The sequence below is a fragment of the Burkholderia sp. AU31652 genome (assembly GCF_002223155.1).
GTDB lineage: Bacteria > Pseudomonadota > Gammaproteobacteria > Burkholderiales > Burkholderiaceae > Burkholderia.
The window spans coordinates 283,045-340,715 of sequence record NZ_NKFG01000008.1 but is presented as its reverse complement, the minus strand read 5'-3'; the positions used below and the strand labels follow the sequence as shown (position 1 = coordinate 340,715).

The 57,671-nt window shown below is 63.3% G+C and carries 41 protein-coding genes and 1 pseudogene (1 of these 42 running past the window's edge); 19 read left to right on the top strand and 23 right to left on the bottom strand.

Features of this window, described 5'->3' with window-relative positions:
• Positions 1-227: the 5' end (the start) of an enoyl-CoA hydratase/isomerase family protein gene (locus CFB40_RS37250; protein ID WP_089434239.1), read on the bottom strand. 619 nt of this gene lie to the left of the window's left edge; only the first 227 of its 846 coding nucleotides appear in the window; it begins with the start codon at positions 225-227; the stop codon falls past the left edge of the window.
• Positions 228-239: 12 nt separating this feature from the next.
• Positions 240-380, bottom strand: a complete 141-nt coding sequence (locus CFB40_RS39380; RefSeq protein WP_143329958.1) for an SDR family oxidoreductase — start codon at positions 378-380, stop codon at positions 240-242.
• A 316-nt stretch (positions 381-696) separates the two neighbouring features.
• Here CFB40_RS39380 and CFB40_RS37245 point away from each other — a divergent pair, with 316 nt between their 5' ends.
• Positions 697-1,446: an electron transfer flavoprotein subunit beta/FixA family protein gene (locus CFB40_RS37245; RefSeq protein ID WP_089434238.1), complete on the top strand. Its 750-nt coding sequence runs from the start codon at positions 697-699 to the stop codon at positions 1,444-1,446.
• A 16-nt stretch (positions 1,447-1,462) separates the two neighbouring features.
• The gene (locus CFB40_RS37240; protein WP_089434237.1) at positions 1,463-2,395 is read left to right on the top strand and encodes an electron transfer flavoprotein subunit alpha/FixB family protein; all 933 of its coding nucleotides are present in this window, start codon (positions 1,463-1,465) and stop codon (positions 2,393-2,395) included.
• Positions 2,396-2,449: 54 nt separating this feature from the next.
• Here CFB40_RS37240 and CFB40_RS37235 read toward each other — a convergent pair whose 3' ends face one another.
• The 7 genes from CFB40_RS37235 to CFB40_RS37205 form a co-directional block, all read right to left on the bottom strand.
• On the bottom strand, positions 2,450-3,238 hold the full coding sequence (locus CFB40_RS37235) for an IclR family transcriptional regulator (protein WP_039343247.1): 789 nt from the start codon (positions 3,236-3,238) through the stop codon (positions 2,450-2,452).
• A 7-nt stretch (positions 3,239-3,245) separates the two neighbouring features.
• Entirely contained in the window at positions 3,246-4,115 is an 870-nt protein-coding gene (locus CFB40_RS37230) for an IclR family transcriptional regulator (RefSeq protein ID WP_089434236.1), read from the bottom strand.
• A gap of 299 nt (positions 4,116-4,414) precedes the next feature.
• On the bottom strand, positions 4,415-5,566 hold the full coding sequence (locus tag CFB40_RS37225; RefSeq protein ID WP_089434235.1) for an NADH-dependent flavin oxidoreductase: 1,152 nt from the start codon (positions 5,564-5,566) through the stop codon (positions 4,415-4,417).
• A 193-nt stretch (positions 5,567-5,759) separates the two neighbouring features.
• Positions 5,760-6,692, bottom strand: coding sequence for a LysR family transcriptional regulator (locus CFB40_RS37220; protein ID WP_089434234.1), 933 nt, complete (start codon positions 6,690-6,692; stop codon positions 5,760-5,762).
• 91 nt (positions 6,693-6,783) lie between these two features.
• Positions 6,784-10,302 (bottom strand): pyruvate carboxylase, encoded by a 3,519-nt coding sequence (locus CFB40_RS37215; protein ID WP_089434233.1) that lies wholly within the window; start codon positions 10,300-10,302, stop codon positions 6,784-6,786.
• Positions 10,303-10,531: 229 nt separating this feature from the next.
• Positions 10,532-10,735, bottom strand: a complete 204-nt coding sequence (locus tag CFB40_RS37210) for a hypothetical protein (RefSeq protein ID WP_089434232.1) — start codon at positions 10,733-10,735, stop codon at positions 10,532-10,534.
• The gene (locus CFB40_RS37205; protein ID WP_089434289.1) at positions 10,732-11,883 is read right to left on the bottom strand and encodes an acyl-CoA dehydrogenase family protein; all 1,152 of its coding nucleotides are present in this window, start codon (positions 11,881-11,883) and stop codon (positions 10,732-10,734) included. Before CFB40_RS37205 ends, CFB40_RS37210 begins: the two co-directional genes overlap by 4 nt.
• Before the next feature lie 242 nt (positions 11,884-12,125).
• Here CFB40_RS37205 and CFB40_RS37200 point away from each other — a divergent pair, with 242 nt between their 5' ends.
• From CFB40_RS37200 to CFB40_RS37170, 7 genes are all read left to right on the top strand, one after another.
• Positions 12,126-13,001 carry a MaoC family dehydratase gene (locus tag CFB40_RS37200; RefSeq protein ID WP_089434231.1) on the top strand — a complete coding sequence of 292 codons (876 nt, stop codon included), beginning with the start codon at positions 12,126-12,128 and terminating at the stop codon, positions 12,999-13,001.
• A gap of 24 nt (positions 13,002-13,025) precedes the next feature.
• Positions 13,026-13,775 (top strand): SDR family NAD(P)-dependent oxidoreductase, encoded by a 750-nt coding sequence (locus CFB40_RS37195; protein ID WP_043185634.1) that lies wholly within the window; start codon positions 13,026-13,028, stop codon positions 13,773-13,775.
• A 92-nt stretch (positions 13,776-13,867) separates the two neighbouring features.
• Positions 13,868-15,073, top strand: a complete 1,206-nt coding sequence (locus tag CFB40_RS37190) for an acetyl-CoA C-acetyltransferase (RefSeq protein WP_089434230.1) — start codon at positions 13,868-13,870, stop codon at positions 15,071-15,073.
• Positions 15,074-15,088: 15 nt separating this feature from the next.
• On the top strand, positions 15,089-17,041 hold the full coding sequence (locus tag CFB40_RS37185) for an AMP-binding protein (RefSeq protein WP_373452712.1): 1,953 nt from the start codon (positions 15,089-15,091) through the stop codon (positions 17,039-17,041).
• A gap of 18 nt (positions 17,042-17,059) precedes the next feature.
• A complete protein-coding gene (locus CFB40_RS37180) occupies positions 17,060-18,241 on the top strand; it encodes a CaiB/BaiF CoA transferase family protein (protein WP_089434228.1) in 1,182 nt (393 codons plus the stop codon).
• Between the two features lie 490 nt (positions 18,242-18,731).
• Positions 18,732-19,913: a porin gene (locus CFB40_RS37175; protein ID WP_089434227.1), complete on the top strand. Its 1,182-nt coding sequence runs from the start codon at positions 18,732-18,734 to the stop codon at positions 19,911-19,913.
• A 324-nt stretch (positions 19,914-20,237) separates the two neighbouring features.
• Positions 20,238-21,407, top strand: a complete 1,170-nt coding sequence (locus CFB40_RS37170) for an alpha/beta fold hydrolase (RefSeq protein ID WP_143329957.1) — start codon at positions 20,238-20,240, stop codon at positions 21,405-21,407.
• Between the two features lie 228 nt (positions 21,408-21,635).
• On the opposite strand, the gene CFB40_RS37165 is transcribed toward CFB40_RS37170, so the two are convergent.
• The gene (locus tag CFB40_RS37165; RefSeq protein WP_254600129.1) at positions 21,636-22,193 is read right to left on the bottom strand and encodes a TetR/AcrR family transcriptional regulator; all 558 of its coding nucleotides are present in this window, start codon (positions 22,191-22,193) and stop codon (positions 21,636-21,638) included.
• A 163-nt stretch (positions 22,194-22,356) separates the two neighbouring features.
• Between CFB40_RS37165 and CFB40_RS37160 the strand changes: the two genes are divergently transcribed.
• From CFB40_RS37160 to CFB40_RS37150, 3 genes are all read left to right on the top strand, one after another.
• Positions 22,357-25,548 (top strand): bifunctional cytochrome P450/NADPH--P450 reductase, encoded by a 3,192-nt coding sequence (locus CFB40_RS37160; RefSeq protein ID WP_089434224.1) that lies wholly within the window; start codon positions 22,357-22,359, stop codon positions 25,546-25,548.
• Between the two features lie 542 nt (positions 25,549-26,090).
• Entirely contained in the window at positions 26,091-27,914 is a 1,824-nt protein-coding gene (locus CFB40_RS37155; protein ID WP_089434223.1) for an acyl-CoA dehydrogenase, read from the top strand.
• Positions 27,915-27,968: 54 nt separating this feature from the next.
• Complete coding sequence (locus CFB40_RS37150; protein ID WP_089434222.1) at positions 27,969-29,153, top strand: acetyl-CoA C-acyltransferase; 1,185 nt, start codon at positions 27,969-27,971, stop codon at positions 29,151-29,153.
• Positions 29,154-29,382: 229 nt separating this feature from the next.
• Here the strand turns inward: CFB40_RS37150 and CFB40_RS37145 are convergent, their stop codons facing one another.
• The 5 genes and pseudogenes from CFB40_RS37145 to CFB40_RS37125 form a co-directional block, all read right to left on the bottom strand.
• Positions 29,383-31,005, bottom strand: a complete 1,623-nt coding sequence (locus CFB40_RS37145; protein ID WP_089434221.1) for a long-chain-fatty-acid--CoA ligase — start codon at positions 31,003-31,005, stop codon at positions 29,383-29,385.
• A gap of 367 nt (positions 31,006-31,372) precedes the next feature.
• A pseudogene (locus CFB40_RS39375) lies at positions 31,373-31,600 on the bottom strand (porin); the annotation flags it as partial.
• A 165-nt stretch (positions 31,601-31,765) separates the two neighbouring features.
• Positions 31,766-34,906, bottom strand: coding sequence for an efflux RND transporter permease subunit (locus tag CFB40_RS37135; RefSeq protein ID WP_089434219.1), 3,141 nt, complete (start codon positions 34,904-34,906; stop codon positions 31,766-31,768).
• Positions 34,903-36,021: an efflux RND transporter periplasmic adaptor subunit gene (locus CFB40_RS37130; RefSeq protein WP_089434218.1), complete on the bottom strand. Its 1,119-nt coding sequence runs from the start codon at positions 36,019-36,021 to the stop codon at positions 34,903-34,905. Before CFB40_RS37130 ends, CFB40_RS37135 begins: the two co-directional genes overlap by 4 nt.
• Before the next feature lie 29 nt (positions 36,022-36,050).
• Positions 36,051-36,638: a TetR/AcrR family transcriptional regulator gene (locus CFB40_RS37125; RefSeq protein WP_179255345.1), complete on the bottom strand. Its 588-nt coding sequence runs from the start codon at positions 36,636-36,638 to the stop codon at positions 36,051-36,053.
• A gap of 81 nt (positions 36,639-36,719) precedes the next feature.
• On the opposite strand from CFB40_RS37125, the gene CFB40_RS37120 reads away from it, so the two are divergent.
• Positions 36,720-38,120 carry a TolC family protein gene (locus CFB40_RS37120; RefSeq protein ID WP_089434216.1) on the top strand — a complete coding sequence of 467 codons (1,401 nt, stop codon included), beginning with the start codon at positions 36,720-36,722 and terminating at the stop codon, positions 38,118-38,120.
• A 100-nt stretch (positions 38,121-38,220) separates the two neighbouring features.
• Here the strand turns inward: CFB40_RS37120 and CFB40_RS37115 are convergent, their stop codons facing one another.
• Positions 38,221-40,650, bottom strand: coding sequence for an AsmA family protein (locus CFB40_RS37115; protein ID WP_089434215.1), 2,430 nt, complete (start codon positions 40,648-40,650; stop codon positions 38,221-38,223).
• A gap of 256 nt (positions 40,651-40,906) precedes the next feature.
• Here CFB40_RS37115 and CFB40_RS37110 point away from each other — a divergent pair, with 256 nt between their 5' ends.
• Positions 40,907-42,712 carry an alkaline phosphatase D family protein gene (locus CFB40_RS37110; protein ID WP_089434214.1) on the top strand — a complete coding sequence of 602 codons (1,806 nt, stop codon included), beginning with the start codon at positions 40,907-40,909 and terminating at the stop codon, positions 42,710-42,712.
• A gap of 16 nt (positions 42,713-42,728) precedes the next feature.
• Here the strand turns inward: CFB40_RS37110 and CFB40_RS37105 are convergent, their stop codons facing one another.
• Positions 42,729-42,875, bottom strand: coding sequence for a DUF3096 domain-containing protein (locus tag CFB40_RS37105; protein WP_076841491.1), 147 nt, complete (start codon positions 42,873-42,875; stop codon positions 42,729-42,731).
• A gap of 926 nt (positions 42,876-43,801) precedes the next feature.
• Here CFB40_RS37105 and CFB40_RS37100 point away from each other — a divergent pair.
• Positions 43,802-44,677, top strand: coding sequence for a phytanoyl-CoA dioxygenase family protein (locus tag CFB40_RS37100; RefSeq protein WP_089434213.1), 876 nt, complete (start codon positions 43,802-43,804; stop codon positions 44,675-44,677).
• A gap of 1,016 nt (positions 44,678-45,693) precedes the next feature.
• Complete coding sequence (locus tag CFB40_RS37090) at positions 45,694-46,962, top strand: aminotransferase class III-fold pyridoxal phosphate-dependent enzyme (RefSeq protein WP_089434211.1); 1,269 nt, start codon at positions 45,694-45,696, stop codon at positions 46,960-46,962.
• A gap of 305 nt (positions 46,963-47,267) precedes the next feature.
• Here the strand turns inward: CFB40_RS37090 and CFB40_RS37080 are convergent, their stop codons facing one another.
• From CFB40_RS37080 to CFB40_RS37060, 5 genes are all read right to left on the bottom strand, one after another.
• Positions 47,268-47,564, bottom strand: a complete 297-nt coding sequence (locus tag CFB40_RS37080) for an EthD family reductase (RefSeq protein WP_089434210.1) — start codon at positions 47,562-47,564, stop codon at positions 47,268-47,270.
• A gap of 51 nt (positions 47,565-47,615) precedes the next feature.
• Positions 47,616-48,305, bottom strand: a complete 690-nt coding sequence (locus CFB40_RS37075) for a hypothetical protein (protein WP_089434209.1) — start codon at positions 48,303-48,305, stop codon at positions 47,616-47,618.
• Positions 48,306-48,509: 204 nt separating this feature from the next.
• Positions 48,510-49,658: an MFS transporter gene (locus CFB40_RS37070; protein ID WP_254600131.1), complete on the bottom strand. Its 1,149-nt coding sequence runs from the start codon at positions 49,656-49,658 to the stop codon at positions 48,510-48,512.
• A 244-nt stretch (positions 49,659-49,902) separates the two neighbouring features.
• Positions 49,903-50,781, bottom strand: coding sequence for a phytanoyl-CoA dioxygenase family protein (locus CFB40_RS37065; protein ID WP_089429440.1), 879 nt, complete (start codon positions 50,779-50,781; stop codon positions 49,903-49,905).
• A gap of 21 nt (positions 50,782-50,802) precedes the next feature.
• Complete coding sequence (locus CFB40_RS37060; RefSeq protein ID WP_256976997.1) at positions 50,803-51,660, bottom strand: NAD(P)-dependent oxidoreductase; 858 nt, start codon at positions 51,658-51,660, stop codon at positions 50,803-50,805.
• Positions 51,661-52,438: 778 nt separating this feature from the next.
• Between CFB40_RS37060 and CFB40_RS37055 the strand changes: the two genes are divergently transcribed.
• A complete protein-coding gene (locus CFB40_RS37055) occupies positions 52,439-53,068 on the top strand; it encodes a TetR/AcrR family transcriptional regulator (protein ID WP_089429438.1) in 630 nt (209 codons plus the stop codon).
• Positions 53,069-53,648: 580 nt separating this feature from the next.
• On the top strand, positions 53,649-54,248 hold the full coding sequence (locus tag CFB40_RS37050; protein ID WP_089434207.1) for a TetR/AcrR family transcriptional regulator: 600 nt from the start codon (positions 53,649-53,651) through the stop codon (positions 54,246-54,248).
• Positions 54,249-54,389: 141 nt separating this feature from the next.
• On the opposite strand, the gene CFB40_RS37045 is transcribed toward CFB40_RS37050, so the two are convergent.
• On the bottom strand, positions 54,390-55,850 hold the full coding sequence (locus CFB40_RS37045; RefSeq protein WP_089434287.1) for an aldehyde dehydrogenase family protein: 1,461 nt from the start codon (positions 55,848-55,850) through the stop codon (positions 54,390-54,392).
• A gap of 594 nt (positions 55,851-56,444) precedes the next feature.
• Here CFB40_RS37045 and CFB40_RS37040 point away from each other — a divergent pair.
• A complete protein-coding gene (locus CFB40_RS37040) occupies positions 56,445-57,398 on the top strand; it encodes an aminotransferase class IV (RefSeq protein ID WP_256976996.1) in 954 nt (317 codons plus the stop codon).
• Positions 57,399-57,671: the final 273 nt, after the last annotated feature.

Here is a 57,671-nt window from a genome sequence, read left to right as displayed (position 1 = left end):
CCTGCAGAGAATGCCTTGCCTGCGCCGCACAGGATCACGGCAGCGACACTCGGATCCTCGTCGACGTCTCGCCACACTCGCGCCAACTCCTCATGACCTCGCGCGTCGAGCGCGTTGAGTCGCTCCGGACGGTTGAGCGTAATGCGCAAGACCCCCTTCGCGGGTCGATCGAACGCAAGACTCGAATACGACGCGTATATGGATGTCTCCTGATCGCTCTCTGACATGATTCTTCCTTTCTATGTTTGACTCACGGAGCCGCGCGACGTGATCCCGTCGTCCACCGTGACAATCGTTCCGGACGTATAGCCGGACTTGCCGGATGCAAGGAATACGAACAGCTCCGCGAACTCGTCGACAGTCGCAGCGCGACCACCCATCCGAACGAAGCCGACGCGATTTCGGCATGCGCTGGGCTTTGATCTCAATCGTGTGCGCGGCGTCTGGAAGCGTCAACGCACGACCAGGTGTTGTTCCGTACGTCGGAATAACCACAATGCAGCTTTTCGTCTGTGCCGCGCCATCCGGCACGTATTGTCAATTCCACGCGCTCCTCGCGGTTTCCGAAGTACGGAATCATTGAACCGCCGGTGTTGACCTGACCATGGCAGAACCGACACTGTTGACGCTACGCCAGTGCGGCAGCTTATTCCGTGCAGTGGGTGCAGGATTGTTGATTGGAAAAGGAGACGCAAAGTGAAGGTATTGGTCCCGGTCAAGCGCGTCGTCGACGCGAACGTGAAGGTCGGCGTGAAATCCGACCAATCGGGTGTCGACATCGCGAACGTGAAGATGTCGATGAACCCGTTCGACGAAATCGCTGTTGAAGAAGCCGTGCGCCTGAAGGAAGCGGGCGTGGCGACCGAAGTGATCGCCGTATCGGTAGGCGTCGCGCAAGCGCAGGAAACGCTGCGTACGGCGCTGGCGATCGGCGCGGATCGCGCGATCCTCGTCGAGTCGAACGACGGCGTCGAGCCGCTGGGCGTCGCGAAGATCCTGAAGGCGCTGGTCGACAAGGAGCAGCCGCAACTGGTGATCCTCGGCAAGCAGGCGATCGACGACGATTCGAACCAGACTGGCCAGATGCTGGCGGCGCTGGCAGGCCTGCCGCAAGCGACGTTCGCATCGAAGGTGACGGTGGCCGACGGCCGTGCAACCGTCGCACGCGAAGTCGACGGTGGCGCGGAAACGCTGTCGCTTCAACTGCCCGCCGTCATCACCACGGATCTGCGCCTGAACGAGCCGCGTTACGTGACGCTGCCGAACATCATGAAGGCGAAGAAGAAGCCGCTGGAAACGGTGAAGCCGGAAGACCTGGGTGTCGACGTCGCGCCGCGTCTGAAGACGCTGAAAGTGGTCGAGCCGCCGAAGCGCGCAGCCGGCGTGAAGGTGCCGGACGTGAAGACGCTGGTCGAGAAGCTGAAGACCGAAGCCAAGGTGCTGTAAGAGGGAGCGGAAAGAAATGACGATTCTGGTGATTGCAGAACACGACAACGCGTCGATCAAGGCCGCGACGCTGAACACGGTGGCGGCGGCGGCGAAGATCGGCGGCGACATTCACGTGCTGGTCGCGGGCCACAACGCGCAAGGCGCAGCCGACGCGGCAGCGAAGATCGCAGGTGTGTCGAAGGTCCTCCTGGCCGACGCGCCGCAACTCGAAGCGGGCCTCGCGGAAAACGTCGAAGCGACCGCGTTGAACATCGCGAAGGACTACTCGCACATCCTCGCGCCGGCGACGGCCTACGGCAAGAACATCGCGCCGCGCATCGCCGCGAAGCTGGACGTCGCGCAGATCTCGGACATCACGGCAGTCGATTCGGCCGACACGTTCGAGCGCCCGATCTACGCGGGCAACGCGATCGCGACGGTGCAGTCGAGCGATCCGATCAAGGTCATCACGGTGCGTGCAACGGGTTTCGATCCGGTGGCAGCGGAAGGCGGCAGCGCAGCAGTCGAGAAGATCGAAGCGGCAGCCGACGTAGGCAAGTCGCAGTTCGTGAGCCGTGAAGTGACGAAGCTGGACCGTCCGGAACTGACGAGCGCGACGATCATCGTGTCGGGCGGCCGCGGTCTGGGCAGCGGCGAGAATTACACGAAGGTGCTGGAGCCGTTGGCGGACAAGCTGTCAGCAGCACTCGGCGCTTCGCGCGCGGCAGTCGACGCAGGCTACGTGCCGAACGACTATCAGGTCGGCCAGACCGGCAAGATCGTCGCACCGCAGCTGTACATCGCGGTCGGCATCTCGGGTGCGATCCAGCACCTGGCCGGCATGAAGGATTCGAAGGTGATCGTCGCGATCAACAAGGATCCGGAAGCGCCGATCTTCAGCGTGGCCGACTATGGCCTCGTCGGCGATCTGTTCTCGCTCGTGCCGGAGCTCGTGAGCGAATTGTAAAACCATCGCCCCTGCGATGCCCTGACGTCCATCGGATCATGGAACTGCCGGACGTCAGGGCTCGCAGTCGACATCACTCAAAATAAACGACAGCGTTTCCGCAGCTGCCTTCAATTCGGACACTACGCGCCGACGGATTGCAGTCATATCCGGCTCCAGCTCGACCGCCCCACAGTTCAGCGCCATCAGCGTGTGGGTACGACCGACCACAATAGGCACTGCTATGCCGTATGCATTCCGCTGATATTCGCCAACCGACATGCACACGCCCGACTGCTCCAGGTCGGCAAACGCCGCATCAAGGTTCTTTTGGACGACATCCGCGTCGTCTCCTGCCGCTTCGAGCAACTCCGCGATCAATGCATCGCGCGCATCCTCAGGTAGTCCGTAGAGGTAAGCACGGCCGACAGCAGTCGACTCCATCGGCAGCAAGGAGCCGACGCCAAGCCGCAAGGTCGCGATCTTGGGGCTTGCTCGCCACGCGATATACACCATGTCGAGCCGATGCGGGACCGCAAGCGCTACCGACAGATCCAGCTTGTCGGCAAGTTTCTGCATCACGGGCGTAACCAGACGCGTGACCGGATTTGCCTCCAGGTACGCGTGGCCGATGCTCAATGCGCCGGCACTGAGTTCGAACTGCCGGCCGCCGCCCACGCGGCGCAGATAACCCGTCGAAATCAGCGTCGACGTCAGGCGGGACACCGTCGCCTTCGGGAGACCGGTACGCCGTACCAGTTCCGCATTCGACAAGGGCGCACGTACCGCCCGAAACGCATGCAGCACCTCGAGCCCGCGCTCGACGGTCAACGTCACACCTGTTTGGCTGTCGGTCTTTTCCATATACGTGTCAGCCGGCGACGATCGCCTGCTCCTGCAAATGCCGGGCTGCTGCAACGAGACGCGGCCCGAGTTCACGCTCGACCCGGGCACGTCCCAGCCGAGCGCTGCGGCCAATGCAGGCGAGCACGAGCGGGGTATGGTCCTGGACCACCAGTGGCACCGCGAGAATCGTAAGATCCGGCTCCCACTCGCCCAGCGACACGCAATAGCCGACGTTGTGCACCTGTGAAATGCCCTCGCTGATACGACGACGCAGGTTGGGCCAATCACGCCCTGTCTTGCGTTCGATGTTGCCCAGCAAATAAAAGCGTTCGAGTTCCGGCAGTGCCGCAAGCATGGCCCAGCCCATCGGCGATGATGCGATACGCAGGCGAGTGCCCGCATAGAGCTTCAGATCGACTGACGCCGGCTTGCTCGCGCACGTTTCCAGCACGATCACATCGAGACGATCCCGTGTGCCGAGTACCACATAGGTTTCGCTCGCATTCGCGAATGCCTGCATTTCAAGTCGCGCGAGCAGTTGAACGTTGGAATGAGCGATTGCCGCATAGCCGAGCGACAGCACGGGCGCGGCAAGCCGGTATTTTCGACGCTGCGGCGAATAGTGAAGGTAACCGAGCGCGACCAGAGAACGCGCCATCCGTGAAACCGTCGGTGCAGGAATACCCGTCTCGGCCACGAGTTCCTGGTTGCCGAGCCACGGCTCGTGCGGGGAAAACGCAGCCAGTATCGCGAGACTCCGTGCCAATGGAACGACCATCGCTTGGGATGCGGATCCGCTGTCCAGATTCCGGCCGTCGTCGAGCGATGGATCGCCCCAGGTTGCCTTCTCCTGTCCGGACACGAGTGTCTCTGCCTGGCGTGCGTGAGGCGACATCGATTGCTCCGTTTGTCTCGATCTGGCTCTGAAAACGGCCATGAACTATCTGTTCTGCAACTACGGACCGCGCGCGGCATCAACGGCGCGCGCAACGTGACTGCATCCGATGGCATTCATTACAGGACCCGGGAAGCGTCAAGTCAATTGGATCGCCGACTCATTCCGTACTTTGAAAGACGGAACAGAACGCACACTGCACCCGGATACGGTGAATCGGCGGTTTTCCGTAGCTGACGCGTCGGAACGCCTGCCATGCCACCAATCATAGTACGGAACAAATCCGCAATCGCCCCGGATCAGTCGACAACCGCCGCTGGCCGATGCACGGGAATCCAGCCAGGCGCCATTTCAATCGCCGCCCACAAGCCCTCCGGAATCGACAATTGCGACTGCTCGCCCATCTCGATTGCGTGGCGAATTTGTGCGTCGCAACCTGTTTCGGCGATCGCCACCCAATCCGGATTCATCACGAGCCCTTTTCCAACCGCTACCAGCGACAGCCCGAGATCGAGGGCGTCCGCGGCTTCGCGCGGGGCGCGAAGCATCCCGGCAGACATCACCGGCACGCGGCCGCCGACATGGTCGACGATCGCTTTCACCGTGAGGCCGGTATCCGCGCCCAACGGCCGTGCACCTCGAACGTCATTGAGCGACGCGTGCACGTAGTCGACCCCGCCCTCGATGAGCTTGTCTACCAGTGCGCAAACATCCGGCACACGATATCCGCCCTCCTCGCGCTCCTCCGGAGATATCCGGTACCCCAACAGGAACGGGCGCTTCGCGTACGCGGCAATCACACGTCGCGCCTCGCTGACGACCGCCAGCGGAAAGCGCATGCGGTTTTCCAGCGACCCACCCCATTCGTCACAGCGCCGGTTGTAGCGCGGAGAAAAGAAATTTTGCAGCAGGAAGCCATGCGCGCCGTGCAGTTCCACGCCATCGAATCCCGCTTCGATCGCCCGGCGAACGGTGTCGCCAAAAGCCCGCACCATGTCTTCGATCTCGTTGGACGCCAGCGGTCGCGGCGTGACGTCACCGCGGTTGAACGGTCCCGCCAGCGCGGCGACGGCGGATGCGCTCACGAGTTCGCCATTCGGGACGGCCTCGACAACGGCTTTGTTGCCAGCATGGAAAATTTGCAGGACGGCAAGCGCGCCACCGCTCTTGGCCGCTTCGGCCAGTCTTCTCAGGCTGGGAATGAAACGGTCGTCGTAAGCGGCGAACTCGTCGGTAAAGCCGATGCCGTTCTCCGTCACATGCGTACAACCGGTCACGACCATGCCAACGCCCTGAACACGGCGCCGGTAGTAGTCGAGTTCGGCGTCTGAAATGGCGCCATCGGGGTCGGCGGACCAGGTGGTCATCGGCGCCATCACCACGCGATTGCGCAGTGTCAGGCCATTACGAAAAACAAGAGGTCGGAAAAGGGAAGCATGCTCATTCGTCATTTGAATGCGAGGCCATCGCTCGTCGCGCAGCCCGTGAATACAGGAGCAACGATGATGCGGGCGGGATGCATCGCCATCAAGCCACACGAGACGACATCAGTGTTAATTCGAGATTGACAACGAGGGCCGCCGAGACCGAGTCTTTTCGACGCATTGCCGGCGATCGAGCGATTTCCCGAGCACGCTCGAAATGTCAGGTCACGTTGAGCGCGGCCATATCCGCTTCGAGGGCCGTCGGAATCGATGCTTGCAGCGACTCGACGAAGGTCCGGATCTTCGCATCGAGATACTGGCGTGATGGATAGAGTGCGTAAGCCGTCAGCGACTGCAGCGTGTAATCGGGCAGCACCCGTACCAATCCGCCACCTCGCAGGGTCGGCACTGCAGTCGACATGGGTAATGCGCCGATTCCGGCGCCAGCGCGCAAGGCAACGGCCAGCGCCTCTACCGTATTGACCCGGAGCTGGGCCGGTGGCAGTTCGAAACGCTCGGCACCATGCGGCCCGGTCAACTGCCAGTGGTTGTTCGGGAACACGGACGAGACGATTTGCAGGCAAGCGTGTTCAGCAAGCATTTGCGTATCGAGCGGTACGCCATGCGTGTCGAGATAGGCCTGTGATGCACACAGCACACTGCTGAGCCTACCGAGACGCTTCGACACGAGCCCCGAATCCGGCAGGTCAGCCGCACTCAGCTGCAGCGAGACGTCATAGCCGTCATCGATCAAGTCCGGCACATGCTGAGACAGCGTCAGCTCGACCAACACGTTCGGATAGGATTGCCGATATGCCAACACGGCCGGCAATACGTAGCTTTGGCCAAAGCCCGGTGTCGCGTGTACGCGCAAGCGTCCTGCCGGCCTCGCATGCGCGTCGGCCGCCTCCGCCTCGGCCAGGTCGATGCCGGCGAGAATCTGCTCGCACCGACCGAGATAGCGTTCGCCCGCCTCCGTCAGGGCGATCCGCCGCGTCGTTCGGTTGATCAACCGCGTCCTCAGATGCGTCTCGAGCGCACCAACCGCACGCGACACGAGCGCGGTCGTGACGCCCATACGCTCTGCCGCGCCGGTAAAGCTGCCCTCTTCGGCAACGCGCACGAAGAATTTCATTGCCTGAAGCTTGTCCAACCGATCACTTCCTAATCAAATCGATCCGATCAAAGGGACGCGACAGACGGCAACGCGCATCTGGAATCGTGGTCCGACAAGCGAGCCAGCATTACACGGCTCCCTTCATCTCGATCAGCAGATCCTTCGCCGCCACCCGCTCGCCCGGCTTCACGTGCACGGCCGCGATCTCGCAGTCGCGCTCCGCCGCGATGTGTGTTTCCATCTTCATCGCCTCGAGCGCGATCAGCGTCGTACCGGCCGTCACGCGCTGCCCCGGCTGCACGGCCACCGTCACCACCGAGCCCGGCATCGGTGCGGCGATGTGCAGCGGATTGCCCGGATCGGCGCGCTGCAACCCATGGCGCTCCTTGCCCGCATGCACGACCGTCTTCTGCTCGACCAGCGCGGAGCGCGACTGGCCGTTCAGCTCGAACAACACCTTCACGATGCCGTCCTGCGCATCGGCGTGCTGGCCCTGCAGCGACACGAGCAGCGTCTTGCCCGGCTCGATGTCGATCGCCACCTCCTCCTGCGGCTGCAGGCCGTACAGGAACGCCGACGTCGGCACGACCGACGTGTCGCTGTACGCGCGAACGTGCGAGTAGTAGTCGACCGTCTGCTTCGGATACATCAGGTACGACGCCAGTTGCCGATCGTCGAGCGGCTGCTCGCACGCGGCCTCGGCCTGCTTGCGTGCCGCGTCGAGATCGACCGGCGGAATCTGGTCGCCCGGGCGATACGGCGCCGGCGGCTCGCTCTTCAGCACCTTGCGCGACAGCTCCGCCGGGAAGCCGTCGGGCGGGAAACCCAGCTCGCCCTTGAACAGCGACACGACCGATTCCGGAAACGCGATGTCCTTGTCCGGGCGGCGCACGTCGTCCACGCTCAGGTCGTTCGCGACCATCATCAGCGCCATGTCGCCGACCACCTTCGACGTTGGCGTGACCTTCACGATGTCGCCGAACAGCCGATTGACGTCCGCATACGCACGCGACACCTCGGTCCAGCGATGATCGATGCCGAGCGAGCGCGCCTGCTCGCGCAGGTTCGTGTACTGGCCGCCCGGCATCTCGTGACGGTAGACGTCGGCCGTGCCCGCGCGGATCTCCGATTCGAACGGCGCGTAATAACGGCGCACGCCTTCCCAGTACATCGATGCTTCGTGCAGGCGATCCTGGTCAAGCCCCGGATCACGCTCGCTGCCGGCCAGCGCGGCCGCGATGCTCGACAGGTTCGGTTGCGACGTGAGCCCGCTCATTGCATCGAGCGCGCCGTCCACCGCGTCGCAGCCCGCACCGATCGCCGCGAGCACCGACGCCGCAGCGATACCGCTCGTGTCGTGCGTGTGGAAATGCACGGGCAGCCCGGTTTCCTCCTTGAGCGCCTTCACGAGCGTCGCGACCGCTTGCGGACGGCAGATGCCGGCCATGTCCTTGATGCCGAGCACGTGCACGCCGGCCTGCTGGAGCTCGCGCGCGATGCCGACGTAATACTTGAGGTCGTACTTCGAACGCGACGTGTCGAACAGGTCGCCGGTGTAGCAGATCGCGCCTTCGCAGAGCATCCCGCTCTCGCCCACCGCGTCGATCGCCACGCGCATGTTGCGCACCCAGTTCAGCGAGTCGAACACGCGGAACAAGTCGACGCCAGCGCTCGCGGCCTGTTGCACGAAGAAGCGCACGACGTTGTCTGCGTAGTTCGTATAGCCGACCGCGTTCGAACCGCGCAGCAGCATCTGGAACAGGATGTTCGGCACGCGTTCGCGCAGCAGCGCGAGCCGTTCCCACGGGTCTTCCTTCAGGAAGCGCAGCGCGACGTCGAAGGTCGCGCCGCCCCAGCATTCGAGCGAGAACAGCTGCGACAGCTCGCGCGCGTAGAACGGCGCGATCGGCAGCATGTCGGCCGTGCGCATGCGCGTCGCGAACAGCGACTGATGCGCGTCGCGCATCGTCGTGTCGGTCAACAGCACCTGTTTCTGATCGAGCATCCAGTTCGCGAACTTCTCGGGGCCAAGCTCGCGCAAGCGATCGCGCGTGCCGGCCGGAATCGCCACGGCCGTATCGATCTTCGGCAGCACCGGTTTCTGCAGTGGCAGCGCCGGCAGCGTGCGACCGTTCATCTCGGCGTTGCCGTTCACGTTCAGCTCGCCGAGATAGCGCAGCAGCTTCGTCGCGCGGTCGCCGCGCTTCGCGAATTCGAGCAGTTCCGGCGTCTTGTCGATGAAGCGCGTCGTCACGTCACCCGCGATGAAGGCCGGATGGTTGATCACGTTCTCGAGGAACTGCAAGTTCGACGTGACGCCACGAATCCGGAACTCGCGCAGCGCGCGATCCATCCGGTGAATCGATTCGGCCGCCGTCGGCGCCCAGGTCGTCACCTTCACGAGCAGCGAGTCGTAGTACGGCGTGATCACCGCGCCGCCATAGGCGGTGCCGGCATCGAGCCGCACGCCGAAGCCCGCCGCGCTGCGATAAGCCGTGAGCCGCCCGTAGTCGGGCAGGAAGTCGTTCTCCGGATCCTCGGTTGTGATCCGGCATTGCAGCGCGTTGCCGTTCAGCGGAATCGCGTGCTGCTCCGGCACGCCGGCTGCGCGCGCGATGAGCGAGCCGTCGCCGTCCGTCGCATCCTCCGTCAGCCCGATCTGCCCACCTTCCGTGATGCGGATCTGTGCCTTCACGATGTCGATCCCGGTGATCATCTCGGTCACCGTGTGCTCGACCTGGATGCGCGGGTTCACCTCGATGAAGTAGAACTGGCCGGTGTCGGCGTCCATCAGGAATTCGACGGTGCCCGCGTGCGTGTAGCCCACGGCACGCATCAGGCGCAGCGCCGATTCGCACAGTGCTTGCCGGCCGTCGTGATCGAGGTACGGTGCCGGCGCGCGCTCGACGACCTTCTGGTTGCGTCGCTGCACCGTGCAGTCACGCTCGTACAGATGCACGACCGTGCCGTGCAGGTCGCCGAGCACCTGCACCTCGACGTGCCGCGCATTGCGTACGAGTTTCTCGACGTACACCTCGTCGTTACCGAACGCGGCCAGCGCCTCGCGGCGCGCGACGGGCAGCAGCGTCTCGAGGTCGCGTTCGTTCTCGAGCACGCGCATCCCGCGCCCGCCGCCGCCCCAGCTCGCCTTCAGCATCAGCGGATAGCCAACTTCCGCGGCCAGTGCCTTGCACGCATCGAGATCGTCCGGCAACGGCGCGGTCGCGGGCATCACCGGCACGCCGGCGGCAATCGCCGCGTTGCGCGCGGCCACCTTGTTGCCGAGCGTGCGCATCACGTCCGGCGACGGGCCGACCCAGCGGATGCCGGCATCGATCACGGCCTGCGCGAAATCCGGGTTCTCGGACAGGAAGCCGTAGCCGGGATGGATCGCGTCGACCTTCGCCTGCCGCGCGACGCGCAGGATGTCGTCGATGTCCAGATATGCGGCGAGCGGCTTCTTGCCCTCGCCGATCAGGTAGCTCTCGTCCGCCTTGAAGCGATGCAGCGCAAGCCGGTCTTCCTTCGAATAGACCGCCACCGTGCGAATGTTCAGCTCAGCGGCGGCACGCATCACGCGGATCGAGATTTCCGAGCGGTTCGCGATCAGGATGGACTGGATGGGGGTAGAAGTCACGGCAGCCATGAATCGTTAAGGGTTAAAGAGATCCTGTCGACGCGATCCATCCGCCGGCGGACCGATTTCCCGGCGATGCGCGGGATCCGCGGCGTCGTTCGCGATGCATCGGACTGCTTCCGGGCATCTGCATTCTCACGAGTTCTGCCGGGAGTCGCTATCGGCATCGCGACGACGAACAGCACTCAGCCGACCTGCTGGCGGCATCGGTGCGGCATGCAGAAGCCCGCAACCAGCGTTAGTCGTGGTGCACGAACAACGATGTGTGATCCATCCAGTCATAGTGAGCGCTGCCACCCACCCACGCCCAGTTCGCGGCATCGCGCCGCGCCCCGTCCGGGCTCAGGCGTACGAACGATCGTTCGGCCTCCGTCGCCCTGTCGCGCCGTGCTTCGGCATGCTCGTCGACAGCCGTCATTGCACCCTTCGCGTCGCGCTTCATTGAGCGTCACGGACCATGTTGCGGGCGATCACCACCTGCTGGATCTGGGTCGTGCCCTCATAGATGCGGAACAGGCGCACATCGCGATAGAAGCGCTCGATCGCGTATTCGGCCATGTAGCCGGCGCCACCGAAAATCTGTACCGCACGATCGGCCACACGGCCACACATCTCGGACGCGAACAGTTTCGCGCACGAGGCCTCGGTGCTGACCGGAAGCTTGTCGTCGCGCCGGCGCGCGGCGTCGACCACCATGCAGCGAGCCGCATAGATCTCGGCCTTGCTGTCAGCCAGCATCGCTTGCACGAGCTGGAAATCGGCGATCGGCTTGCCGAACTGCTTGCGCTCCATCGCATAGGACAACGCCATCGACAGCATTCGCTCGGCCACAGCCACGCATACCGCGGCGATATGGATGCGGCCCTTGTCCAGCACCTTCATCGCCGTCTTGAAACCTTGCCCTTCCTTCCCGCCGATCAGGTTCGCTGCCGGCACGCGCACGCTATCGAAGATCACGTCGCACGTATGGGCACCTTTCTGCCCCATTTTCTTGTCGCGCTTGCCGAAACTGATGCCAGGCGTTTTCGCATCGACGATGAACGCCGAAATGCCGCCCGAGCCCTTGTCGTCCGGATTGGTGCGGGCCATCAGCGTGAAGATACCTGCATGAGGCGCGTTCGTGATGAAGCGCTTGGTGCCGTTGACCACGTAGTCGTCGCCATCCCGGATCGCCGTGGTGCGAAGCGACGCCGCGTCGGAGCCGGCTTCCGGTTCGGTCAGTGCAAAGGACGCGATCAGCTCGCCAGTCGCGAGGCGCGGCAGATACTTCTCCTGCTGCTCGGGCGTGCCGTCGAACAGGATGCCCTGCGAACCGATGCCCACGGTGGTGCCCAGGAGCGACCGGAATACCGGCGACGCGCGGCACAGTTCGAACACCGCCAGAACCTCCTCTTCCATGGTCAGCTCCAGACCGCCGAAGCGTTCCGGAATGGTGAGGCCGAACAGGCCCATCGCCTTCATGTCGGCGACGATGTCGTCGGGAATCTCGTCGGTTTCCGCAACGAGTTCCTCATTAGGTATGAGTCGCTCGCGTACGAAGCGGGCGATGGACTCGAGCAGGCCGTTGAGCGTTTCTTGATCGCGAATCATGTCGGTGTGCCAGATGAAGGGATGAACATGCTCCGATGCTGCGCCGGCCGACAATGCGATACAACCGAACCGTCGAAAACGTTCCGCAGAATGAAAGTGCCACGACAAGGCTGGCATTGGCAATCGGCCACGTCAGGTACGGCAGCTCCTGCCAAGGTACGGAACAACGTTCGGCGATCCGTTGACCGCAGATTGAGCCGGTTCCACCGTAAGAGCTCGAATCAACTGCCGTTACGTCCACCATGCCGCTCCAGCCGAATCACTTGCTGTCCCGCCCGTTCCCGTCCATCGAGCATGCGTACTCGCTGCGCGACACCCAGCTCTACGCGCTCGGCCTGGGCCTCGGCGTCGACCCGCTCGATGCGGGGCAATTGCGTTACGTCTACGAGGGCAAGGATGGCGCGTCGCTACGTGCGCTGCCGACCATGGCGAACGTGCTCGCGTACCCGGGCTTCTGGGCACGCGAACCGGACACGGGCATCACCTGGCAAAAGATCCTGCACGCGGAGCAGGAAATCAGGATTCACGCGCCCCTACCGGCCAGCGGCCGCGTCACGGGCACGACGCGCATCACCGGCCTGTGGGACAAGGGGGAAAACAAAGGCGCGTTTCTCCAGCAGACGCGCGACATCGCGGATGCCGAGACGGGAAACCTGCTCGCCACCGTCGTCCAGCTGAGCCTGTTGCGCGGCGATGGCGGGTTCGGCGAAGGCGGTAGCACCGACGCCCTGCCGACACCGCACGCGATGCCTGACGGAGCCCCGGACTGTGTATGCGAGTTGACCACCCCGGCGCAACTGGCACTGATCTACCGATTGAGCGGCGACCTGAATCCGTTGCACGCGGATCCGGCCGTGGCCTCTGCGGCAGGGTTTCCCCGCCCCATTTTGCACGGCATGGCCTTGATGGGCCTCGCAGCGCACGCGGTGCTGCGTACGGTGCTGGCCTACGACGACACACGCTTTGCAGGCATGCGCGTGCGCTTCACCGCGCCGGCGTGGCCCGGCGATACGCTGCGCACCGAGATGTGGATACGCGGCAATACGGTTTCACTGCGCGTCACGGCCGTGGAGCGCAACGTGGTGGTTTTGACCAACGCGCGGGTTGATCTGCGCTGAAACGCAATTCTTCAGGAGACACACATGGATCTGGGTTTGACCGGCAAAGTTGCCATCGTCACGGGCTCGGCTCGCGGCCTGGGCGCCGCCACCGCGCGCCGGCTCGCACAGGAAGGGGCGAGCGTCGTCATCACCGACATCAACGCCGAACTGGCGCAAGCCACGGCCAAGGCGCTGCAGGACGACGGTCTGGCCGCACACTGCATCGTAGGTGACATCACGCGGGAAGCAGACGTCCAGCGCCTCGTCGACCAGACGATCGAGCACTTCGGTGGCGTGCATATCCTGGTGAACAACGCCGGTGCACCGCGCGACAAGTACCTGGTCAAGATGAGCGAAGACGACTGGGATTTCGTCATGAACGTCATGCTCAAGGGCGCCTTCCTGGCCGCGCGGGCCGTGATGCCGCATTTCATCGAGCAGGGCTGGGGCCGGCTGATCAACATCAGCTCGCGCGCCTATCTGGGCAATCCCACGCAGGCCAACTACTCGGCTGCGAAGGCCGGCCTGATCGGCATGGCCAAGGCGCTGTCGATGGAAGAAGGCCGCTACGGGATCACGGCAAACTGCGTGGCGCCGGGTTTCATGGAAACGGAAATGGTGCAAGCGCTGCCGACCTACGAAACGATCAAGGAACGCGCCGTGGCCGCGCAGCCGATCAAGCGCGTCGGGCGTCCGGACGACATCGCCGACGCGGTGGCTTTCCTCGCCAGTGAGCGCGCCGGCTTCATCAGCGGCGAAGTGCTGCACGTCACGGGCGGACGCTACGGCTGATCCGGCGACGGCATTGCAACGAACATGGCTGCCGGCGCGTGACACGCGAACGAGGGTGGCTGAATATTGATGACATTCAAGAGGCATTCGAAATGAAACGAGCAGCCATCGTCTCCCCGCTGCGCACCCCCGTGGGCGCGTTTGGCGGAGCGTTGAAGGGCGTTCCCGTGGAGGAACTCGGCGCGACCGTCGCTCGCGCCGTCGTTGAGCGTACCGGGCTCGATCCCGCACGCATCGACGACGTCGTGTTCGCGCAAAGCTATGCGAGCGGCGAAACGCCGTGCACCGGGCGCTGGGTCGCGCTGCAGGCGGGGTTTCCGATCGAAGTGGCCGGCATGCAGTTGGACCGGCGCTGCGGCGGCGGCGTCCAGGCGCTCGCCACGGCAGCCATGATGGTGCAGACCGGCGCGGCCGACGTGGTGATGGCCGGCGGCGTCGAAAGCATGAGCAACGTCGAGTTCTATACCACCGACATGCGCTGGGGCAAGCGTGCGGGCTCGGTCACGATGCACGATCGGCTCGACCGTGGCCGTGAACGCTCGCAACCGGAAAGCCGCTTCGGCCGTATCAGCGGCATGATCGAAACCGCCGAGACGCTGGCGCGCGAATACGACATCACGCGCGACGCGTCCGACCGCTTCGCCGCACGCAGCCATCAGCGCGCCGCCGCCGCGCAGCAGGCCGGATATTTCGACGCGGAGATCGTCCCCGTCGCCGTGCCGCAGCGCAAGGGCGATGCGCTGATCGTCAAACAGGACGAAGGCGTGCGCGGCGAAACCACACTGGAAAGCCTCGCGAAACTGCGTACGATCATGAAGGACGGCGTCGTCACGGCCGGCAATGCATGTCAGCAGAACGACGCGGCCGCCGCCTGCCTGATCGTGGCCGAGGACAAGCTCGACGAGCTCGGACTAACGCCGATCGGCTGGCTGGTCGGCTGGGCCGCCGCCGGCTGCGATCCGGCCCGCATGGGCATCGGCCCGGTGCCTGCCGTGCAGAAGGTGCTGGCACGCACCGGCCTCACGTTCGACCAGATGGACCTGATCGAGCTGAACGAAGCGTTCGCGTGCCAGGCGCTGGCCTGCGTGAAGGGCTGGGGCAGCTCGATGGCGACGCTGGAAGACAAGCTCAACGTGAACGGCTCCGGCATCTCGCTGGGCCACCCCGTGGGCGCGACGGGTGTCCGCATCATGAGCACGCTGCTGCACGAAATGCAGCGCCGCAAGGTCCGCTACGGCCTTGAAACGATGTGCATCGGCGGCGGCCAGGGCATCGCGATGATTGTCGAGCGCGCATAAGGCAGGAGACCGATCATGAGCAACCATGAATCCGGCCAGGTGTGGCAACCCGGCCAGCGCGAGATGCAGCACGCCGGCATCGTGAAACTGATGCACGCATTGGGCGTGCCGTCGTACGAAGAACTGATGCGTGTGTCGATCGCTGAGCCGGAGCGCTACTGGACGACGGTGATGGATGAATGCGCAATCGCATGGGACGCACTGCCGACAGGCTACGCCGACCTGTCGCGCGGCCCGCAGTTTCCGAGCTGGTTCCCCGGCGGCAAACTCAACTGGGTCAACACCATTTATGGCTGGGCGCGCAACCCCGCCACTGCGCAACAAAAGGCCGTGGTCGCCGAGCGGGAAGACGGCAGCGTCAGCGAGCTGACCTACGCGGAGCTGGAGCAGCGCGTCAGCGATTTCGCCGCGGGACTCGTACGGCACGGTGTCAGACAGGGCGACCGCGTCGGCCTGCTGATGGAAAACGGCGTCGAGGCGACCGTCTCGCTGCTGGCCATCGTGCATCTCGGCGCGCTGGTCGTGCCGTTGTTCAGCGGCTTCGGGGTCGATGCGATCGTGGCTCGCCTGTCGGCTGCCGAGGCGCGCATCGTGATCGCATCCACCGGCTTCTCGCGCCGGACCAAGCGGGTGGATGTGCAGGGCGCGCTGCGCGACGCATGGCGCCAGCTGCCGTTGCTCGAACACGTGATCTGGAAGCGCGGCGAAGGCAACACCGCTCAAGATACACGCGACCTCGACTGGCAGGAAACGGCAAGCGCCGGACAGGGCCAGGGCGTCCCGCCGGTGTCCGTCACGCCCGATACGCCGTTCATGGTGATCTATACGTCGGGCACCACGGGCAAGCCGAAAGGCGTGGTGCATACGCACGGCAGCTTCCCGATCAAGATCGCGCACGATTCGCTGGTTCACTTCGACGTGCATCCCGGCGACGTCTACTGCTGGCCCGCCGACATGGGCTGGATCGCGGGCACGCTGGTGCTTGGCTGCGCGCTGCTGCGGGGCGCGACGCTGGTGTGCTACGACGGCGCGCCCGACTACCCCGACTGGTCGCGCATGTCGCGCGTGGTGGAACGTCACCGTGTCACGCACTTCGGATCGGCGCCCACGCTGATCCGCGGGATGGCCAGCCACGAGGCGCTCGCGCTCGCGGGCGATCGCTCCACCGTCCGGTTGCTGATCACGGCAGGCGAAGGCATCGCACCCGAGCATTTCAACTGGTTCCTGCAGCGCTTCGGCGACGGCACGGCGCCCGTCATCAACTACACGGGCGGCACCGAGGCATCGGGCGCGCTGCTCGCGAGCGTCCCGATTCGGCCGATTCCGCCGAGCGGCTTCAACACCGTCTCGCCCGGCGTGGCCGCAGACGTGGTGAATGCCGACGGCCAGAGCGTGACCGGCGAAGTCGGCGAACTGGCAATCCGTGCGCCGTTCGTCGGCATGACGCAGTCGTTCTGGCGCGACGACGAACGCTACCTGGAAACCTACTGGCAGACCATCCCGGGCATCTGGGTCCATGGCGACCTGGCGCTGCGCACGTCCGATGGCAACTACTTCATGATGGGCCGTTCCGACGACACGCTCAAAGTCGCCGGCAAGCGCCTGGGGCCGGCCGAGGTCGAGGAAGTCGTGCTGGAACTGCCGGACGTGGCCGAGGCGGCCGCGATCGGCGTCGCCGATGCGGACAAGGGCCAGAAACTCGTCGTGTTCGTCGTGCCGAAGCCCGGCGCCGGTGGCGCGGGTGCGGATCTGGAGGCCATCGTGTCCGGCCACGTCGACAAGCGTCTCGGTCGCCCGTTCCGGCCGGGCCGAGTGCATGTGGTCGCGCAACTGCCGAAGACGCGCAGCTCCAAGATCATGCGGCGCGTGATCCGCAGCGTGTACTGCGGGCAGCCCCCGGGCGACCTGTCGTCACTCGACAACCCCGGCGCGCTCGACGAAGTGCGCGCTGCCGCGACCTCCGCCTGACTCAACCGCACACGAAACATGAAAGTACTCGAAGGCATCAAGGTCCTCGATTTCGGACGCTTCATCGCCGGGCCGTTCTGCTCGGCACTGCTGGCCGACTATGGTGCGGATGTCATCCGCATCGATCGTGTCGGCGGCGGCGAGGATCGATTTATCGTACCCGTGACCGAGCACGGCGAAGGCGCACTTTTCTTGCAGGTCAACCGCAACAAGCGCTCGATGACGCTCGATCTGGACAGCCCCGAGGGGCGCGATATCGTGCGCAAGCTGGTTGTCGATGCCGACGTGGTGATCGCGAACATGCCGCCCCGCACGCTCAAGAGCCTCGGGCTCGACTACGACAGCCTGTGCGCGATCAAGCCCGACATCATCCTCGTTGCGTCCAATGCATTCGGCAACAGCGAAGCCGTGCGCGACCGCGTGGGCTTCGATGGCGTCGGCCAGGCACTGAGCGGCGCGGTGTACATCGCAGGTACGCCCGATCGGCCGCAAAAGGCCATGGTACCGGTGGTGGACTTCGCCACGGCGTTCTCGTGTGCGCTCGGCGTCATGCTGGCGCTCTACGAACGCCAGCGCAGCGGCATGGGACAGGAAGTCAGCGCGTCGTTGCTGTGCACGGGCCTGAACATGGCCAGCGGCGCGCTGATCGAGGAAGCGTTGCTCGGGCTGGATCGCCAGGCCACGCTGAACCGTGCGTCCGGCTACGCGCCGTCCGACATCTTCAAGGCGACGGACGGCTGGTTCATCACCCAGGTCATCGGCCGTCCGATGTTCAAACGATGGACGCAACTCATGGGCCGACCGGAACTGCTCGACGATCCGCGCTTTGCCGATGACAGGCTGCGCGGCGAGAACGGCGCGTTCCTGAGCGAGCTGATGAGCGCATGGTGCGCGGACAAGACGCTCGCCGACGCGCTGGCCGAATTGGAGCAGGCACGCATCCCTGCGAGCCCCGTCAATTCGCCACGCCAGGCACTGGAAGACGAAACCATCAAGGCTGCCGACGTGATCCACTGGATGGATTATCCCGGTGCGCCGAAAAAGGTGCCCATCTTCGCCACGCCCGTGTCGTTGTCGCGCACGCCGCCGGAGATCCATACGCGACCACCGTTGACCGGCGAGCATACCGATGAAATTCTCGCCGGCCTCGGACTGGACGCATGCGAGGTCGCCGATTTGCGATCGCGCAAGATCGTCTGATCTGCCCTTCCACATCGCCACGCGCACCGGCCATCGATTCGACGGCTGGTGCACAACCGTTCCGGATCAAACAACGTACAACAAGGAACGTGTCGAGACACATGCCGCACTGGAATTCAATCACGTCGACCGAATGCCGGCGCGCTCGGATAACGTGTCTTGCCGGCACTTGAACGGGCCGCGCATGATCTCGGGTTCCAACTTGACGCGGTTTACCCGTAGGGGTCTCTACCCCATCCGCACGGCCTCGGATCATGCGCATTCCAATGCACGGAATCAGACGGGCCAACCGATTGACGATGGGGGTGGTGGCGAATCTAATCATCGAACGTAGCGATTTCTGGACCAGGTAGATTCTGTTGTACCGATCTGAAGTCTCTTCCCAAGGAATCTCATCGGTTCAATTTAATCAGGTTTCCGAATCAACTTTTTGATCCATGAATCGCCACGTCACGATGAATAAATTCAGAAGAGAATTTGGAGACGTTCAATGAGAAAGGCAATTGCGCTTTGCGCAGCGGCAGGCTTCGTCAGCGGTACGGCAAGTGCGCAAAGCACCGTACTGCTCTACGGGATTCTGGATGAGGGTGCCAACTACGTCAGCAATGCGGCTGGCCATCATCTTTACAATCTCTCGAGCGGCGTCCTGAATGGCAGCCGCTGGGGGCTGCGTGTACGGGAGGATCTCGGCAGTGGCTATGGTGTGATCGCCGTGATGGAGAACGGGTTTGACGTCAATACCGGCAAGCTCGGCCAAGGCGGCCTCGAATTCGGTCGGCAGGCGTACGTTGGCCTGTCCAGCCCGTATGGCACGGTCACGCTCGGGCGACAATACGATTCCGTCGTCGATACGCTCGGCCTGTTCGAGGTGGGTGATCAATGGGGCGGCTCCATGGCCGCTCACCCCTCCGACAATGACAACTTCAACAATACGAACCGCGTCAACAACGCGATCAAGTACACCAGCCCGCTCTTTCATGGCGTGACGGCAACCGCGCTCTACTCGCTCGGCGGTGTCGCGGGGCATACGGGCCGCAATCAGATCTGGTCAGCCGGTGTCAGTTACGCGAATGGTCCCCTTTCTTTGGGCGCCGGCTATCTCAACGTCCGAAACCCGAACACGTCGTTCTACGGCTCCGGCGGAACCGTCGCCGCCACGGTCAATGAAGTGCCGGGCTCGAACTTCGGCGCATCACCGGTGATCTCGGGCTATGCGTCGGCGCATTCGCTGCAAGTTATCGGTGCCGGTGCCGCGTATACGATCGGCGCGCTGACGTTGGGAACGACCTACTCCAATACGCAGTTCCGTCATCTTGGCGACACATCGAGCGGGCCGGTGCCCGCTGGCGGCATCGCAGGAACCGCAAAGTTCGACAACGTCGAAGCGAGCGTGAAATACCAGTTCACGCCGTCATTCCTCATCGGTGCCGCGTATGTCTACACGCGGAATAGTGGCGCCGATTCCAAAGGAGGAGCTCATTACAATCAGGCTTCCGTCGGAGCCGATTACTTCCTCTCGAAGCGCACCGACGTCTACCTCGTCGGCACCTATCAGCGTGCCAGCGGGACCGACTCGACCGGTCGAGTCGCCGTCGCGTCCATCAATCAGTTGACGCCGTCGACCTCCAATCACCAAACCGCGATTCGCGTCGCCATTCGACATCGGTTCTGATCCGCGGCGATCCCGTCGACTCATGTGTCGACGCGCCGCGCTGAAGCGATCCCGTTGGCGTATCGGGTTCGCGGGAGGACGCGCGGCGCAAATGATTTTCGGCATGCTTCCACCGGGATCGCCATCCTTCCCTTCAACGGTTGACCGGCCACGCACATCATGAATGAACACAAGGAAACCTGTCGGACTTCGTCGACGGAGGTAAAGCGAGCAAGTTCATCTCGCTCGATCAACGTTCGTGGAAAGCATCCCAAGACAGCATCCGTTGCGCGACGTTCATGCGAATCACGAGGGCGCAGAGCGCTTGCTGCATGGATGATGGCGATGACATTGACGCTCGGAGCCTGCGGCGGGGGCGACGACGTCAACTCCGGGTATGCCAGACTGATGTCTGCAGTACCTCAGGCCGTCACGTCGGTACCGGACGCGCATGCAACGCTTCTCACCTATACGATGCCGGCAACGGCGGGCGGCACGACGCCCGCGACTTCGTTGCTGTTTGTTCCGAAGGGCAATGCACCTGCGGGCGGATGGCCGATCGTCGCGTGGGCGCACGGTACCACGACCGCGGGGCAAGCCACATGCGCACCGAGCCTGACGCTGGACACGCTCGACGGAGGATTGACCGCGCAAGGTTTCCCGAGCCATTACAGCGACTTCATCGAATCGTTGGTTCATGCAGGCTATGCGGTGGTCGCGCCCGATTTCGAAGGCCTGGGACCGGCCGAAAATACCCCGTACCGATACTACAATTCAGCAAGCGAGGCGCGATCGATCATTGCGGCGGTAGTCGCGGCGCGCGAGAGCGACATGCCGCTTTCCACCCATTGGGCGGCCGTCGGACATTCGGAAGGTGGGCGCGGTGTCCTCGAACTCCAGCGTTTTGTCGGTGACGCCTCCCCCCTCGATTTCCGTGGCACGGTCGCCATAGCCCCCTTTACGTCCGTCGCTGCGTCAATCAACGGGCTCAGCGACATGGCCGCCAGCGATCCCACGAATGCCGCGCTCTACACCGCAATCCAGAATTTGTTCGTCGGCATGTTGACTGTCGCGGTGCAAGTCGAATCGCCCAACGTGGACGTTTCAAAGCTGATGGGGGTCGATCTGGCGTCTCAGTTGACGGAGCTGAGGACAAAGTGCGTGTTCGCGGCCTTCGGTCAGATCGGTCAGTTGATCTCGACGAAGACACCTGCCGGATACGCCGGCTTCAATCCGCAGTGGCGTAGCGTGCCGGAAATGCAAGCCTATCTTGCCGCGAATGATCCGGCTGTTGAGCCCGACTTCCGATTGACGGCGCCCACGCTGATCCTTCAGGGTACGGCAGACGTGTTCGTACAACCGACGCTTACGAACGAACTCGTCTCACGGCTGCAGGCGACGACGCCACCGCCTCCCTCACTGGCGTACAAGACCTACCCAGGCAAGGATCACGGCACGGTCATGACCGTTGTTGCACCCGACGTTATCGCGTTTCTGTCCAGTCGATTCCAGTAATGGACGCACGCATGCGGCGCCGCGTTGATGATTGACGTGGAGATATGCGAGTCACCGAAAAGCCGCACGCACCGACCGAGCCTCGCGATCACCCGCGTCGGTCAATACCTGTCGGTTCGTGATGCGACCGAAGACGCCATTCCTGCGCAGCGCGTTCGGTGCAAGTCGATTGGGCACACAGGCGGCGCATGTCGATCAACCTGCCCGCTTCCCGCGCTTCCCCTCTCGCTACTCCGAATCCGCCTGCGCGAACCCGAGCGTCAAACCAAACGCATCGAGGATCGTCGCCGCGGTGCGGGCCATGCGCTTCGCCATGGCCTCCGGCGTCTCGCGCATGGCGCCCTGGCGAAGCCAGTGCACCGCCGTCCAGACCAATCCCCCGCCGAGCACCGTCAGGCAATCCTGCTCGGCTTCCGTGCGGACGCCTTCATAAGGCGGAAGGAGCCGGCCGGAAACGAAGGTCACCAGTTCATCGAAAAACGCCGATGTGGCCGCGTCGTTGAACACGGACAGATAGAAATGCTGATGCGCATTCAGATGCTCGAGAATCAGCGCGGTTTCCACCTCCATTGACCTGAAGAAAGTGGCACTCGGCGGGTTCAGCCGTTTGCCTTGCTCCTCGACGAACGCAAAAGCGTCGTCGAGCCTCACCAGCGCCGCCCGCTGGGCGGCCGACTGAAGGTCGGGAAAGTGCTGATAGAACGTGGGACGCGCGACGCCGGCGCGCTGCACCAACTGAGCAATGCTGAGTTTGTTCAGCGGCGCCTCGTCGAGCAGTTCGGTCATGGCGCGAACGAGCGCGTCGTAACTCCGTTGAAAGCGAGGATCGGCGGTATTAGGGCTTACATCAGGTGACATAAAAAGCTCTGGACACGTGGTTTTGTCTATTTTACATTTGTTCAATAGATCGAGATGCGATGTGCTAACACACCTCTGAAAGGCTATTGAAATGAAGTCCTCATCCCTCGTCCCCCAGCCGCCCCTGAAACCCGTCATCGGTCATCTGATGGAGGTCCTCGGGCCGTCTCCCCTTGCCAAGATGATGGATCTCGCGCGCACTTACGGGCCGGTCTACTGGTTCGAGGTGTTCGGGCAAGGTTACTACGTTGTCAGCGGGCAAACACTGGTGAATGAGGTGTGCGATGAAAGCCGATTTCAGAAGTGTGTGCACCAGTCGCTGCTCGAACTGAGGCCCGCGATCGGCGACGGGTTATTTACGGCATTCGGTGACGAACCGAACTGGGCCAAGGCGCATCGTGTGCTGATGCAGGCGTTCGGCCCGCTCAGTATCTGGTCGATGTTCGACAAGATGGTCGACATCGCCGACCAGATGTTTCTTCATTGGGAGCGGTTCGGCCCGGAGACGCCGGTCGATGTATCCGATCACATGACGCGGCTGACGCTCGATACGATTGCCCTGTGTGCGTTTGATTGTCGTTTCAACAGCTTCTACCGTGAAGACCAGCATCCATTTGTCGATGCCATGGTCAACACCCTCAGCGAGGCCGGCAAGCGCGAGCTGCGGCCAAAGCTTGTGTCGAAGCTGATGGTCAATCGCAGTCGAAAGTTCGACGCGGACATCGCAGTCATGCGATCGCTTGCGACCAAAATGATCGAAGACCGGCGCAAGCACCCGCACGATAACGAAGCGTCGATGGACCTGCTGGACCGCATGCTGAACGGCATCGATCCGGTGACGGGAGAAAAACTCGATGACGAGAACATCGTCTTCCAGATGATTACCTTTCTCATCGCCGGGCATGAAACGACCAGCGGGCTCCTGTCCTTTGCCACCTATTTCCTCCTCAAGAACCCGGACATCCTGCAAAAAGCACGGGACATGGTCGACGAGGTGGTGGGCAGCGAGACGCCGCGGATCGAGCATCTCGCACGACTGCGTTACATCGAACACATCCTCATGGAGACGTTGCGCATCTGGCCGACAGCGCCGGCATTCGCCGTGTCACCGCTCGCCGACACCACGTTCGGCGGCAAATATGCCGTTTCTCCCGACGACATCATCATGATCCTGACGCCCATGTTGCATCGGGATGTGAGCGTCTGGGGCGAGGACGTCGAGGCATTTCGTCCGGAGCGATTTGCGCCGGAGAATGCGGAGCAACTCCCGCCCAATGCATGGAAGCCCTTCGGCAACGGTGCACGCGCCTGTATCGGCCGCCCGTTTGCGATGCAGGAAGCCCATCTCGTCCTGATCATGCTGCTCCAGCGATTCGATTTCTCGTTCGCCGATCCGGACTACGAGCTGGATGTCGCCGAAACGCTTACGCTGAAGCCGACCGGTTTCCGGATCAACGTGAAACCTCGGGCCCGAGGCGCGCTCAAAGCGCCCGATACGGCCGTTCGCGCCCGCTCGAGCGCTCAAAGCCCGAGCGTCGCTCCGGTTCAGTCGACTACTTCCGGCGAAGACGTGTCGACCATGCTCGTCCTCTTCGGGGGAAACACGGGCTCCGCCGAATCCTTTGCAAGACGTATTGCAGGGGATGCGAGTCGTCACGGATTTCACGCGACGTGCGCTCCGCTCGACGATTTCGCAGGAAAACTCGACGGATATCCGGCCATCGTGATCGTCACCGCTTCCTATGAAGGACAGCCGCCCGACAACGCCCGATCATTCGTCCCGTATGTCGAAGCACTCGGCGAAGGTGCGCTGGACGGTGTCCATTTTTCGGTTCTCGGGTGCGGCAACAAGCAATGGGCCCGGACCTACCAGGCGATTCCCAAGCGAGTCGATGAGGCGCTCGAGAAGGCCGGTGCCACGAGAGTGCACGTCAGAGGCGAACTCGATTCCGGTGGCGACTTCTTCGGTGAATTTGACAATTGGTATACCGAAATGTGGGACCGATTTGCAATCAGCGCCGGGAAGGAAGTCTCGACCGTGCAACAGGGCGATACCGCGCTGAAGGTCAGCTTCGCCGAGAATACCCGTGAAAAACTGCTGAACTTCGGCGACATGGCGCATGCGTCCATCGTCGACAACAGGGAACTGGTCGATATCAGCGTGGCCGGCAGCCGCTCCAAAAAGCATATTGAACTGAAACTGCCGGAAGCGATGACGTATCAATCGGGAGATTACCTGGCCGTCCTGCCGCGCAACTCGAAAAACAACGTCGATCGCGTCTTGCGCCGGTTTCGCGTGAGCTGGGACACGCAGGTGGTGATTGAAGGCACGTCAAGTAATCCGCGCCTTCCGCTCGGCCAGCCCATCAGTTGTGGTGACCTGTTCTCGAGCTATGTCGAACTCGCCGTTCCTGCCACCCGATCACAAGTATCGACCCTGGCCGCCGCCACGCGTTGCCCTCCCGAGAAGGTCGAGCTCGAGCGCCTGAGCGCCGACGATTTCGAAGGCGAGATCCTGGGAAAACGGACCACCGTCATGGATCTGCTCGAACGCTTCGGATCCGTCGACCTGTCGCTCGAAAAGTTCCTCGATATGCTGCCCGCGCTGAAAGCACGCCAGTATTCGATCTCGTCTTCCCCGCTTTGGAAAGCAGACCATGTCACGCTGACGGTAGCCGTGGTCGATGCACCGGCGCTCTCCGGCAATGGTCGCCATGAAGGGGTGGCGTCGTCGTATCTCGCGCGGCTCAACACCGGGGACAGCCTGTCCGTTGCAGTCAGGCCATCGAATGCACACTTTCGGCCACCCGCCGAAACCGGTCTGCCGATGATCCTGATCTGTGCCGGTTCCGGTATCGCCCCCTTCCGCGGCTTTCTGCAAGAGCGCGCACTGCAGAAGCAGCAGGGGGAAAACATCGGCAAGTCGTTGCTCTTCTTCGGCATCGATGATCCCGACGTCGACTTTCTTTATCGCGACGAACTCGACGAATGGGCACGATGCGGTGTGGTCGAAGTGATGCCGGCTTACTCGAACCGCCCGGAGGAAGGTGCCCGGTTCGTTCAAGACAAAGTCTGGCTGGAGCGCGAGAAGATCGCCGCCCTGTTTGCGCAAGGCGCCACCGTCTTCGTCTGCGGGGACGGAAAGAACATGGCGCCTGCCGTACGCGCCACGCTTGCCCGCATTTATCAGGAGGCAACGGGAGCGAACGATGAAAGCGCCAGCGCGTGGATCGACACGATGGAGCGGGAGCATGGCAGATATGTTGCCGACGTGTTTGCATGACGGGGACGGGATCCTGCCACGTCCGGTCGCTTCAGACATTTGACCTGCCCCGCCACCGCTTTCCGGAACGGATGCGACACGTGCCTCGATCCGGGCCTGCGCCCTGTTTTCCTTGCGTCCTTCACCCTGGTTCCGGTCGAGTTCCGACCGGAACCAGGGGTTGATCACGCGCCGCTCAACCGCTTCGAATCGCCCCACGTCTTTCAATGACGGCACAGTTCGGAAAGCGACGGGTTAACCACGATCGACCGTCGATGAACACCATGCTAATTTCATAGGCCAAATGACTTGGTCGTTTGATCAACATTGAAATGGACATGCCGTCCCACTGTAAACCACGCGAATCGCTCCATGCATACCGCCTCCGGATATGCACGACCGATCCCCACGATGTCGTAGCGGAGTGGACGACGCCGATCACCCCATGATGTCCTTCAGTGTTTCCGAGCGCGATCGCTTCAAACCCATAATTTCGCATTCCAGAATTTATTGAAGACAGTCGAAATCGCGCCAAGACACCAGACACTCACTCATTCGATTCCATGACTAGCGAACTCACCCTCTCCCGTCGCGACGTGGAGTTCATTCTTTTCGACTGGCTGCAGGTCGAATCGCTTACCGGTCGGCAACGATTTGCCGGGCAGGACCGCTTCGACTACACCTCCGTGCTGGATGTGTACGAATCGCTTGCCACGGACCTCTTCAAACCGCATAACAAGAAGAACGACAGCAACGAACCCGCATTCGACGGAGAACGCGTCACCATCAACCCGGAAGTGGGTGTTGCATTGCGTGCATTTGCGGCCGCCGGCCTGATCAGCGCGTCGTTCCCGAACGAGTGGAACGGCATGAGCCTGCCGAGCACCGTGGAGCGGGCCGGCATGGCGTATTTGCTGGCAGCCAATCCGGGAACCGCGGGCTACGCCTTTCTCACGATCGCCAACGCCAATTTGCTGATGGCCCACGGTGAGCGCGACCGGGTCGAGCACTACGTCAAGGCCATGGCGGAAGGGCGATGTTTTGGCACGATGTGCCTGTCGGAGCCGCAAGCCGGGTCGAGTCTTGCCGATATCCGCACGCGCGCGGTTCCAAGCCGGGACGGCCGCTACCGCCTGTTCGGCAACAAGATGTGGATCTCCGGCGGCGATCACGAGATTGCCGAGAACATCGTCCACCTGGTACTGGCCAAGATTCCCGATGAAAACGGCCAGCTTCCTCCGGGCGTTCAAGGGATATCGCTCTTCACCGTCCCGCGCAAGTTGATCAACGCCGACGGGCTGCCCGGCGAGCGAAACGATGTCGTCCTCGCAGGCATCAATCACAAGATGGGGTACCGCGGCACGGTCAATTGCCTGCTGAACTTTGGTGAGGGTCGCTACCGTCCGGGAGGCGAAGCGGGCGCGATCGGGGAGATCGTCGGCGAGCCCGGCAAAGGCCTGGCCTACATGTTCCACATGATGAACGAGGCGCGTATCTCGGTCGGCCTCGGCGCCGCCGCGATCGGCTATACCGGCTACCTTCACTCGCTGGATTATGCGAAGACGCGCCTGCAGGGCCGGACACGCGGTGACCGGTCGCCCGCCTCGGGACAGGCCCCCATCATCCGTCATGCCGACGTCCGGCGCATGCTGCTCGCGCAAAAGGCCTACGTGTCGGGTGCACTCGCGTTGTGCCTGTATGCGGCTCGACTGAGCGACGATATCCATTCGCAAGAAGACGCCGGCGCCCGCGAAGACGCGCATGGCCTGCTCGACCTGCTCACGCCCGTCGTCAAGAGCTGGTCGTCCCAATGGGGCCTCGTCGCCAACGATCTCGCCATTCAGGTGCATGGCGGCTACGGTTACACGCGCGAATACAACGTCGAGCAGTTCTATCGCGACAATCGGCTCAACCCGATACACGAAGGCACATTCGGTATCCAGGCGCTCGACCTGCTGGGCCGAAAGACGCGTGCAAACGGCGGCGCCGCGATGCATGCTCTCGACCGGAAAATCGCCGCGACGGTATTCAAGGCACGGTCGATCCGTTCGCTCCATGGCCATGCCGACACGCTCGAATGCGCGTGGGAGCGCATCCGACTCGTCACCCACGCGCTGCACCGGATCGACGACCCGGAGCTCCAGCTGGCGAATGCGGCGGCCTACCTCGAAGCATTTGGCCATGTCGTCGTCGGCTGGCTCTGGCTCGATCAGGCGCTCGTGGCCAACACGCTCGAGAGCGGCCCCACCGGGAGCGACTTCCATCGCGGCAAGCTCGCCGCGTGCGACTACTTCTTCGGGTGGGAAATGCCCAAGGTGGCCGCATGGCTGGCGGTGCTCAATCCCGTGGAAACCACGCCCCTGACGATGCCGGAGCACTGGTTCTGACCCGTGCGCGCAGCCTCCATTTCGTTGCTTCCGTCTAATTCATGAGGATGTCATATGATTGATGCCGTCATCGTTTCCACCGCGCGCACGCCGATCGGCAAGGCCTATCGCGGCGCGTTCAACCTCACGCACTCGCCCACCCTGCTCGGTCACGCCATCCGGCATGCCGTGCTGCGCGCCGGGATCGAACCGGATCGCATCGAGGACGCCGTCATCGGTTCGGTGCTCAACGCGGGAACCGCCGGCAACAATGTCGCCCGACAAGGTGTGCTGGCGGCCGGGCTGCCTGCTTCGGTCGGCGCGCAAACGCTTGACCGCCAATGCGCATCGGGCCTGATGGCGATCGCCACGGCCGCCAAACAGATCATGTGCGACGGGATGCAGGTGGTGGTCGCGGGCGGCCAGGAAAACATCTCGGCGGTACAGACGCGCTACTTCGAGTGGACGCGTGCCGACCAGGATCCCAACGTGCTGGCCGTGCAACCCGCCGCCTACATGCCGATGCTCGAGACCGCCGAGTTCATTTCCCGCAAGTACGGGATCGCTCGGGACGTGCAGGATCAGTACGCGCTCGATTCCCAGCTGCGCACTGCCGCCGCACAAAAGGAAGGCCGCTTCTCGAACGAAATCGTCCCGATCACGACACAGATGCGGGTCGTCGACAAGGCGACCGGCGAAACGTGGCGGAGGGAGGTCACGCTCACGCAGGATGAGGGGAATCGTCCCGGCACGACGCTCGAATCGCTTGCCGGGCTCGCACCGGTGGTCGACGGTGGCGTGGTGACCGCCGGAAACGCAAGCCAGCTGTCGGACGGTGCAAGCGCCTGCGTCCTGATGAACGGCAAGACCGCCGAACAGATCGGCGCGACGCCCCTCGGCATCTATCGCGGCATGACCGTCGTCGGCAATGCGCCCGAGGAAATGGGCATCGGCCCCATCTACGCGATTCCCAAGCTCCTGAAGCTTCATGGCCTGACAGTCGACGACATCGGACTGTGGGAGCTCAACGAGGCATTTGCCTGCCAGGTGCTGTACTGTCGCGACAAGCTGGGAATCGATCCGGCCCGATACAACGTCAACGGCGGCAGCATTTCGATCGGCCATCCGTACGGGATGACGGGCGCCCGTCTGGTCGGACACGCACTGATCGAAGGCAAACGACGCGGCGCGCGCTACGTCGTCGTGGCGATGTGCGTGGGGGGCGGCATGGGTGCGGCCGGCTTGTTCGAAGTCGTCTGACGGAACGCGCCTTTACCCGCGGCACGAATGGGGCGGCAGCCCCGCTCATGCGGGCCCTGCCTGCCTTTCCGGGGATGCTTGAGCGGACCTTGCGTCGCCAGCGCGCCTGATGCGCCGTCGCATCAGGCGCCGGCGTGCGGCGGACTTTTTCCGCGCTGCCATTCACGTGCCGGTTAGGAGACGGGTGATGCCGGCCACTCAATCTCCCGGCATCACCTCGGTCACCACGTCAATTGTTCGACACCCGCAACTCGCGCCGAAGGATCTTCCCGACGTTGCTCTTTGGCAGGCTGTCGCGAAACTCGATGCTTTTCGGGCGCTTGTAACCGGTCAGCTGGCCTTTACAGAACGCCATCAGGTCTTCGAACGTCAGCGCCGGATCCTTCCTGACCACGAACAGCTTGACGGCCTCTCCGGAATGCTCGTCGGGTACGCCGATCGCTGCGACCTCGAATACACCGGGATGGTTGGCGACGACGTCTTCGATCTCGTTCGGGTAGACGTTGAAACCGGACACGAGAATCATGTCCTTCTTGCGGTCGACGATTCGCACGAAGCCCGCTTCGGAGATCGACGCAATGTCACCCGATCTGAAGAAGCCGTCCTCGGTCATCACCTTCGCGGTCTCGTCCGGCCGCTGCCAGTAACCCGCCATCACCTGCGGACCACGAATGCACAGCTCTCCGGCTGCGCCGGGCGGCAATTCGTTGCCGTCGTCGTCCCGGATCGACACTTCCGTGGAGGGCAACGGCAGGCCGATGGTGCCGTTGAACTCACTCCCGGTCACGGGATTGACCGCGACGCAAGGTGATGTCTCGGACAGCCCGTATCCGTCGATGATCGGCGCGCCGGTCATCTCCTTCCAGCGCCTGGCGACGGCTTCCTGCGTGGCCATCCCGCCACCGCTGGCCAGCAGCAGATTGGAGAAATCGAGGCGCGAGAAGTCGGGGTGATGGAGCATCGCGTTGAAGAGCGTGTTGACACCCGGAAAATTCGTGACCTTGTATCCCGCGAGCGACTTGATCATCCCGCCGATGTCCCGCGGATTCGGCACCAGTACGGAAAGCGCCCCCATGTGAATCGTCAACAGGCAGCAAACATTGAGCGCAAAGATGTGATAGAGCGGAAGTGCCGCCACCGTGATGAACTGCGTCACGTCAGGGCGCAAATCGCGCGCCGGGTTGAACCAGACGTCCGACTGCAATACATTCGCGACGATGTTCCGATGCAACAGCGTCGCGCCTTTCGACACGCCGGTTGTCCCGCCCGTATATTGGAGAAAAGCGACATCGTCCGGCGACTGGGAAGCCGGTACGAATGTGCCCCGACGTCCCTCCTCGATCGCGTCGTCAAATGCCGCATACGGGCTCGGCTTCCGTTCCGCGCCGGAAGCGTTGCCCTGCGTGGCCACCAGAACATGCTTCACCTGAGTATGCGCAAGGATTGCATCCAGCGTTGCCGTGCAGCCGTCGAGAATGACGATCGCCTCCGCGCCGCTGTCATTCAGCTGGTGTTGCAGCTCGCGGGGCGTATAGAGCGGGTTGACGTTGACGACAACGTAGCCGGCGCGCAACACCGCACAAATCGAGATCGGGTACTGCAACACGTTCGGCATCATGATGGCGACCCGCGCACCCCGCTCGAGGCCGCGTGACTGCAGCCACGCGGCCAGTGCTCGGGACATCACGTCGAGCTCACCATAGGTGATCTGCTTTCCATCGCACGCAAACGCCGGATTCGCGTGAAACCGGCTGAAGCTTTGTTCGATCAATGCAGTGATGTTTCGATACGCGCTGGAATCAAGCTCTGCCGGAACCCCCGGCGGATAGGCATCAAGCCAGATCTTTTCCATACCCAATCTCCTCTGTCCCATTTGAATAAATGCGCGACGCCCATCCCCTCATCACGCGCGTGAACAAGCCGGGGCACCTCGAATCACGCGAGACGCATCGCGCGTCGCAACGATAGGGCTGCGTGGTCGACCGCCAGTCGGCGGCGCCGTGGACCACGTTGTCGGCAGACAGTTGACGCGCGACGGCCGCCATCCTGTTTGTTTCGCCTCCATCGCACCCTACTTGGCAGGCAAACTCATGCCCCCGAAACGCGACTTCCGAGTCAGGGGGTTACACCCAAACTGGTCAATTGATATGGTCATTTGACCATACAGGGAAACTTGCGGCAACTTGGTAGTTGCACGAGGCTGCGACGCGGGACTTGTCGATGCCATACGTGCGGCTGCGGCCCTGGATTCCGTATGCAGTGCCATTGATCGAATCGACCGACGGGTTCCCTGCGCCCGCCGCGAACAGACCGGCGTTGTTCGCTTGCGAGCAGGCAGCACCCCGCTTCAGGCCTTCAAACTGATACGTCACGCCGGCGCTATATGCGCGGTTGTTCGCAAGGTTCGTACTATTCGAGAGCGAGTACGTGCCACCGAATTGCGGGCCGCAGCGTCTTGTTCATTCGTGACGCTCCGTTCAAAAAAATGAGGCAGGTCTCGCGACCTCGTTCATCAACAGCCGGCAAACACCGGGAGGACCTTGTCCTGTTGGTCACACCCGGGTTTCCAATGCGCCCGCATTGACGGACGCTGAACGGCTGGGCGACCCGTTTCAACATTTCCCGGGCGCATCGACGGCTCCGGAACCGAAGAGCTTCCGGCTCCAGCCGGACAGCCTGTCGCTGAACAGCAGTTCATACAGCACCGGCACCATGCCGAGCGTAATCAACGTCCCGAGCAGCAGCCCGCCCATGATGGTGACGGCCATGCCGGTCCACAGCGTGCCGGCGAACAGCAGCAGCGGAATCAGGCCGGCGATGCAGGTCAGCTTGGTCATCACGATCGGCCGCAGGCGCGCCACGGCCGCCGCGACGACCGCTTCGCGGCGCGACTTGCCGGCCGCCAGCTCGACCTCGATACGCTCCAGCAGCAGCACCGCGTTGTTGACGATGATCCCGGCCAGCGACAGCAGGCCGAAGTTCGCCATGAAGCCCAACGGTTCGCGGGCGATGATCAGTGCGGGCCCGACGCCGATCATCGCGAACGGAATGATCCCGACGATCAGCAGCAGCTTGCGGAACGAGCCGAACTGCCAGATGAACAGCACCAGCATCGCGACCACCGCGTGCGGCAGATACTCGCCGAGCGCCACGTTGGCCTCGGCGGACTCCTCGATTTCGGCGCCCAGCTCGATCCGGTACCCCGGCGGCAACGCGATCCGGCCGACGGCCGGCGCGAGCTGATCGACCGCCTGCTGCGCGGTGCCGTGGGTATTGCGGCCCTTCACGGTGAGCGTGCGCATCAGGTCGCGGCGTCGAATCGTCGACGGCTCGGTATTCAACGTGACCGTCGCAACCGCGGACAGCGGAACCGGCGCGCCGCCCGCAGCCGGATGGATCAGCGTATTGGCGAGATCTTCCGGCCGCGCGCGCTCGGCTTGCGCGCCGCGCACGACCAACGGCACCAGCGTATCGCCGTCTCGCAACACCGACACGTTGACGCCGGTATACCGCGTGGCCAGCGCCGTCGAGATGTCCTCGCTGCTGACACCCAGACGCCGTGCCTTGTTCTGGTCGATCTCGACGTCGACACGCGGCACGCGCGGCCCCCAGTCGTCGTGGATCTGCACGATGCCCGGCTGGGTATGCAACGTTGCCTGGATCTTGCGGCCGATCTCGCGCAGCACGGCTTCGTCGGGACCGGACACGCGATACGCCACCGTGCCGGCGTCGTGGGCGCTGCGCGAGAAGCGTTTCGCATCGGTTCGCACCTCGGGATGGTGTTGCGTCATCCACGCCTGGGTTCGTGCGATCACGGCGTCGAGATCCTGCGGCTTCGCGACGCTGACCGTGACGTAGCCGATATGCGACGCAGGCAGCGGCGGATTGAGCACCAGGACGACACGCGGGCCGCCGTCGGCGACATAGCCGATGCTGGTCGTCACCTCGGGATTGCGCTTGCGATCGTCGAGCCAACGGCTCAGGTCGCGAACCACGTCGCGCGTGAGCCGCGCATCGCTCCCCGGCTGCAGCTCGAGTTCGACCTGGAACTGCGGCCGGTCGGAAGCGGGCAGGAACCCGGCCGGACGCGTGGCCAGGATCGCAAGCGCGCCGACCAGCAACGCAGTCATCACGACCAGGAACCGCCCCTTGTGGTCGAGCACGCGGCGAATCAGGCGCGCATAGGCACCGTAGAAGCGGCTTTGCTTGACCGTCGCGTCGGCATCGTGCTCGTGCGCATCGCCTTCGCCGTGATGGCCGGATTTCAGGAAGAAATAGCAAAGCAGCGGCGTCACCGTCAGACAGAGCAGCCACGACCCGAGCAGCGACAGCGTGAGCACGACCACGAGCGGGCGCAGGTATTCGTTGGTGGCGGTGTCGCCGAAGAAGAACGGCGAGAACGCGAAGATGATGACCAGCGATGACGTCAGCAGCGGGATCGCCAGCGTACGGCCTGCTTCGATGCACGCGTGACGGCGCTCCTCGCCCGCGGCGAGGCGGCGTTCGACGTCCTCCGCGATCACGATGCCGTTGTCGACCAGCAAGCCCAGCGCGATGATGATCGCGGCCATCGACACGATGTGCAGCTCGATGCCCAGCGAGCGCATCACGAGCAGCGTGGCCAGGATGGTCAGGGGCACGATGCCGCCCACCACGACGCCGGCGCGCCAGCCGAGGAACAGCACGACGACGATCATCACGATCACGATCGTCTCGATCATCACCTGGTTCATGCGGCCCATTTCCCGCTCGACCACGTCCGCCTGGAAGGTCACGTAGTCGAGCGAAAAACCGGCGGGCAACTGCTGCTTCAATTCGTCCAGACGCGCGCGCAGCGCCTGGCCGACCGCCTTCACGTTCTGGCCTTTGCGCATCGAGATGCCGAGGACGACCGCGTCTTCGCCGCGGAAGATCGCCGCAGACTCGGGCGGATCGACGGGCCGAACCTGCACCTGGGCGATGTCGCCCAGACGCACGGTGCCCGGCGCGGCTTCCGCGCGCGCGCCGGCCGGCGGCACGGTGAGCGTGAAATCCTGCAGCGCCTGCAGCGAGCGGATTTCGCCGGAACTGACGACCGCGCTGTTCAGGCCCGACAGCACGAGCCGGCCGCCGGACTGCACGACGTTCTGCTTCTGCAGCTGTTGCATGACCGACGCGGCGGACAAATGCAGCCCCGCCATTCTGGCGCGGTCGAATTCGATATAGACGCGCTCCTCCTGCAGCCCATGAAAGCTGACGCCCTGCACGCCGGGCACGCGGTACAGCCCTTCGCGCAGCAGCTTCAGCGGTTCGCGCATCTCGCTCATCGAAAACCCCGGCGCGGTCACCGCGATGGACGCGATCGCCACGCGACCGAAGTCGTCGTCGATCTGCGGAGGCAGCGTGCCGGCCGGGAACAGCGGCACCGCTTCGTCGACCTTGGCGCGCATGCGCTGCAACACCGGCATCAGTGCATGCACGTCTTCACGGAACGAAACCTGGAGGATCACGCTGCCGTCACGCACGGTGCTCGTGACGTGCTTCAGTTCGTTCAATTGGCGCAGGCGCTCCTCCACCGGTCGGGCGACGAGCTGCTCCATCCGCTCGGCCGGCACGCCGGGGTTCGCGACGAATACCAGCGCGTCGCGAACGGTCGTGGAAGGCTCTTCCTGGGACGGGAACGTGAGGAAGGTGAACGCGCCGGTCACGAGAATCAGCAGCGCGACAAAGAAGGTGAGCCGGCTGGAATTGAGTGCGGCCTGGGTCAGCTTCACGAGCGCGCTCCCTGCAGAAGGGTCTGCGCCCGATACGTGACGACGGACTGGCCCTCGTTCAGGACGGCGGTCCCCGCGACCACGACCTGCTCGCCGGCGCGCAGGCCTTGCGTCACGGCGACCCGCCCATCCGGCAGCAGTTGCCCGCCCGTGCGGATCGCGCGGCGCTTCAGCGTCTGGCTGGCGCCGTCGATGACGAAGACGCTGCCTCGGCCGGCTTCCGTGCCGGCCATGACGGCCGTCGCCGGCAGCGTGATGTCATGCGCTTCACCGCGCGGCAGCGCCACGGACAGCACGCCGCCACTGCGCAGCCCGGAAGGGGCACCCTGGACCCGGAAGATGGCTTGCACCAGCGAGCCGTTGTCGCTCCGGCCGGACAGCCGTTCCATGGTCAGCGTCACGCGATCCGTGCCGCTGACCGCGTGGGCTTCGGCGCCGGGCGACAGCGTCGCGGCGATCGTGTCCGGCAGCATCACGACGGCTTCCAGCGCGCGGCCGGCCTCCATCTGCAGCACGCTCTGGCCTGCGGCGACATCCACGAACGGCTGGACCTGACGCGCCACGATTTCGCCGTCGAACGGGGCCGTGATGCGCGTGAACGCGAGGTCGCGCCGGGCGCTCGCCACCGCGGCCTCCGCGACACCCAGCTGGCTCGCGGCCTGCTGATGCGATGCCTGCGCGGCCTGTAACGCGGGCGCGGAAATGATTCCGTCGCGGGCGAGTTCCTCCTGCTGACGCAGGTGGGTGCGACGCTCGGCCAGGGTCGCGGCGGCGGCGGCACGATCGGCCGTCGCCTTGTCGAGCCGCCAGCGTGCCGGCGACTCGTCCAGGCGTGCGAGCACCTGCCCGGCCCGGACGCGATCGCCCACGTCGACCAGCATCGCGACGACGCGGCCCGACGACTCGAAGCCGAGGTCGGTGCGCTGGCGCGCGCGCAGCGTCGCGACGAAGGTGTCGGCATGCGCCTGGCCGGCACCGCCGGCCACTTCGACCTTGACGGGCCGCGGTACGTCGGCAACCGGCGCGGCGGAGGGCTGACATGCCGACAGCAGCGTTGCCGAGACGAGCGCGCAGAGTACCAGCCTGCCCGCTTGAGGCATGGAACGGGAATGCATCGTAAAACCTTCGAAATGAATGAGGGAGCTCAGGGAAGCTTGCGAATCGCGCTTTCCAGCGTGTCGCGCAACACTTGGCGCTGCTCCGGCGTGAACCGGTGCAGGTTGAGCACTTCGAGCAGGGCGATGCCGTCGAGGGCGACGACCAGCGCGAGCACCTGCCCCGCATCGGGGCCGCTTTGGGCAACCCGTGCATAGCTGCGCGAGTAGAAATCCCGCACGGGACCGGCCAGATGCGGATACAACGACGTGGCGGCCAGCAGGTTGGCCAGCAGCAGGCGGCGGTCTTCCGGCATGTCGAAGGTCAGCTTCGACAGCTCGGCCAGCGACGACTTCAACGGCTTCGCGGCATCGTCCGCCTCACGCGTGTCATGTGCCTCCTGCGCCCGCAGGTCCAGCATGTCCAGTTCGCCGACCACCCGCTCGATCAGCGCAGCCAGCAAGTCGTCGCGCGTTTTGAAATGGTAGACAAGGCCTGCTTTCGTGACCTTCGCGGCAGCGGCCACGGCTTCAATGGTCAGGTTCTGGATACCCTGGCTGGCCACGAGCTCGGCCGCGGCATCGAGAAGACGGTCGCGCGAACTGCTGCGGCCGGCTCGTCGCTCGGAAGTCGACATGGTGCATCTCCTTGGGATTGAAACTAAACTATACGTACAGTATAGTTTCACGAACTCCATGTCAAGACTCAAGGCAAACCCATGACGACCGTTGTTTCCCGCCCCGTTTCCGCGCACCGAGCGCTGACCTGTCTTGCTCTTGCCGCGACACTCGCCCTCGGCGGCTGTGCGATCGCCCCGCCCAGCCACGTTGCCACGGCGCCCGCCGTTGCGGCGCCCTCGCAATGGGCCGAGACATCGCCCGGGAAGCAGGGCACCGTCGGCGACCTGTGGTGGCGGGATTTCGGCGATCCGGTGCTCGATCGACTGGTGGACAGCGCGCTCGATGCCAATCGCGACCTGAAGATCGCCGCGGCGCGCCTCGCGCAGGCGCGCGCGCTCGGCGACAGCGCCGAGGCGGAGCGCCGCCCGCGGCTGGATGCGATGGCGCGCGGCGAGCGCGGGCGCGAAAACAGCGTCGATCCGCGTGCGGAGCGCAGCGGCGTCGGCTTGCGTGCCGCGTGGGAAGTCGATCTGTTCGGGCGCGGTGCGTTGCTGGTGGACGCCGCACGGTCCGACAGCGCCGTCGCTCGCGAGGCGCTCCGTGCGACCCGCATTGCGCTGGCTGCGGACGTCAGTACCGCCTACTTCGAATTGCGCACGCTGGAGCGGCGCTCAGCGCTCAAGCGCGAGGCGCTCGAGGTTGCGCAAAGGCAGGCGGTCGTGGCGGAGCGCAAATTCGCCGCGGGCCAGGTGACGGCGCTGGATGTCGAACGCTGGCGTGCCGAACTGGCGCAGGAACAGGCGTCGCTTGCCCAGCTCGACGGCGAACACCGGGTGCGCTTGCATCAGCTCGCGCTGCTCGTCGGCAGCCCCCAGGCGCCCGAGCTCGGCGCGCAAGCCGTGCCGGCCGCACTGCCCGCGCCGCCCGCGACGGTGTTGCCCGCCACGCTGCTCGAGCGCAGGCCCGACGTGCAGCGTCAGGCGCGCGCACTCGACGCCGCGCTCGCCCGTGCCGGCGCCGCCCGGAAAGAGGTCTATCCGCGCCTTCAGATCGAGTGGGCGGGGACGAAGGAAAGGCTGGCCGCGGTCGGCGATGGCGCCGCGCCTCGCGTGGCCGTCGGCTACGGCGTGTCGGTGACGCTGCCCATCCTCGACGGTGGCCGGATTCGCGCCAACGTCGCGGTACACGATGCGCGCGCGCAGGAAGCGATGGCCGAATACGAAAAGGCCATGCTGGCGGCGCTCGTCGACGTCGAGACGAGCCTGGCCCGATGGTCCGCATCGGATCGCTCGATGCAGGAGTGGCAACGCGCCGAGGCGGCCGGAAAGGTCGCCGCACGCAATGCGGCCAGACTGTATGACGCAGGCCAGGCCGATATGAGCGATGTGCTCGCCGCGCGCCACGCGCACCTGCGGTCCCGCGACGCGCTGGAAACGGCAATCGGCGCGCAATGGGAAGCTGCGGTCGGCCTGCGCCGCACCTTTGCCGGGGCCGTCTAGGCGGCCTGGCCGACGCGGCCGCGACGCTTGCGTACGGGCGACGCGTGGTGGCGGCACCCGCGTCGGCGCAAAGCGTCCGCGTTGCTACCGCACACCTCACTTACTTCGCATGCCGGGGTTCGCCACCCACCGGCGCGGAAGCCGAAGAAGCTGCCGACGGCGCATTCATGTACGCCGGCGCCGCCTTCGTCTTCTGTCGGACGCCCGGCGGTGGCGCGACCGGGCGTCGCTCCATGTCGGCCAGCATCTGCCCGCACGGCAACGGGCGGCTGCGGCCCGGCTGCAGCAATGCGAGCAGACTGGCGAGCGGGTTCAGCAAGCCCAGCCCGACCGCGGCCCCGCCCCGCGCGATCAGCGCGCCCGCCTTCACCCCGACGTGCGGTTGCTTGAAGGATCCGGTGACGTACAGCGGCGAGCGTAGCGAAATCACCCGGAATCCCTTGGTATGCGGATGGATCGTCAGGTTCATGGTCTCGTCCCGCAGGTTCACGTTGCCGTCCATTGCGATCACCGCATCCTCGGTGTCGAGCGCGAATACGCGCGAGTCGAGCACGCCGTTGGTGGCTACGAAGTCGGCCACGCCGCAGTTGATCTTCACGTCGCGTGTGCCGAACAGTTTCTCGTACACCACGTTGGCGACGTTCAGCCCCGCGGCTTCCATCAGCAAGAGGCTCACCGTGCCGTCCGTCACCAACGTCTTCACCTCGCCGTTGGAATTCGCGGCGAGCGCCGCCGGCGAATTGCCGGTGGCCGATAACGCGGCATCGCCGTTGACCTCGCCGAGCGCCGTTTGCATCACCGGGAAGGTCGGGAACAGTTGCTTGAGTTTCAGATGCCGCGCCTGCAGCGAGAACCGCCCTTTGAGCGGTACGCCGCTGCCGTCCAGGTGGATGTTCGACGCAAGCGTCCCGCCCGCGACACCGAAGTTCAGCGGGTTGAGCGTCAGCACGCCGTCCTGCATCACGATGTGGGTCGACAGGTCGGTGATCGGCAGGCTCGCGGTCTTGACGATGCGCCGACCGGTGAATCGAACGTCTGCATCGATCTTCTTCCAGCGGTCCGTGCGAAATGTCTCGACCGGCAACGCCTTGTTCGCGGGCTGGGTGGGCGCGGCACCCCGCCGCGCCTTGCTGGCATTCGTGTCGGCGCCGATGAGCGGCGCGAGGTCGGAGAACTGCAGCAGCCTCGACTCCAGCGTGCCGGACAACAACGGCCTCGGTTCGCGCGACACGTACACCAGCGTGCCGCCGAGATCGCTGCCGCCGACGCGTCCCGTGAAGTTCTCGTACTTGAAGACGTTCCCGGACGTCCGGAACTGGCCGACCAGCCGGCCGTCGGTCGCATAGGGCGAGGTTTCGGGCAGCGTGATGCCCGTGACGTCATACAGCTTGGCCATGCTGGTGCCCGCAAGCCACAGCCGGAGATCGACCGCGGCCAGGTGAGACGGGTCCGTCAGCGTGCCGACGAGCGCCAGGTGCGTATCGCCGAAGCGCAAATCGGCCTGAACCGGAAACGGGCGTTGCGCGCCCCGCACGTCCAGCAAATTGCCGATCTTGCCCGTGCCGGCGACCTTGCCCTTCTTGTAGGTCCCCTTGACGGTCCAGCCAATCGTGTAAGTGCCGACGCCAGTGGAGGCCGCGGGCACCGAGGCCGCCGAGGCCGTCGCCCCCGGTGCGGCAGTCGCGGGGGCGTTCGAACCCGCCGCCGGGCCTGATGCAGCCGGGGCGATTGCGGTGCCGGATGTCGTCGCAGCAGCATGCGAAGCAGCGGCCAACGCTTGCGAAGCCGCTGCCGATGCGCGTGACGCCGCTTCGGCACCCGATGCCGGAACCACCGGTTGCGCCGCGCCGGCGTGCGCCTGGGCCGCGAGCTTCTTTTGACCCGCCGGCCCAACGGCCTTTGCCGATTCGTGGTGCGCCAACGCCTCCTGCTGTTTCATCACCGCGCCGAACGGGATCGGCTGGCCAAGCGTGTCGATCACCGCGCTCAAATCGAACTGCTTCTGCTGGTCGTAGTAGCCGAGATTGCCTTGGGCAAACGCGATCTCATGCAGGTCGAGCGCCCATCGGCCCGGCTGAGCGGACTGCTTGAACTTGAACGTCCAGTTGACTCGCCCGTCCTTCAGCCGTTCGAGGTCGACGGACGGATTGACCAGATCGATGGCCGGAATCACGATGCGGCGCGCCATCAGCGGCAGCGCCTCGACCTCGAAACTGATCGCGTCCAGCGTGACGAAATACTTCGTGCGCGCCCAATCGGGGTTGGCGATCGTGACATTGCGCGCGATGAATCGCGGCCACGGCACCCAGGCGCGCCAGCCGTGCTCGCTCGCGGGCCGACGCCAACCGACCTGCAGATCGCCGTTGATGGCGAACTGCCGTCCGATCGCGTCCGACACCTTGTCATCGATCCAGGGCCGGGCTCGATTCCAGTCGAACGTCACGATGACGATCACCAGCGCGGCAAGCGCCAGGGTGACGCTCACGGCAAGCCACGCGGCCGCCTTGCCGACGCTGTGGCCGATGTGCATTGCTCACTCCCCCAGTTTGCTGCCCGGTATCCCAGCAAGGCGCGTTCCTGAATGCACGAGCCTTCCGCCGGATGGCGTGCGGGATTTCGAAAATGGGGTTCGCACGACTTTTCAGTCGTCGATCTTCGCAGTAATGTTCCGGATCGACTGCTCCGCTGCCGCGCGCGGCGGGGGCAGTGGCAAGCTTGTCCGGCGCGAGAAGCGTGCGCCTGCCGCAGCGCTTCCCGCATCCACGGGATGTCGATCGGGAGGATCAATGGATCGTCGCCATTTCCTCAAGTCGTCGGCTTTTTTTACCATTGCGGCTGCCGTCGCCGCCACGCGCGACGTTTCACCGGCGGCCCTGCCGGGCAGCCCCGCGCGCAAGAACCTCCATCGATTCCCGCAAGGTGTTGCAAGCGGTGATCCGCGCGATCACTCCATCGTGTTCTGGACGCGATGCGTTCCGGTATCCAGCGGCGTGCAGCACGACGCAAAAGGCGCCGCGCGCGCGGTCCCGCTACGACTCGAAGTGTCGACGCGGGCGGATTTCTCGACGCTCGTCGCCAGCGTCCCGTTGCGGGCGCTGGCCATCTACGACTTCACCGTGCGCGCGAAGGTGACGGCCTTCACGCCGAAGACCACCTACCACTACCGGTTCGTCGCCGGCGACGACGTCAGCATGACGGGTGTCGCGCGCACCGCGCCGGCGGCAAACGAGGCCAACGAACGGGTTCGCTTCGCGTGGCTCACCTGCCAGGACTGGAGCGTCAACCACTGGCAAGCGATGACGCTGCTGGCCGACGAGCGCGACCTCGACTTCGTCGTGCACGTGGGCGACTACATCTATGAAACGGTCGGGACCGCTCCTCCCGGCCGCGCCGAGCCGGCGCATCCTCCGCTGCACCTGAGCGGCGGCAAGCTGCTCGCGGACGGCCGCGCGTATGCCGAGACGCTCGAAGACTACCGGACGCTCTATCGCACCTATCGAACCGATCCGCGCCTGCAGACGCTGCACCAGCGCCTGCCGATGATCGCGATCTGGGACGACCACGAATTTTCCGACGATTGCTGGCAGGACCATCAGGTCTACACCAACGAGGAGCGGCAGGAAACCGGGCGTCGCCGCAGCGCCAGTCGCGCGTGGGCGGAATACATGCCGGTGGATTGGGACGATGTGCGCTTCGAGCCGGACAATCCGTCGTACACGAACATTCGCATCTACCGCGATTTTCGTTTCGGCATGCTGATGCATCTGGTGATGACGGACGAGCGGCTGTATCGCGACGACCACGTCGTGAGCGAAGCCGCTGTCGCACGTGCGCACGGGCACGACCCGGTGCATGGGGACGACGCAGCCGGCTCGCGCTACTTCGTCAAGCAGGACGTGCTGCAACGCGACGAGGCGCGCGACACCCGGCAGCTCGGCCGCCCGCCGTCGATGCTCGGCCCGGAACAGACACGATGGTGGAAAACCTTGATGAAGGACTCGCCGGCCACCTGGAAGGTATGGGGCAACGAAGTGATGTTGAACCGTCTGTGGTTCGTGATGCCGGGCGCACCCGGGACGCCGGCGGCCCGCCTCGTGGTCGATTGCGACGCATGGGACGGCTATCCCGCGCACAAGCACGAACTGCTCGCTTACTTGCGGGAGCACGGGATCCGCAACGTCGTCGCGATCACCGGAGACCTGCATGCCTTTCAGGGCGGCGTCGTGCGCGACGATCCCGATCCCGCGACGGGGGTGCCGGTCATCGTCGATTTCGTCTGCGCCGGCATCAGCAGCATGTCCTTCTATACCTACCTGAAAGCCGCATGGAACGGGACACCGCTCGCGTCGATCGCGGCGACGCCGGCCAGACTCGACCGCTTCCTGATGGCGAACAATCCCGATCTGTGCCACGCCGACCACGACGCGCAGGGTTATGCATCGGCCACCGTCACACCGGAATCCTTTTCCGTCACGTTCAACAAGGTGAAGCCGTTGAACCCGGACGGCACCGCGCCCGCGGATGCACTGCTTGGCCGCACGCGATTGACGGTGCCCAGGGATTCAGTCGAGGTACGCGTCGAACCCATCTAGACGCCGACGCGGCGCGTCAGTGGAAATGTCCGCCGAAAAGCCCAAGCAGCCCGATGACGATCAGGTAGATTGCGACGATGTAGTTCAGCAGGCGCGGTACCACCAGGATGAGAATCCCGGCGATCAGCGAGACCAATGGGCTCCAGTTCGTGAATGTGTGCATGGCGTTGCCCTCATGACAATAGATCGCGAAATCGCTGGGTGAAGCGCCTCGCCGAAACACGACGGGCATGTGTCGTGCAGCGTTTCATTGCGGGCCGGAGCGATTTCCGTGCCTGGCTCAGCGCGCGAGCTCCTGTGAAAATACCGGCATGCGTTCGAGCCATGGCGCTCGCGCATCTCTCACGGCGCTTCGTCGTGCAGAAGCCGTCATGCGTCGCGATGCCGGGACAGAATTGACAAGGGCTTGAAAAATCGTCCGCGGATCGCGCGTCGGTCGCCGCGCAGCCGCGCCGGGGAAGGATGTCGATCGTGGCGCACGCAACGGCACGGGAAGCGACTCCGTACGCGGGCGCTTTTGACGAGCAAGCAGCTTGCGTGCCGGATCGCCTGGTTCGCACCACACCGAGCCCGTATGCGCGAGCCCGCACGCAAGACTGAACGTGTCGAGGAACGTCGTCGCCGGCGTGACCATTCGATTCCGAATCACGTCTCGCCACACCGCGCCAGGCATGACCACAACTTTCGCATCCACGCCTGAACGACCGCTCTCCTCTCATCCCCTACGCCATTCAAACGCGACGGGTTAACCATGATCGACCGTCGAAAAACACCATGTTAACTTCCTCGATCATACGACTTGGTCACTTGACCTGATTCGTCGCGAATACGCCAGCTCGCCGGAAAACCCCGCGAATGCGTCCATATCTGTCGTTCCGGGAACACGTACTGGACCACCCGCAGGTCGCGACAACGTCGGGAACACCGTGCGCGCTCAGTCAACTGGCGTGGCAGGAACGTATGGCAGAAAGCGAAGGCATACGCAGTCAAATGACTCAGTCAATCATTCTACTTGAGGTCTGGATCACCACCCGAATCAGAACGTGACGCCGCGTCTGATTTACCCGTCCACGCAACTTTGAGGCAAACATGAACGCCAATATTCAGAACATTCAGGACGCGCTCCCCACCGTCCCCAAACAGACCAGCGCGCAAGATATCGTGTCGCTCATGAATCAATATGGTGGAGTCCGGATCAAGAATTATCTGACCCAGGAGCAGGTCGCGAACATCAATCGTGAGGTCGATGCGCCGCTCGAGCGGCTTCGCGAAGGGTCGTCGCACGACAACGAACTGATCAAGGAATTCCACGGCACCTATACGAAGCGCCTGACGAACATGGTCACGCACAGCAAGACGTTCGGGGATGTTCTGGATGACGAACTCTTTCATGAACTCGGCGAGGTGCTCTACCGTGAAGAGTCCGGCGACTGGTGGCTCTCGACCGCGCAGGTCATCGACATCGGCCCGGGCAACACGGCACAGATGCTGCATCGCGATGTCGGCAATTTTCCGCCCCTGTGCGCGCTCGGCGTCAACGGGCCTACGGTATTCACCAACCTCATGATTGCCCTGACGCGCTTCACCGAGGAAAACGGCGCCACCCGAATCATTCCAGGAAGCCAGAACTGGGACGAGGATTACTTCAACAGCAAGGGCACGCCCGACATGACCATTGCCGCCGAAATGGATGCCGGCGACGCGTTGCTGTTCAGCGGCAAGGTGATCCACGGCGGCGGCGCGAACGTGACGAAGAACGAGCGCCGGCGTGGGCTCACGATTCCGATGCAGCCGTCCTACCTGACGCCGGAGGAAGCGTATCCCTTCATCGTCGAGATGGACACCGTACGACGCCTGTCGAAACGCGTTCAGCGAATCATCGGCTTCCGCTCGCAATATCCGGCCGGCACGCCGGGCCTGTGGCAAGTCGACTACGACGATATCGCGACGCATCTCGGCCTCTGAGCCACGAACAGACGCCTGCATCCGTCCGGGAAGGGGATCCTCCTCCACGGATTCCGTGATGCACATGCGCGGGCCACGACAGCATCATCGCCAGCGAAACACCCCATGAAGATCGATCTGACGAATCGCGTTGCGATCTTGAGAACAATGCGGGGATTGCACGCCTTTCCGGGGATGGCCCTCAAGAATCGACTTTCTATTGCACCTCATCCAACTCAGGAGCGTGATCATGGTGAAGCGTTTATTTGTCGCAATCTCCCTCGTTGCCGGGTTACTTCTCGTACTCAGCCCGGGATTCATGGTTCTCTACCATATCGAGCACTACGACTCGAGCCAATAGGCACCATCCGGAAAGATCGAACATGCCGGCGTAGCCTCGCGCGCGGATCGTGTCGAACGCGATCCGCGTAGCGTATTGCTCGCGCTTCGGATGCTCCGACTGCATAGATCAGTCTGCCCCTGCCATGCGCGCACCGTGCGCCTGGACACGCCTGCTCACACCGCTGTCTCCCGCAGCGAAATCTGCTTGCGGAAGCCCACCGCCATCGCCCCTCGCCCCCATCCCCGCGTTGATCGCCCTGCATCCCTGCTCGACAGGTTGAGCGGGGATTTCCATCATGCGGATCAGATGGCGACGCCGCACAGCGCATGCCGCCGAACTGCCGCCGCTCGCCTCCTCCCCCATCGCCGTGGCATGCCCGGCATGACGTTGATCCACTGCCGTGCAGCACTAGTGGAAAACGCCAATTTCCGTATGGACGACATTTATGGACACTAGACTCGGTCAAATGACCCAGTCTCATGAGGCGACGACAGACACCCAGGCGCGTAACGCAGCGAGGCTGCATTCGCGGAGCGAGGTTGGTCGGCGCGTCGATCCAACGACGAGACGCGAGATTTCGGATGCGGCATTCCCCAACATTCCAGGGGTTCAAATACTTGGTCAAATGACTCAGTCAAAAGACTTGATACCGGATCTGACGTTCCGGGAACGAATTTTTCACAAGGAGTCGAGCATGGACAGGCTGGCAAGGAAGAACGAGTGGTTCGCAAGAGCCGAAAAGGTCATCCCGGGCGGGATGTACGGTCACCAGAGCGTCAAGTATTTGACGGAAGATTTCCCGCTGTACTTCGCAAAAGCGAAAGGTACCCATCTTTGGGACGTCGACGGCAACAAGTACATCGACTACGTATGTGGCTACGGCACGAACCTGTTCGGCTACGGCAACGAGCGGATCGAGCAAGCCGCGGCCCTCCAGTTGCAGAAGATCGACACGGCGACGGGCCCCAGCGAGGTGATGGTTCAGCTTGCCGAGGCGCTCACGCAACAGGTCAGCCACGCCGACTGGGCAATGTTCTGCAAGAACGGCTCGGACGCTACCTCGATGGCCATGGTGATCTCGCGCGCGTATCGCGAGAAACGGAAGATTCTCGTGGCGCGCGGCACGTACCATGGTGCGTCCCCGTGGAACGTGCCCTATACGACGGGGATTACCAAGGAAGACCGCGCTCACGTCGTCTACTTCGAGTACAACGATCTCGAGAGCCTCAATGCCGCCGTCAAGAGCGTCGACGGTGACGTAGCGGCCATCTACGCGACGCCGTTCCGGCACGAAGTGCTCTACGATCAGTTCTTCCCGTCGATCGAGTACGCGAAGGAATGCCGTCGCCTCGCGGACGAGCAGGAAGCGCTTCTGGTCGTCGACGAGGTCCGCACGGGGCTGCGCCTGTCGCGTGATTGTTCATGGTCGGACTGGGGCGTGCACCCGGACCTCAGCTGCTGGGGCAAGGCCATCGGCGGCGGCTATGCGATCGCGGCGGTGCTCGGTTCGGACAAGGCACGCGAGGCTGCAACGAACATTTTCGTCACGGGCTCCTACTGGCTCTCGGCCGTGCCGATGGCCGCGGCCATCGAAACGCTGCGCCTGGTACGAGAAACGGACTACCTCGAACACACCAGGCGGTTGGCGGACAAGCTGCGTGCGGGCCTCGCCGAGCAAGCCGAGCGGCATGGCTTCGAACTCAAGCAGACCGGGCCGAGCGTCATGCCCCAGATGCTGTTCGCGGGTGACGACGAGCTCGTGTCGCGCGGGCGGGCGTGGACGTCGGAAGTCATCAAGAATGGCGCCTATCTCCACCCGTGGCACAACATGTTCTTTACGGCGAGCCATACCGACGAAGACATCGCGCGTACGCTCGAGGCGACCGAAACGGCGTTTGGCGCGATCAAGCAGAAGGCGGTGGCAGTGAGCCGCCTGGATATCCTGGACACCGTGCAGCGTTGATGCCGGATGCTGGATGAGCCTTCGGCCTGCGGCCGAAGGCTGTATTGCCGAGCGCATTCGCCCGGCGTCAAAACCCTGAGCGGCCGCGCGGGCAATCGACAGGTGCGGCTTCAGGCAAGGCGCGATCCACTCCCGAACCGCGTCTTCGTCAAGTTCCAGTCGGTCATCCCGTCCGTGGCCGACCGGCATTCTGCTTCGAAGGTCTTGTTTCTTCGTCGTCAAGGCCCGAGTGCATGGGTCCACGCGGACACTTTGCCTCAGACCCTCTTGCCCTCGTAGACCAGGTTCGGTCGACGACGACTCGGTCAGTCGCCGGCGCGGAAGATCGCCGGTTGAACGTTGGTGAAGTTCGGCACATCGCCGACCACCTCGGCTGTTCTGGCCGAAGCCAGCGCGGCGTCGATTCCAGCCTGATCGCTGAAACGCAATAGCGTGACGCAGGCAAAAAGTTGCGGACCCGGCGCCGGAAACAGCACCTCCACCGACTGCAGCCCACATTCGCCCCACGCCGCCCGTACGAGCGACACGTGGGTGGCGAGATAGTACTCGCGGTCAAATTCCATACCCGCTACAGCGGGATAACTCACGATCAAGGTAGCCATATCCGATCTCTCGCATGAAGAATCAAACATATTCCCGCAGGAACGCGACAATTACTGCGGCTTTCGCTCCAGGGGACCAAGGGTATAACCTCGAATCAGACTCCCTTCCTTTTCCTGCACCCGTTCCAGCGCACAATAGGCGTAATACAACGAAACCGACATATAAGACCAAGAAAGCAATGCAAATATATAGAAAATCATATGATCGCCGTCGCCAGGGATAGGGTAAAAGTCGTAGACGCTCGCAATAATCTGTGTGGATACGAGTGTCAGGATCACACCTGCAGCATTACGATACTCTCCGGCATTCGCCAGTTTCTTGACAACGTAAATGAGGTAAAGCGAGAACAACGACCACATCACCAGATAGAAATACGGCTTGGGTCCAACCATGAAATCCGCGGTCCACAAAATAACCGTCCCCACCAGCGCACCCACCGCATACAACACGTCGCCGACAATCGATGGTTTATATCGATGCGTAACCGACATCATGCCCGCAACGATGATGATCGGCACGCCGAAGCCTCTTGAAAACGCGTCGCAGAAAAGCGAGATACTGAAAAATATCGCCTTGCCGGTCAACGCATTGATCATCAAATTCGTTGCCGAGAACGTCACGACCAGCGACTCGAATCCGAGAAGGCCGTTGCGCTTCCCGAAATACTTCACGCCACAAATGAACGAAGTCACGATCAACGCGAGATCAGCCAGGCAATAAAGATAGAATTTGAGTTCCATGAAAAAACTCCGTGATCGTCGAGATATTTGTCGGCCACCATGTTCGTCATCCACGTTCACGGCAGTTTTTTGCGCTGCCTGTCGACGCGAGAGGACGCTTCCGGAAGATGCCTGCTCCGCACTGGCATGTCAGGCATGCTGGCGCCGCCCAGGTATCGGTGCGGTCAGTGCGGCCACGCTCGGTTGATCGCTTCGCCGCGCACGTCAGGCGACCGCGGCTTCGGCATGTTTTGCCTTGAACTGCCGGATCGCCACGCTGGCCAGAAACATCGGCACCACCAGCAACCCGACGGAGAGCCAGCCGACCGCGCGCAAACCGGCCACGCTGAACACCGTGCCGGCAATCGCGGGGCCCACTGCCAGGCCAAGATTGATTGCCGACGCACAGGTCGCGGTGCTTCTTCCGCTGGCATCCATTTGTGAAAGTGCCGCCACCATATAAGGAGCCACCAGCGTGGCACCAGCACTGACGAGCGCCGTCGACACGAGAAACGCCCACTTGCCGCCCACGCAATACATGCCCAGGCTGCATGCGATCAACAGCGCGAGCCCAAGGGCGATCGGCTTGAACAGGCCAAAGCGATCGCCCAGCCAGTTGACCGCCACCCCCACCGGCAACTGGAGGGCCGCATTGAGCATGAACAGCATGCCGAGTTGCTCCGCTTCGACGCCCCGGGTCGCAGCAACCTCAGCGGCAAATCCCATGAGGGCCGTCTGCGAGACGTAGATGAAGAATGCGCTGATCAGCATCCCTCGGACGTCACTGGATTTGATGGCGTCCTTCGCGACCGCTTCCTCGCTTGCGTTGACGGCGGGATGCATGAACGCGCCGAAAAACAGCGCCGCCACGACCACGGCGAGCTGGACGGCATCCACCCCGATATGACCCATCTTCACATTCAGGATCGGTACGACGTACATCGCACAGGAAAATATGATGGCCATCGCAACGGCGACTTGCGCCGCGACCTTCTCCGGGTGCTTGACGTGTGCAATCACCCCATACGCGCACACGCAGCTGACGCCCAACGCGGCGCCGAGAACCAGCTTCGCGGCGACGAATACATGGAAATTATGTGAAAACATCGCACACGTCGACAGGACGGCAAGCGCTGCCGCAGCGAGCGCGCCCGTTCTCTTGTTCAACGTCGCCGTGTGACGACCGAAAACGATGATGGAAAGCGAAAGACAGAGCAGCACCGCAGACGCGAGCCAACCGGCGGTGCTTTCGGACAGCCCGAACCGGGCCATCGATTCCTCGATGCTGAATGGGAGCAGGTAGGTGGGCGTCCAGACCACGGCTCCTGTATAAAGCAGCGCGATTTTTCGGATTCCCTTGATTTCGACACTCACGATCGACTCCTTGTCGTTTGCACGAATGCGAGATCGCGGCGTGGCATCGAATCGCCCTCTTGCTCGCATTCATACCGGCACTGTTTCGAAGACTGCTGCATCCAACCGAAAAATCGCACTATCGGAACGGCTCGCTGTGCACCGATCCAGGCATCCCGTCGAGCGACCACGATGCCTCCAGATGATGGAATCGCCCGATTTCCACGTGAAAACCGGGCCAGGATTCCACCACCCAACCCGTGCGTTAATCGAAATGCCCGACCTCGAGGAAATCCTTCATCTTCAACAGGTCGTTCGGATCCGACATTTGACCGTTGCGCTCGACGAAGCCGGCAAACGTGGTGCCGTACGTCCAGCCGAGCAGGCGCTGCAGCTCTTCCGGATAGCGCTTCACGCGCTCGATGGGCAGCGTGAGGTACTGGTTTTCTTCCTGCCGGAGGATCGCCAGGTCATACGACATCGTCAGGCCGGTGCGCGGGGCATCGCTGGTGTTCTTCCCGCCGCCGTGATAGGTGGAGCCGATGAAGAACAGCGCATCGCCGGCCGACATGGTCGCGGGAATGGCTTCCTCCTGCGTGGGCATGCGCTCGTCGTCCCACTTGTGGCTACCCGGAATGACGAGCGTGGCGCCGTTTTCCGCCGTGAAGTCCGATACGGCCACCATCACCTGGAACCGGGCCTCGCGCCCATAGTTCGGGTGCCGCCAGAGCCATACGGAATCGTCACGATGCAACGGCTGAAGGCCCTGACCCGGCAGGATCTGGATCGCTTGCGTCACCCCCACCTGAATATCGGGCGCGACATCGACCTGGTTTTCGCCGCTCCAGATCTTGATCGGCGTCTGCAGGATGCTGCGCGCCGCACCCAGATAGAGCGGGTGCAACGCAACCTCGGCCATCCAGTCGGTACGCGCGAAGAGGCGCGAGACGCGACGCGTCTGTGTCCCGGCGAAGTAATCGTCCACTCCGTTCGGAGCGGACTCGAGCGTGTCGAAGAGCGTACGCTGGATTCGCGCGAGCAAATCGGAATCGAGAAAGTTCTTGACGATCGCCCCACCATCCTGCCTGACCGCATTGGCAAGATCTTCAGGAGTGCTACCACTTGAAAGGCGCTGCAACGACATGATGATTCCTCCAACAAATTGTCAATGATTGAAGAGTGCGGCGTACCCTCGGTCACCACTGCCTTCTGCAATGGATGACAGGATTCGCTCGCGTAGCGCCTTCAGGATTCGCGGCGGCTGCCCGATATCTTCCTGCGCCTGCTGAAACAGTTCGGTTGCTCGTGCGTAGATGTCGAGGTCCGCTCCGCGCGGTTGATAGTCGGATGCCGCCACGGATTCGAACAGACCTTCGATGAAGTGAGTCTGACCGGCGAGATAGGTTGGAATCAGGTCGCGAATCTCGTCGATCGAAATGCCCGAGTTCACCACGAATCTGAGACCTTCCAGAAAGGCCGCGCCAGCCCCAAAAACGAACGTGCCCGTCAACCCGGCATCGAGCACGTTCGGCACGTCAGGTCGTGCACTGACGTAGGTGGATTGCGGAGCAATCTTCCGGAGCAGCGGCTCCACCTCGCTCCAGGTCTTCTCGTCGCCGCCAAACAGGATGACGGCGTTCTCGCGGCCGATATCCGGCGGGAAGCACTGGATCGTTCCACTGATGAATTTTGCGCCGGCGCCACGCACGATTTGATCCAGCTTCTGGACCTCGGACGGGCGCCCCGTGGCCAGATTGACCACCGTTTTCCCTTTCAGGCGCTCGCCCAGCGCCTCGAAGTCCGCCGCGAGGTCAACCGGCGTTGCCGTCACGACGACGATGACGTCCGCCTCATCAAGGGCGGTGGTGGCGCGCTCGGCAACCCGGGCGCCCAGTTCGCGCAGACGCTGCGCCTTTTCAGCCTTCCTGTTCCAGACGACGACTTCCGCACCATCGTCAATCAGGGTGGCGGCAATGGCGGACCCCATCACCCCCAGGCCCAAGACGGCAATCACATGGCTCATTCGTATTCCCTATCGTTGTCGTTGACCACACTACCGAGAACCATCCTTCGTTCAAGTCAACCACATGAATCATTAGACTTGGTCACATGACTATCAAGCAAGCCGTATGCCAATCTGATCCGGGTGTTCGCCCTTCGTGAAGGGCGGCTAACGCGCGCGCTGGTGATTCGCATGCCCCGGCGCGGGGAATTCGCCGCACCAAGTGATGCTCGGCGTCACGATAGCGGTGCAAACAAGTTGACTTGATCAAATGACCACGAATCTACAGGCACGAGTCTTATGCTTCGACAGGACATTGGGAATACGGAGTTTCCATTAGCCTCGTCATGAAGGCACCGTACGAGCCAACGCAATGGCGTCCCTTCCACGACACGCACGGCCGCCTTATCGTGCACGTGCGACGGTCACCGTACCTGCGCCTCTCTACGACAGCCTCATCGAAGCAGGAACTCAAGCGCCGCTCGACGAGCGGAGCACCGCTTGATGTCCGGGCCGATCCACGATGTGCGAGTCCGTCTTCCGGTTCAGCGAGCCTGCCGCCGAGTCGCATCGCCGCCGCGAGGTTCGTCCGGCGCCGCGGCACATCGACGCCATCACCATGCCCGGCACGTACCTGCGAACGGCACGTCTCACGACGCCATGGCGGCGCAATATCCGTGCGGGACAATGCCTTGTGTTGCTTGCGAAATGCCGCCCATCGTCATGCTAATATCCGAGGATTCGACTACCCTGCACGGGTAGCGCCTTTGGACGAAGACATAAAACGGAGCGCTGGCCTATGCAGCGAGTACGGGCTGAAGTCCGCCGCCAGGACCTCGTCGCGGCGACTGTCGCGGTGATTGCAGAACACGGTGTGAAGGGTGCCACGACCCGTCGCATCGCCGAGGCTGCAGGATGCCCACTGGCGTCCCTGCACTACGTGTTTCACTCAAAGGACGAACTGCTGTTCGCCGTCTACGAGTCCCTGATCGACTTGATCCGCTCGGATAGTCCCGAGCCTCCGGAGCACGGCACCCTGTCGGACCTGGCGGAGTTCAACCTGCGCTCCGTCATGACCTGGTTCGAAGCCAACCCGACATACGCGAAGACCCAGTCGGAGTTGTATACGTGGGCGCTCAGACATCAGCCCGACATGGCCACTGGCGCGCTTCGCATCTCCCAGGAAGGTGCCCGCGCCAATCTGGCGACCGCCGAGCCGCGTGCAGATGCCAAGGTGCTGGACGCCATCGCGCGGCTGACCATCGTCCTGATCGACGGTTTGCTCTTCTCGTGGTTTGCCCAGGAAGATTCGAAACGTCTGGCTGCCGATGTCGACCACGCCAGCAAGATGCTGGCCGCCTACGCGACGACACTGTCGGACGCCCGCCCTGCCGCCAAGCCCCCTCGCAAGTCGGTACGGAAGCACTAAGCCGCTGCCACCTGCGCGATGCACCGGCTCCCCCGGTGCCCTCACAGCGGTAGCGTCGCCGCTTCAATTGACCGCTCGGCTCGCGGCGCATGACGTTTGCAATTTCGCCCATGCGCCGCCCTGCGCGCACGCTCTGCCCGAAGGTGCTTTCAGCAACCGTTGCTCGCGTCCGACCGCGACACGTGCGGTGTGAAGTCACCGGCGCCGCCGAGAATCCACATCGGCCGCGGCCAAGCACCCTGCTTCCATTCGCCTGAAAATCTGACGCTCCCGGCAGGCCGCCGTCGGTCTTGCGTTGCAGTGCTCGCGCTCACGGGTTTACCTCCATCGACAGCGCATCTTTGTCTGCTTAACGTTGACCGATCAAATGATCAAGTCAATCGATCGGATTTTCCGGAATCAGCTGAAACAAGCGAACTGAACATTCAGGGCACCCGTGGCCCCGCCCATTCATGGACAAACTTTCAAGAAGCCGACATAATTCACGATCGTTATGGTCACTTGACCATGTATCACGGATAAACACTACACCTGTGTATGACGTGAACGGAAGAGGATTTTCGGGTACCGGAGTTTACCAATGACAAGAGTTCGCGCTGCGTTGCGGCGACAGGATTTTGTTGACGCTGCCGTTGAAGTCATCGCCGCGCACGGCGTCGCTGGAGCCACCACGCGGCGAATCGCCGAAGCCGCATGCTGCCCACTGGCATCGCTGCATTATGTATTCCATACTAAGAATGATCTGTTCGACGCGGTTTACGAATCCCTGTTCGATCTGCTCGCGGCGAATGCCCCCGCTGACAGGGAATTTCATTCTTTCGGCGAACTCGCCGGATGGCAACTGCGCAAGAATGTCGAATGGCTCGTGCAGCATCCGTCGTACGCCCGGGCACAGTCTGAACTGATCCAGTGGGCAGAGCGTCATCGCCCCGATTTTGCGTTGAAAACCTATGTCGAGACCATCGAGCGAACGATCGCTTACCTCGGCAAGTGCGCGCCACAAGTCAGCCATGACGCGATTGAATCCGTCGCCAGAATGAGCATCATCCTGATCGATGGATTGCTGAACAGTTGGCAAGGCGACACGAATATCCGCGAGCTCAGGGCGAACCTGGATAGTGTAAGTTCAGCGTTGGAGGCGTTTGCCACCTCCCTCTCGAGCTCGACGGTGCAGGCTTGAGCGTCGACGCGGCGTGACATTGCGCCCATCGCCGGCAACCCGACCCAGCCCGTCCGCACGATGCGTCGTGACCGGCTTCGATCCTGCACCTTTCCGTAGACGGACGTCCGCATACCGCCGGACGCCCGTCGTCGATTCCCGCTAGCTGATGGCGCCCGGCGTCGCGCCGAACATCGACTTCGTCTCCAGGAACTCCTCGATGCCGGCGTAGCCCCACTCTCGTCCGTTGCCGGACTGCTTGTACCCCCCGAACGGCGCCGCGATGTCGACGGGCGCGCCGTTCAAATGCACCATCCCGGTCCGCAACTGTCTGGCGACGCGCTCCGCCTGTTCGATCGAGTCGCCATAGACGTAGCCGGACAATCCGTACGGTGAGTCGTTGGCAATGGCGACCGCGTCCGATTCATCCCGATAGGGGATGATCACCAGGACGGGGCCGAAAATCTCCTCGGTTGCAATCGTCATGCGATTGTTCACGCGGCTGAACACCGTCGGCTTGACGTAGTAGCCTCGTTCAAGCCCGGCGGGATTGCCGAGCCCGCCCGACAGGAGCACCGCGCCCTCGTCAATGCCCGTCTGGATCATCTCCTGCACCTTGCGATGCTGGCGCTGGTTCGCCATCGGCCCCATGGTCGTACCGGGATCGCGCGGATCGCCGACGACGACCTGCGCGCACGCCGCGACCGCAATCTGCTCGGCCTCCTCGAGCCGATGCGCCGGCACCAGCATGCGCGAAGGCGCGGTGCACGTCTGGCCGGAGTTGGCCATCATCTGGAGCACGCCATGCGTGACACCCTGCTGAAAGTTTTCGCTGTCCAGAATGATGTTCGCCGACTTTCCGCCTAGCTCGAGCGTCACCCGCTTGATCGTCGTCGCAGCGGCCTGAGCGACTTCCACGCCGGCGCTCGTCGAACCCGTCAGCGACACCATGTCAAAGAGCGGGCTGGACGCGATGGCCCTGCCCAGGCGCTGCCCGGAGCCCTGCACGAGATTGAATACGCCGGGAGGGACGCCGGCCTTCTCGATGATCTCGGCGAGCACGATGGCCGAGTACGGCGCATTCTGACTGGGCTTCAACACGATCGTGCAACCCGCCACCAGCGCCGGCGCGACCTTGCACATGACCTGGTTCATCGGCCAGTTCCATGGCGTGATCAACCCGCACACCCCCACCGGCTCCTTCACGATCCGCGACGTGCCCTGGGTGCGTTCGAACGGATACTGCTTCGCCACTTCCAGCGTCGTATGAAGGTGCCAGAGCCCCAGTGCCGCCTGAAGCGGGCGAGAAATGGCGTCCATCGGCGCACCCATCTCGAGCGTGATGGCGTCCGCCATGTCCTGCAGCCGCTCGGTGTAGGCACCGATCACGCGCTCGAGCATCGCGAGCCGCTCGACGAGCGGTGTGTTCGAGAACGCCGCGAACGCGTCGCGCGCCGCCTGCGCGGCCAGGTTCACATCGGCTTCGTCAGAAAACAGCAACACGCCGGAGACTTCGCCCGTCGCCGGATTGATGATGTCGTGCTCCACGCCACCGTTCACCGGCTCCACCCAACGGCCGCCGATGAACGCCTTGCGGAGATGGTCTGCTTCGAAAATCGGCATCTGCTCGCTCCATGTCATTTGGTATCGAGGGCGAGTCGTCAGCCTTCTGGATCGCCCGGGAAGATCCATACTAACGTCTTTTTTGATCATTTGGCCAAGTCACATGACTCGGTAATAATCAGTATTGCCGCCGGCAAGCCAAAGTAAGACGCTTCAGGGAACGAACCGTCATGCTGCTGCGAAAGATTTGCAGCGCGGGTGACCGGATGATGAGGGAGACGAAATCACGAGGCGGCTTTACGCGACGCTCGCAACACACCGAAGCCTCGTGACTCAGGCGGATCGGTGTGGTCTGCCGGAACGGACGTTCGACGATCACCGGCCGGCAAGCACGAGTCTGCTCGCCGCTCGCGTATCGAGGCAGGCATCACAGAGGGTTAACCTTCATCGACAAGGAATTTTTCGAGCAATACTTTCCACTACACGGTCACTTGATCAAGTCATATGGCAGACTTCACGGCGGATAGCCAGGAAGTAAGCAATCCGCAAGGAAGCGCACCGCGATCCGGTCGCTTTTGACGTCAACATCGAACGACAACTCTCCCTCGGGAGCGAAAGGTAATTACCATGGCAATCATTCAAGTCCAGCAGATCATGCACGAGAATCCGCTGCATGCTCGCGCTCCGCATGAACCCCGCTATGAAGATGGCAGCGCCTTCTGTGACGGCAAGTACGTTCCCATCACGGAAGCGACCGTCCCGCTCGTCGACGCCGGGTTCCTCCACGCCGACGCGGCCTACGATGTCGTCACCGTCTCGCGAGGCAACTTCTTCCGGCTCGACGATCACCTCGCGCGCATGGAAGAGTCGTCGGCGAAGTTCTTCCTCGAGAATCCGTTCAATCGCGACCAGGTCCGCGAAATTCTTCACACGCTCGTGCGCAACGCCGGCCTGAAGGACGCGTACGTCTGGTGGTGCGTCACCCGCGGCCCGCTGAGCGTCGACCGCCGCGACCGCAGCGCAATGAAGAACGCGATGTTCGCCTTCGCTGTGCCGTTCTTCTTCCAGGCTGACGACGAGGTCCGCACGCGCGGCTCGAACCTGCTGATCAGCAAGCGGTACAACCGCATTTCCGCGAAGGCAGTCGACCCCACGGCGAAGAACTTCCACTGGATGGACATGAAGCTCGCGCTCTTCGAAGCCATGACGCAGGAGAAGGACTGGGCGGTGCTCGTCGACGAACACGACAACCTCACCGAAGCAGCCGGTGCGAACGTCTTCTTCGTCAAGAACGGGGAGCTCTACACGCCCGCTGAAGGCTGCCTGCTGGGCATCACGCGCCAGAGCGTCTTCGATATCGCCGCCGAGCTCGGCATCAAGGTGAACATCGGCACGTACACCGCGACCCAGCTGCGCGAGGCTGACGAAGCATTCACGTCGTCGTCGGCGGGCGGGATCATGCCCGTCAGCGCAGTGGACGACCAACCGCTCGGCAACCACAACGGCCCCGGCCCGATCTCCGAGAAGATTCACAACCTCTACTGGGAAAAGCGCTGGGCAGGATGGCACGCCCAGCCGGCTGAGTACTTCTCGTCGGTCCCGGCGTAAGCCGGAAGTCACTCAGAAGCGGCGCGCGTACGGAGCCGGCCCGGTATAACGAGCCGCATCCGGCCCCGGTGGGCGCCCAATAGCTGCATGCATTGACGAACCGTCCGGCGCCCCACCCAGGCGCCGGTCGATCCGAACTTCGACGTTATAGCGATGACCTGGAGTTCGGTGATTCAGTAAAACCAAGCACGAACACACCCCAATTCATTTCGCATAGCTAATAAACGGACAGGACTATCGGTACCTTCATCCGTTTTCACCCATGCACAACCC

Excerpts from the sequence above, each read along its gene's own strand:
- CFB40_RS39380 (WP_143329958.1), bottom strand. The coding sequence starts at position 380 with ATGGGTGGTCGCGCTGCGACTGTCGACGAGTTCGCGGAGCTGTTCGTA.
- CFB40_RS37240 (WP_089434237.1), top strand. The coding sequence starts at position 1,463 with ATGACGATTCTGGTGATTGCAGAACACGACAACGCGTCGATCAAGGCC.
- CFB40_RS37235 (WP_039343247.1), bottom strand. The coding sequence starts at position 3,238 with ATGGAAAAGACCGACAGCCAAACAGGTGTGACGTTGACCGTCGAGCGC.
- CFB40_RS37230 (WP_089434236.1), bottom strand. The coding sequence starts at position 4,115 with ATGTCGCCTCACGCACGCCAGGCAGAGACACTCGTGTCCGGACAGGAG.
- CFB40_RS37225 (WP_089434235.1), bottom strand. The coding sequence starts at position 5,566 with ATGACGAATGAGCATGCTTCCCTTTTCCGACCTCTTGTTTTTCGTAAT.
- CFB40_RS37215 (WP_089434233.1), bottom strand. The coding sequence starts at position 10,302 with ATGGCTGCCGTGACTTCTACCCCCATCCAGTCCATCCTGATCGCGAAC.
- CFB40_RS37210 (WP_089434232.1), bottom strand. The coding sequence starts at position 10,735 with ATGAAGCGCGACGCGAAGGGTGCAATGACGGCTGTCGACGAGCATGCC.
- CFB40_RS37205 (WP_089434289.1), bottom strand. The coding sequence starts at position 11,883 with ATGATTCGCGATCAAGAAACGCTCAACGGCCTGCTCGAGTCCATCGCC.
- CFB40_RS37200 (WP_089434231.1), top strand. The coding sequence starts at position 12,126 with ATGCCGCTCCAGCCGAATCACTTGCTGTCCCGCCCGTTCCCGTCCATC.
- CFB40_RS37195 (WP_043185634.1), top strand. The coding sequence starts at position 13,026 with ATGGATCTGGGTTTGACCGGCAAAGTTGCCATCGTCACGGGCTCGGCT.
- CFB40_RS37190 (WP_089434230.1), top strand. The coding sequence starts at position 13,868 with ATGAAACGAGCAGCCATCGTCTCCCCGCTGCGCACCCCCGTGGGCGCG.
- CFB40_RS37185 (WP_373452712.1), top strand. The coding sequence starts at position 15,089 with ATGAGCAACCATGAATCCGGCCAGGTGTGGCAACCCGGCCAGCGCGAG.
- CFB40_RS37180 (WP_089434228.1), top strand. The coding sequence starts at position 17,060 with ATGAAAGTACTCGAAGGCATCAAGGTCCTCGATTTCGGACGCTTCATC.
- CFB40_RS37175 (WP_089434227.1), top strand. The coding sequence starts at position 18,732 with ATGAGAAAGGCAATTGCGCTTTGCGCAGCGGCAGGCTTCGTCAGCGGT.
- CFB40_RS37170 (WP_143329957.1), top strand. The coding sequence starts at position 20,238 with ATGACATTGACGCTCGGAGCCTGCGGCGGGGGCGACGACGTCAACTCC.
- CFB40_RS37165 (WP_254600129.1), bottom strand. The coding sequence starts at position 22,193 with ATGACCGAACTGCTCGACGAGGCGCCGCTGAACAAACTCAGCATTGCT.
- CFB40_RS37160 (WP_089434224.1), top strand. The coding sequence starts at position 22,357 with ATGAAGTCCTCATCCCTCGTCCCCCAGCCGCCCCTGAAACCCGTCATC.
- CFB40_RS37155 (WP_089434223.1), top strand. The coding sequence starts at position 26,091 with ATGACTAGCGAACTCACCCTCTCCCGTCGCGACGTGGAGTTCATTCTT.
- CFB40_RS37150 (WP_089434222.1), top strand. The coding sequence starts at position 27,969 with ATGATTGATGCCGTCATCGTTTCCACCGCGCGCACGCCGATCGGCAAG.
- CFB40_RS37145 (WP_089434221.1), bottom strand. The coding sequence starts at position 31,005 with ATGGAAAAGATCTGGCTTGATGCCTATCCGCCGGGGGTTCCGGCAGAG.
- CFB40_RS37130 (WP_089434218.1), bottom strand. The coding sequence starts at position 36,021 with ATGCATTCCCGTTCCATGCCTCAAGCGGGCAGGCTGGTACTCTGCGCG.
- CFB40_RS37125 (WP_179255345.1), bottom strand. The coding sequence starts at position 36,638 with ATGTCGACTTCCGAGCGACGAGCCGGCCGCAGCAGTTCGCGCGACCGT.
- CFB40_RS37120 (WP_089434216.1), top strand. The coding sequence starts at position 36,720 with ATGACGACCGTTGTTTCCCGCCCCGTTTCCGCGCACCGAGCGCTGACC.
- CFB40_RS37115 (WP_089434215.1), bottom strand. The coding sequence starts at position 40,650 with ATGCACATCGGCCACAGCGTCGGCAAGGCGGCCGCGTGGCTTGCCGTG.
- CFB40_RS37110 (WP_089434214.1), top strand. The coding sequence starts at position 40,907 with ATGGATCGTCGCCATTTCCTCAAGTCGTCGGCTTTTTTTACCATTGCG.
- CFB40_RS37105 (WP_076841491.1), bottom strand. The coding sequence starts at position 42,875 with ATGCACACATTCACGAACTGGAGCCCATTGGTCTCGCTGATCGCCGGG.
- CFB40_RS37100 (WP_089434213.1), top strand. The coding sequence starts at position 43,802 with ATGAACGCCAATATTCAGAACATTCAGGACGCGCTCCCCACCGTCCCC.
- CFB40_RS37090 (WP_089434211.1), top strand. The coding sequence starts at position 45,694 with ATGGACAGGCTGGCAAGGAAGAACGAGTGGTTCGCAAGAGCCGAAAAG.
- CFB40_RS37080 (WP_089434210.1), bottom strand. The coding sequence starts at position 47,564 with ATGGCTACCTTGATCGTGAGTTATCCCGCTGTAGCGGGTATGGAATTT.
- CFB40_RS37075 (WP_089434209.1), bottom strand. The coding sequence starts at position 48,305 with ATGGAACTCAAATTCTATCTTTATTGCCTGGCTGATCTCGCGTTGATC.
- CFB40_RS37065 (WP_089429440.1), bottom strand. The coding sequence starts at position 50,781 with ATGTCGTTGCAGCGCCTTTCAAGTGGTAGCACTCCTGAAGATCTTGCC.
- CFB40_RS37060 (WP_256976997.1), bottom strand. The coding sequence starts at position 51,660 with ATGAGCCATGTGATTGCCGTCTTGGGCCTGGGGGTGATGGGGTCCGCC.
- CFB40_RS37055 (WP_089429438.1), top strand. The coding sequence starts at position 52,439 with ATGCAGCGAGTACGGGCTGAAGTCCGCCGCCAGGACCTCGTCGCGGCG.
- CFB40_RS37050 (WP_089434207.1), top strand. The coding sequence starts at position 53,649 with ATGACAAGAGTTCGCGCTGCGTTGCGGCGACAGGATTTTGTTGACGCT.
- CFB40_RS37045 (WP_089434287.1), bottom strand. The coding sequence starts at position 55,850 with ATGCCGATTTTCGAAGCAGACCATCTCCGCAAGGCGTTCATCGGCGGC.
- CFB40_RS37040 (WP_256976996.1), top strand. The coding sequence starts at position 56,445 with ATGCACGAGAATCCGCTGCATGCTCGCGCTCCGCATGAACCCCGCTAT.